The sequence below is a fragment of the Haloarcula sp. H-hyl2 genome (assembly GCF_056934385.1).
On sequence record NZ_JBRIIJ010000002.1, the window covers coordinates 1,110,599 to 1,162,761 of the forward strand.

The following is a 52,163-nucleotide window of genomic DNA, read 5'->3' on the forward strand; positions in this document are numbered from 1 at the left end:
GCTATTCACCGGTTCACGGGGCGACAGCTACGGATACGAAGACGAGTTTCTTCCGGACGACACGCTCCTCTACACCGGAGAGGGTGCAGAAGGCGATATGACGATGGACGATGGTAACGCAGCTATCCGTGACCACCAGCAGGAAGGCGAAACGCTCCACGTGTTCGAGGATACCGACTATCCCTGGATAGTGACCTATGTTGGACAGTTCGAGTACGCTGGACACCAGACCGACACGCTTCGTGACCAGAACGATCAGCCACGGGATGCGATTCGTTTCCGGTTAGAACCAGTCGGTGGGACGGAGATAGAAATCGAGAAGGGTAGTCCAGCATCGCTCTCCGATGAAGAGCTGTTCCGGAAGGCCAAGGAGAGTTCACCAAGCGGGTCGCGGACGTCAGGAGGGTCCGGTAGTGGTCGATCATACCAGCGGTCGGAAGTTGTGAAAGAGTTCGCTCTTCGCCATGCAGACGGTGTGTGCCAGGGCTGTGGGCAACAGGCACCGTTTGAGGACAAGCAGGGGCAGCCGTATCTGGAGGTTCACCATATGCACCGGCGAAGCGATGGTGGACCAGACGATCCCGAGAATGTAATTGCCCTCTGTCCGAACTGTCACCGACGAGTTCACCACGGCGCTGACGGCGAGGAGTTCAACCAGACACTCATCGCGAAGGCTGAAGAACGAAACCGGGAGATCCAGGCACAGTTCTAATCCCCGATCGAGCTGGTCGGACACCCTTCTCGGCGTCACCCCCTGGGGGTTGTAGATCGAGAGAAACCGTTCTCCGATATTGCACACACAGATCGATAGCGGTGTGTGCAAAACAGGCTCGACACGATGGTGATGCAGTCTCGCTTCAGGGACAGAGTTCAGATTTTACTGGAATCTGCCCGATATAGCGGTTCGAGTTCGACGAAAAAACTAGGTGTGAGGGGTATGTGTGCAATTCTATGCGCCTGCGAATGACCGACCACCGAGAACGGATGCTTGAAGCGCTCCTTGATGCGACCGGTGAAAACACAAAGAGCAAAGCGATAGACAAGGCGGTGAGCCACTATTGCCGTTGTGCGGGGGGGAACGCTGCCCATCCAAGTGGAACCTACGAGGAAATAATGGAGAAGGCCGTGAAGAGAGGAAGTGTGACCCCCGGTGAAATCGCGGAGATATTAGATACTGATTGCCTATCCATACAGTACAGCTGTGAGTATAGAATCAGGAATAGTTGAAGCAATGCGTAGTAAAGAGTAGTGCAACAGATCACTGGAAGGGGGTGGAATTGTGATATCACATAAACTTTAAATCACAGCACGGTATCCAATAATGTCTATGAAGTCAGGTGTTCTTGGCCTACCAGACCACGATTTCGGTACCGTTGACTCATTTTCCGAGTCGGAACCAATTGACGATGGCCGTACACTAAGTGCTTGTTTAGAAGTTCGACGAACTGATTCTGTGGGGGAATTCACGATTCAGGAGGGACGCGCTGCAATTCAAGAATTAGATAACGAAGAGCGAATCCAGATTGACACAAACGACCAAAGTGTCACGGTCAAAGAAGATGTAAATACCGTTAAAACTCGGTATACTGAGTTTGTCCTTGTCCCCGGGGCATTTGTAGCGGTCGAAAGTGGTAGCGGGACATTCGCGTTCAGCCTCATATCCAGCCAGACTGATGCTGCAACGATCAAGTCCGCCGAAATTAACCTGACTGACTTGGCCAACGCCTACGAAGGTGAGGCTCGGTCGGAAAGCGCTGAACCGTGGCAGGTCGGTTTCTACGGTAATTCGGGGCACGCAGAGAAAGGTACTGTCTACGGTGACAGTGTCTTCTCAGACTCCACCATCGGAAACATGGTTGATAAGCTCCCGAAGAATCAGCTTGGTTTGGACATAGACGACGAGATCCGGATGACCGCTACAGAAAGCGGCTATGTAAATATCTATCAACCAAGCAATTACGACTCACAGCAGTTCGCTCAGTTCCTTATTGAACATATTCTTCCTCATGCCAGTCAAGAATAATATTCGGTATAAGCTATAGCCGGTATTTCCAGTATCTTTATCACTACAATCCATCATTAATTAGACTATGTCTGGTAGAGACGAATCTGGCAGTGAATTCAATTATCAAGGCTATCTCTTATTCAACGGGATATATTCTTCTGAATTTGTCGGAGACGAATATGCTGGAGGGCGGGAAGAGGCTAGAGCTGCCCTTGGTGATAACCTACCGGAGTATGTTCAGAGAGATGCTTCGGTTGATGAAGGGTACCTCCGACTTCTGCTTGACGACGCCATTCGAGACGATGGGTCCGTTGAAGAAGAACTAACAGAGATTGCTAATTCGCTTATTCCATATCGCTATCGCTATGAGGAACGGACTGATGAAGAAGCGTATTATCAGGGCGATCAAGTCGAAGTTCAGGTACCACAAATTAATGATTCGGATATTTACTGGGACTATGATGACTATTTGTTCTTCCGTGGTTCGAAGGGAGATGTAGAAGAAACGAATAGTAAGACAAGGCGAATTCTTGAGGGAGAGGTTCGTCTACGCTCGATTGATTTTGAGAGCGACTTCTTGCTCTGGCTATTTTACAAAGAATTTGAGGGTCAGAACTTGCCGATGGACATCAGTATCAACACATTCACTGATACTGAACTGACCGGAGACAGAGACGCTTTTGGAAAAACGAATAAAGTTGACGACTCGACGAATCTAGAAAAGTGTGTCCCAATGCTTGCGGGTGTACTAAAAGGCAAATCGATATCGATGATTGAGGGATTCTTTAAGCTCTATGATAGTCACAACGTGAAAGCTCAGATAGGTTCTGGGCGGGTTCATATCAAAGCTTCCAAAGGAGATATTCAGGCCTCAAACGATGTTCGAAGACTCGCGATATCTCTTACATTCCTCCGGGAACTATCTCAGCTGTACGACTACTGGGTAGAATTACCCGATCAGGACAAGTATCCACCGCGTGACTTCTTTGGAGACCTGTACGAAACTGCCCGGAGTCAAGGTGTAAACATCGAGAGTATCGCGAACTCTGTGCTTAATAAATATGGAAATCTACGTGGTGAAAGTTGGGATTAAGTAGGTTGAATTTTACTTCCACCCCGCCATCGGAAGCGGCATATAATAAAGAGCCCATAGAATCAAGATAGGAAAGTTATATGAGTGAAATTCGTCGTGCAAGCCCTGACGAAGGGCTATCGGAGGAACATCTTTCTCCCCTCCTTAGCGGCGAATTTGATTCGATATCTGATTTCGAGTACTACAGTGAACCGGTTGCGCCACTTGTCGACGATTACCAATACGAAGATCAAATATTGTACAAGGGAACGTTTTCGTATCTTGATTCCCACCCATTTGATTCTTCAAACGATCAGGAAGTCTCTGTAGAGTTCATGTATAGGACTGGCTCCAAACTATTCATCGTTGATGCTGGTAGGGATGACGAGCTTGACGAAGAGATTCTACGAAAAATCAATTCACAATTTCAGCCAGGTGTCAGAATTACACCGAGTTTAGGGGGATCGCGACAGGATACTTGGAACTTCATCGGTGAGGCTGAGGAATACGGTACGATTCACGTCTGGGACGGTGGTGAGATAATCGACGAAGAAGAGTTTTCTCCAGATGGTGAGGAAGATCTCAGAGACAAAATGGTCTGGGATGCAGAACTTTTCTTTGAGAACCCCGATACTGGGGAATCGCAACTCGTAATTTACAACGATGGATCGCTGTTCATAGATACGAATTCGCTGGATGAAATCGAGTACATCATCCAGGTTTTCGAGAACACAATTTTAAGCTAAGTGTGAGACCGGTTTTTTATCGCCTTTTGAGCCGGATAGCCTCCATATCTCATGGGGTAATTGTCGGTATAGCGGGTATTCTACTCACGTTGAATCTTGAATTAGCAAGCTCAATGGAACTCTCGTTTTGGCTTGGAACCCCAATACCAGTTGTCTTTATTGTAGGTGTATACGGTGCTAGATACGGCTCTCGAAGATTCGCCTCTATCACTTTGAATCTCCAACATCCGACTGACTCTGACGGAGATAGTGGCCCACGACCAAGCTACTGTATTGAGGGAGAATCAACACGCTTAGCAGCAGAGATCAAGATCCCCGATTGGATGTCTGAAACCGAAATACGTTTTGAAGAATATGAGGGATATGGTGTTAATTTGAGCGAATATCCAGAAGAAGATGCTGAAAAGACAGAAGGGGGGAATAAGTTGACAATTGCCGAGGGGGTGAAAAAGCTTGAGTTCTTTGTCACGATAGCTCGACACACAGACCATGGGGTAACATATATTATGAGTATTGATGAAATAAGATATAAGAATAATATACAAAATGTTGAGATTGAGCTACTTTCGCTCAATTCGTGAATGGAGATAGAGCGTGATTTAGATTTTCAACGTTCACTTTCAATCCAGCATTTGTCGAGTTCTCCCTGTACTGAACCACAGCAACGTCTTCGTCCTGAATTGCCGAGTTGCTCTTTCCACTCATACCGCCTGACTCGGGTTGTATCGACACTAAGACATCCCCTACCCTTGCGTGGACATACTCTTTATCGGTTCCTGTGGGCAATCTTTCTACTTCCGGGCGATAGTTGTCTTCCAGAACCCGGACGATAACTTCTCGAATGTTCTCGCCTCTGTAACTCTGGTATATGACTAGCTCTTCCAAGAATTCCCGCATATCTATTCGGTCGAGATCAGCGATCGCCTCACGAATCTGCTGAAGCATGTCGTAAGCCTGCTCTGCACCCTGCTGCAAGCGCTCGTCGCCACTGTATCGCTGGTAATAGAAATCACGCCAGTCTTCGAATGATCCGTTTGGGTGGGTCTCATGAAATTCGTCAAGTATCTCATTAATGTTCCCTATAGTGTCCGGAGAGTTAGCACCAGACCAGCGAATTGCGTCCGTAAGTACGCTGGACGCGTATTTTGGGGGTTCCCATAATTCGCCCGCTTCAATTAGTCGTCTTTCTTCCGCTGAGATTCGAAAGCTGTCTTCCATTACTCATATCACTTTACTTGATTGAGTATATTTATAATTACCAGCCACCTCTATGAGTTAACAAAACCAATCTAGGAGTTTGTCTTGAGTGTTACACTGTCAATTAACTCGCCCGTATCATGATCGATAAAACTCAGTACATAGACACCAGTACCGAGTTTGTCGCTCTGCCCGCCAGCAGTTAATGTGAATGAAAACTCTTCCATGTTCTCTCGGCAGATGAGATGATTATTTTTCAATTGCACAGGGTCTGGGAGTTTCCAAGCCCCTACCTCAAATGGCGCCGTGGGCTCCATTCTTATCTCAAATTCTTTCTTCCACTTGGGTATTTCAATGAATACTTCCAACTCTGTATATCCATCTTCTACCTCATACTGCTTGAAATGCTGAGAACGTACTGTAGACCTGTCCTCTGGCTCAACTTGTATGCAGGTGAGTCTGATTTCACTGGCAAATATCCTAGCATACACTATCAAACATAAGGTTCCAATCGCTATACAACCAGCCGCAACCTTCGCAGCTAGTGAACCAATCGCAAAGAAAAATATCGCTGAGATACCTGTGATAGATACATTTATCAACCCGCCTGATGTGCGTTTTGCCCACGAAATAGCCGACTGTGGTATTTTTGCCACTGTAACACCTACTCCTCAGAGTTCTCTCTTTGTGGCTCATCTCTTAGATTAGCGTAACGCTCTAATAGTTGGGTAGAGATCCCTTCCATCTCTACTCCTTCTTCCCTTGCTATCTTGTATATTTGCTTGAAAAATTCAGTTGGTGGGTACTTCTCGATAGGAGATAACGAATCCCAAGTCTCCTTGTAATTGCAAAACTCAGACATAATAATTAACGACAATGCCATACGATCAAAATCCGACTCGTTTGAGAGTGAGCCAGTACTAGCTCTCAACTGGATACTGTCTTGACCCAACTTGATTTTAAATGTCCTTTTGCCGCGTCGAATAACCGCTTCAATCTCAGTAACCCGATTCCCTTTCAACAGCCCAGCAATGCCCGCAGCAGAGGCTAATATATCAGCTGAACCAGAAACGTCCACAGATTTACCAAACTGATCTTGGGGACCTGCATAAGATACACCATGGATCTGTTCTATCTCAACTTCCCCTATCTTTTCTTTATTAAAATATTTATACATTAGCCAAATCAAAAAATCGGAGGAAAATTCAATTTGTTCAAGATACAGTGATTGAACGAGACTTGAACGGAATTCCGATATTAATTCCTGCCTCTCACTAACTGCACCTCTAACATGGAGATAGTCTGGATAATCCCAGTAAATATCCGCTGAATTAACAGATACCGTTTTTACCTCTTCCAGTTCCCCCTCATAATACGCCATCGTTGACTCATACGATTCCCAGGAATATCGGAGGGCAATAATCTCACTGATTTTGGGAAATTCCTGCTTTATCTCTGCTTCTTCAGCGAATTCTCGGAAAGCAGACTTCGTGAATCCATCCCCCTCTTTTTCTGAAGTTCCCTCTTCAAATTCTGGTAACCTTTCAATAAGTTTGTTCTCGGCATCCTCTATCGATATACCAGCTAACTCACCACTCACCTCCACTTTGAACGGTTGGAAGATTAGATAACCGGGATACTCAAATTCGGAATTCGGCTCCGCAGGATTCCGATCAGGCATAGAATCTTAATCTCGCTGTTGTCATTTAATCCTTCTCCAGCTATTCCAATTCCTACCCTCTCATCCCCTTCCGAACAGACGGCTCTGGCTGATTGCTCGCATCCAACCGACCATCGAGATACCGACGACCAGCACCTGTGATATCGTAGTTCTGGAACTCCTGGGACAGCGGCTCGATCAGCTGTGCCTGCGTCAGCATATCGCACCGCTCACGCACGCGGCCCACAGAAGCCCACAGCGACACCTTCCGGGCGATGTACGCGGGCGTAGACCAGCCTTCGGAGCGGAGTATCTCCAGGATTCGTTCGTCGAGCGGGACCATCCATTGGGCGGGGTTGCGAGACATGGTTCAGGGCAACGTCGTCAGCTGTTGATTCCAGGGCCGTCAGCGGCACCAGCATCGTTCTCTTCATCGGAGGAGCCACCACCGTTGATGTAGCGTTCCTTCTCGGCATCGTACTCACCATCCAGATACGCCTCCCCCTCGTCGGTGAGGACATAGACACCATTCCCCAGGGGGCGTAGGAGATCGTGTTCAGCTAGCTTCTGTAGACGGCGAGAGACCGTAGACTGGGAGACATGGATCTCATCCCGCTTTGCGAGTTCGGTTGATGTCCCCGATTCTTCCTCGCGGATGATTTCCAGTATCCGGTCGTCCCAGATGGTCATCCAAGACCCTGACTGACGCATTCATGTTGTAATACAGCATTCCGAAGTTTATCTCTCACTATTGGCCCATTTAGTGGCTGTAAATTCGATTTACGGCCACCAATGCATTTATGAATTATCGGCCAATATGTAGATATGCGAAGCTCCCGACTCGGTTGTTGATGACTCTCCTCGGTTCGCGACGAAGGGCGGTGCTGGAACACCGCCCCACAAGGGTGGCTTCGCATTCGGACCAATGAGCGAATCCACCATTCCGGGGCGTGAGCCCCGCACGGGAACCGAGGCATCGCTAGCGAATAGTTCTGACGACGGCAGCTGCGCCACCTGTGACGCGGAGGCCGACGGGATCGACGCCCGCGATCGACTCCCCACCTGTGCCGACTGTGCACGGCTCCAGTCCGACGGTGGGCTGATGGGCCAGAGTGATACCGACGCGGACGTTCGGCTCGCCGACCTGACCGCGTTCCAGCGGGACATTCTCTGGGTGCTCCACCACGAGGGCGCGCTGCACGGGCTCGGTATCAAGAGCGCGCTCCGGGCCTACTACCGCGAAGAGGTGAACCACGGTCGGCTGTACCCGAACCTGGATAAACTGGTCGAGAAGGGACTGCTGGAGAAGGGTACCCGCGACCAGCGGACCAACGAGTACGAGCTGACCGACGAGGCCGAGTACCTGCTGGAAGTGCGCCGTTCGTTCACGGACTCGGGTGAGGTGCTGTAATGAGCCGGCGGCAGTCGTCGCTCGCGACGTTCGTAGAGCCACGGCTCGACGGCCTCACCGACGCGGAGCGCGAGGTGTACGAGGCAGTCGAGAACGGAGAGTACGGCCCGCGTGAGTACGCTCGCGAGACTGATCGCTCGCCAGGGACGGTCAGCAATCTGCTCCGCCGAGCACGGGAGAAGATCGACGCATGACCGACGACCTGCGCCCACTGACTCCAGAGGAAGGTATCTCGCGGTTCCTCGATCACCGCGAGCCGTCGGTCCGTGAGTCGACCATCCGGAACGCGAAGACGCGACTCCGGTTCTTTCAGGACTGGTGCGACGAGAACGACATCGAGAACCTCAACAGCCTCACCGGGCGGGATCTCGCCGCGTTCGTCGCGTGGCGACGGGGAGACGTGAAGGCGATCACCCTCCAGAAGCAACTGAGCACCATCCGGGTGTTTCTCCGCTGGTGTGCGGACATCGAGGCGGTCCACGATGGGCTGGCCGAGAAGGTCCACTCCCCCGAACTCCCCGACGGCTCCGAGGCGCGGGACATCCACCTGAACCAGAGCCGAGCCGAGGAGCTGCTGGACTACCTCTGGGAGTACCGCTACGCCAGCCGGGACCACGTGATGATGCTCCTGCTGTGGCGGACAGCGATGCGCCGCGGTGCGCTCCTCTCGCTCGATGTCGACGATCTCCGTCCGGACGACCACGCGCTGGTTGTGGAACACCGGCCGGATCAGGGGACGAAACTCAAGAACGGTGAGGACGGGAACCGCTGGGTGTATCTCGGCCCACACTGGTACCAGCCGATCGAGGACTACCTGGACAATCCTGACCGGCACGAGGTGACGGACGACCACGGCCGTCGACCGTTGATAACTTCGGCCCACGGTCGTCCGGCGGGTGACACGGTCTACACATGGGTCAGCAAGCTCACCCAGCCCTGTGTCATCGGTGGGTGTCCCCACGACCGCGACCCTGCGGAGTGTGACTATCATACGGGCGATGAGGCGGCGAGTAAGTGTCCGTCCTCCCGTTCTCCCCACGCGATTCGTCGGGGCTCGATCACGCATCATCTGAACGAGGACGTTGCTCCGGAGACGGTTTCGGAGCGGTGTGACGTGTCGCTGGACGTGCTCTACAAGCACTACGACGTTCGGACCGATCGGGAGAAGATGGAAGTTCGGAGACGCCAACTGGAGGAACTCTAAGATGTTCGGAACCGGCGTTTCAGGTGGAGTCGCGCGCGATTTCGCGGTCTATCCAACCCGGCGAGTCCATATCTGAGGTATCGCGGTTTTCAGTTCTTCTACCGCCGTCTAGTCGTACCCATGATGGACTCTCCTGGAATTCGTCGTGATTCGTATCGGGAATGCTACTGGCTCGATTCGTGTATAGGGATCTGTCTGTATCGGGCCGACTCAATCGGTCATTTCGTGCGCAATCTCTACAGTGCCCGCCGCTGGTAGAACCGGGGTCGCAGCAAGGTTTACGTATATGCCAAGGTAAAGCATTCGTATATGTCCGACGCTGACACGAGCACGGCAGACGACGGCCCTGAGATGGTGCAGATCAACCTTCGGCTCAGCCAAGCGTTCCTCGACGATATCGATTCGACGTGGAAGGAGCAGGGATTCAATTCTCGCAGCGAGTTCCTGCGGTACGCAGCACGGGACGCCGTGAAACACCCCGAATTCTCCCGTGAAGGATGGAAACAGATTGCGGCGAGCGAACACGACCTTCGCTCGGGTAACGCTGAACTCGTATCGCGCGAAGAAGTCGTCGAGATGATGGGTCGGGACGAGGATGCCGAGTGACGAGTGGACGTGGAAATTCACGCCACAGGCCGTCGACCAGTTTGACTCGCTGGATCCCCACATCCAGGACCGCATTGTCTCCAAACTGGACGAGGTCGTCGAGTCGGAGTGGCGCGACCCGGCTGAATTCTTGGAACCGCTCACTGGCGGACCGTTTTCGAAACTCCGTGTCGGGCAGTACCGACTCGCCTGCACGCTCGACCGGAACGGGTCGGTGCTAGAAGTTCACCGTATCGAACATCGAAGCGGGGCCTACACCGCTGACGACGACTGATCGGTTCGGGTTTCTAGTCACGAGACAGCATCGAGATTAGTACGATTTTTTCATGCAGTGTGGCGAAACCCCGGCGAGCCCATATCTCGATATTTGCCGTTTTCAAGCCTTCTACTGGATAATTACGGAGGCCGGTATGAAATCGAACGGCTCTGTTGAATCGCTAGATGGCGTCGGGATAGGTCGCTAAATCAAAGGAGTTGAAGCGGGAGGATGCGGTTGTCTATGACGCAAATCTCCCGCTTCACTGGTGAGATTGTGGCGATTGCTCAAGTTGTTACCGGTGATGGAGACGAATCCGCCGCCCCGGAAGGTGGCGGCGGATTCGCCGACTATGCCATCGTTTCCCTGCATTGTCTGCGGATTTACCTTGATACGTCCTACCGGATGACGATTGACTTGCTCAAAGAGATGCCACAAATAACCGGGGAGATCGGCCTCAGCACGGCCGATCTCCCCTCTCCATCCACGTTGTGTAAAGCGTTCGACCGAATCGAAATGAGCGTCTGTCGAGTGTTGCTGCGCCAGTCGGCGCAGCTACACGATCCCTCGAAACACGCTGCAATCGACGCTACATTCTACGAACGCTCAGCAGCGAGCCGCCACTACTGCCAGCGAATCAGCTACCGCGTACAGAAGCTAAAAGTCACGAAACTCGTCGATACAGAGTCCCAAGCAATCCTTGACGTACACTGCTCAACGACCCGGGAAGGAAGCGACGCAGACCTCGCTGAGCAGATCGCCCGCCGGAATGCGGGCGATCTGCGGTCTCTGGCAGCCGACAAAGGCTATGACAAGCAAGCGCTCCGCAAAGCACTGCGTGAACTCGGCATCAGACCGCTCATCAAGCACCGCATCTTCGCTCCCTACGACCACGCTCACAACGCCAGAATCGACAAACAGCGCTACAATCAGCGCTCCATGACTGAGACCGTCAATTCAGCTGTGAAGCGCTCGCTCGGCTTCGCCGTGCGAGCGCGTACATGGTTCCGTGAGTTCCGAGAAATCGCTCTGATGTGTGTCGTCTACAACATCAAGCGTGCCGTCAAACAGTGAATTCCACCGCCTTATGGCGATTCAACGCAGCCAATCGAACAGAATTCGTCACGAAGCGTGATGGATTCTATTTAACCTGACCCAACACAGACTGCTGGACTAGTGTCGTGCGAACGCTTTTGCGATAGTGGGCGCTAAAAACCAGTATGGCCGAGCGCGAGTCGCGGCGAATCACCCACGAGTTGCTGAGCGAACCCCACATCACTGGGCGACGTATCAGCGTCCGCCAGGTGTATGCGCTCGTCGAAGAGCGAGATGTCGATCCTGAAGCTGTCGCCGACCGGTACGACCTCGACGTGGCTGACGTCTATCACGCCCTTGCATACTACCACGATCACCCACGGGAGATGAGTGATATCGAGGGTGAGCGTGAGGAGGCTATCGAGTCGTTCCGAGAGTCGATCGACCGCCCCGAGGGTGTCGAACCGGATACGGCCTGAGATGTCCGAGTGGGAATTTCTTCTCGACGAAAATATCGATCCAAAAGTAGCGACGTATCTGGAAAAAGAGGGGCTGGATGCAGCCCACGTTCGGGATACGCTCGGACAAGGCGCAGACGACGAAGACGACGTCCTCCCCTCCGCTCGTAAGCAGGACCGCATCATCGTAACGAGTGACGTGAAAGATTTCGGCTCACTCCCATCCGATTCTCATGCCGGCATCATCCTCCTGTACGATGATACGATGCCAGCCTATCGAGTTGCAGCAGCACTAATTGCACTTGTGGATGCGTACCCTGGCCGAGATGCGTTCAATGGCCGTGAAGAACTGGATGCATGGGTGTGACACAGCTACGAGAACTGATCTAACTCTCGTGACAAACGGCTCAGGCAGGAATTTCGGAAACACAAGACGGCGGCCCGATATAATCGATTTTTTCACGCAGTGTCATTGATCCCCGGCGAGTCCATATACGGCGTATCACGATTCTCAGCTCTTCTACCGCCGTCTAATCGCACCCATGATGGACGCTCCTAGATTCGTTGTGGACTAGACGTACACCCGTTTCGACCACGGCCGAACCCTTATCTGATATTCAGGCGTATCGTGCCGTATGAGCACCGGACGCGAGATTCGCCTCATCGAAGAGGACGATGGCTGGTGGTCGGCAGTAGACGAGGAAACCGGTGTTGCCAGTCAGGGACCGTCACGGACGGCGGCGCTCGAAAACCTCGACGAAGCTGTCGAGCTCACCAAGGAAGCGAGAGCCGAGGATACGGCGGCTCCCGAACCCGACGCGCCGTGGTTTGAGGACTCGTGAATGGTCACGAGGGACTTTTCGGGCAGCGAGATCGTCACCGTCCTCCGGAAGTTCGGCTATCGCCACGATCGGACACGTGGTGACCACGCGATTCTCAAATACACCCATCCGGAGACTGGCGAGAAACGGACCGTTACCGTGCCGCTCCACGACCGAGTCCGCGTCGGAACACTGCAGCGGATTGCCGACCAGTGTGGTGCGAACGATTTCCACGCGTGGTGTGAGTGGATCGACGAGCATCGCTGATCGGTGTCGAGGGTAGAACGGAATCCGGACTCACGAGTTGTTCGATGCGGCAGGCCCTGAACCGCACGACAGCGTCGAGATTAATACGGATCTTTCACACGGCGTGACGGAATCCCGGCGAGTCCACTCAACTCACTCTGTTCGTTTCGTTTCCTCGCCGACTTCCCGTTCGCTACGCTCACGGGAATCCCGGCGAGTCCATCTATGAGGTCTGTTTTCGGACGTTTCAGCTGTTGTAATCGATCCAGTCGCAGAACGCGTCGAAGTCGTTCGCACCAGCACCGTCTGCGATGTCTCGCAGCGTACCGGGCGTGAGTTCGTCGTGGAGCGGCACGGTCACCTGTCGCCTGTCGTCGTCGTTGGTCGGATGGACGTAGTAGAGTTGTGCGTGGTCACCGACTGTTCGTCGCCACTCGAAGCCCCCAACGTTGACCAGCACTTTCACGACTTCCATTCCCGAGAAGGTCCGTCGCCCCATCTACTGCATGAAGTCCGGCAATTCCGTATCGCCGGTTGTGTTGTCGTCCGGATCGATACCCAGTTCACGGAGTTCCTCGTCGGTCGGTTCGCGACCGATCTCGCCCTTGTGGAGCGCGACGGCCTCGTCGAGCATCTCGAGCGCGTGCTCGCGAGTCTCGCCCTGGGTCGTGACTCCGGTTTCGACGTCGGTGATGACCCAGTCGTCGCCCTCGCGCCACATCCGGATCTCGTCTTCGTGGTCGGAATCGCCTTCGCGGGTCGAACTGGCCATATAGGACAGTATTGCTCGGTCAGAGAGATAAACGTTCGGCGCTGTCGGGAGCCGGAGTACTGTTCGATTACCGAAACTACCATTTCAGGTGGAATCGCGCACGATTTCGCGGTCTATCCAACCCGGCGAGTCCACATCTATATCTTTCGACGTTTCAGGCTCTCTAACTCCGTTTTTGGCGCTCACGGTGGATCGTCCTGATGCCAGCGACTGAGAATTATATAGGCCTGCCTCGATGTCCCCGCTATGGAGGACTATTCACTCGACGACGTGGACCGGGGAATCCTGTTCGCCTTGCAACGGGACGCCCGCAACACGACCATCGACGAGATCGCCGGTGAGGTCGATGTCTCGCCGAGTACGGTCCGGAACCGGATCGACCAGATGGAGGACGCGGGCGTCATCGAGGGCTATTACCCGAAGATCGACTACGAACGTGCGAACTTCCCGCTCCACGTCATGTTCGTCTGTAGCGCCCCGTCCGAACAACGCGAGGAGATGGCTGCAAAAGCACTGGATGCTCGCGGCGTCGTCGACGTCCGAGAGATGCTCACGGGCAAGCGCAACCTCTACGTCGAGGTGGTCGCCACGGACACGCGCGACCTCACCGGCATCACGAACGAACTCTCGGGACTGGGGTTCGACGTCGAATCCTCCGAGATCATCACGAGCCACGCGGTCCGCCCCTGGGGCGAGTTCGAGTTCTGACCGTCCACACCGTGATGTGACGAACCGGTACCCGATTGGTATCCAATTTTCGCAACTCGTACGGTGATTTTCGTAGATTTCGCAATCTACTAGTTGTGAGATACACAACACTTTTGCGCTTCTCACAACTCTGGGTGAGGGACGAAACGGGTCAGCCATCGACGCTTACCCGGGATCATCATGAGCAACACCAGCACCACATCGGGCTCTGCAGACCAGACCCCGACCGAACCGGAGTTAGATCGTGTCTTCGATGCATTGCGCCATGGGGACCGCCGCCACATCCTGCTGACTATCGCCGACGTCGAGCTGGCCGACGAAGAGCGACTCTCCCTCCAAGAACTTGACCTCGACAGCACGGACCGTCCCGAAGTGGAACTCGTCCACAGACACCTCCCAAAACTCGCTGAGGCGGGCTATATCGAGTGGGACCGAGAGACGGAGACGATCACGCGAGGCCCGAACTACGATGAGGTCGGGACACTCCTGCAGTTGTTACGAGACCATCGCGACGAACTGCTCGGAGACTGATCCCGTCGCGGGTAGGCACTTCGCTCGCTACGGCCATCCCTGCAGGAAACAGTCATATCCCGCCATCTGGAGTATCCGGTTACTGCGACCGGTCTTCTGGCTGTCTCAATCAAGGCAGCGACGATGTCGATAGTGGAAGTAATACCGATGCGGGTGACGGTGCTGGTGACGGAGAGAGCGGAGGGGGGACCCCTGCGAGCGCCAACCTCACCTGTATCATTCGGCGCTGGAGAGTTCGAGTGGCTCCCGACACCCTGCGTACACTTTTCCCCACTCCATTGCAATCTGATAACGCATGTCACAACCGTGGAACGTCCTCACTCCCGCACAGATCGACCCCGCAGGTCCGGAGTCGATAACCGATTTCGCTCGGTGTACCGGGATGGGCGAGTACGAGAGTGTCGCGGCAGCACTCGACGATATCGGGCGGTACGACGCGGTCATCGTCAGAGTCGCCCGTCTCGACGCGAGCGTCATCGACCGAGCCGACCGGCTGAAGATCATCGCCAAGCACGGCAGCGGACTGGACAACGTCGACATCGACGCCGCCTCACAGCGGGGCATCGTCGTCTGTAACACGCCCGGTGCGAACGCACGGTCGGTCGCGGAACACGCCGTCGCACTGCTGTTCGGGATCCGGCGGTCGCTGCATACGGCCGACCGGCACGTCCGGGCGGGCGAGTGGGACCGTGGGGCCTTCGTGGGCCGGGAACTCGACGGGGACACGCTGGGGCTGTTCGGGTTCGGGAGCATCGCCGAGACGACAGCAGCGATCGTCCAGGGGACAGGGATGGACGTGCTCGCGTACGATCCGTACGTCGAGACGCTCCCGGACGGTGTCGAGCGCGTCACGGAGTTTGAGGCGCTGTTCGAGCGGTCGGACGCGGTGTCGATCCACGTCCCGCTGCTGGCCGAGACCAGGGGTGCCGTCTCGACGGCGGAACTGGCGGCCCTGGGCGAGCACGGTGTGCTCGTCAACACCTCCAGAGGAGCGGTCGTCGACGAGAGTGCGCTTCTGGCGGCCCTCGAAGAGGGGACTATCGGCGGTGCGGCGCTGGATACGTTCGCCGAGGAGCCGCCGGGACCGGACCATCCGCTGTACGACCGGGACGACGTCCTCCTGACGCCACACGTCGGCGGTGTGACCACGCAGGCGATGGAGCGGATGAGCACGCAGGCGGCGGCGAACGTCCGGGCCGTCTACGAGGGCCGACTTCCGGAGTCGACGCGCAACCGGGACGCACTCGACTGGGAGGGGGAACGATGAGGTCCGAGAACGGCCTCCGACGGGCGTTGGAAGCCGGCGAGTCCGTCGTCGGGGCGAGCGCGGAGACGTTCTCGCCGACGGTGATCGAGACCTTCGGTGATCTGGGGCTGGATTTCGTCTGGCTGGACTTCGAGCACGGCGGACCGAGCCCCTACGACAGCACCGTACTGGAGGAACTGACGCGGGCCGCCGAGACGGCCGACATCGAGTTACTGATCCGCTTGCCGGCCCCGGAGCCACCACTCATCAGGAAGGTGCTCGACGCCGGCGTGCGGACGATCCTCCTGCCGCGGATCGAGACGGCCGACGAACTCCGTCGTGGTGTCCGGGCGGCCCACTTCGCCTACGACGGGGACGTCGGGGACAGAGGCGTCGGTGTCGGCCGGTCGGGCAAGTGGGCAGGCTACGTCGACAGTTACGTTGCCGGCGAAGACGATCAGGTGCTGGTCGGGACGATGATCGAGAACGAGCGTGCCGTCGAGAACATCGAGGACCTGCTCGCGGTCCCCAGACTTGGCTTCGCGTTCGTCGGGCCGGCGGATATGGCGGTGTCGATGTCCGCCGGCGACCCGACGGCGAAACATCCCGAGCGGGTCGCTGCGGCGGTCGAGCGGACGCGAGAGGCCTGTCTCGACGCGGGTGTCCCGGTCGGCCGCATCCGCAACGACGCCGCGGCGGCACGCGAGGCGCTCGACGCGGGGTTCCAGATCGTTCGCGTCGGTGGCGACATCGCGTCGGTCCGGACGACGATCTCCCAGCGGCTCTCGGAGCTCGGTCGCTGATCGGCGAAAACAGTCTCGTGGCGCCGCTACTGCGGGTCGGCTTCGGGATTGTGTTTGCGCCGGTACGACCCGACCATCTTCCAGAGGGTGTCGTTGAAATCGTCGCCGTTGGCTTCGTCCTCGATCTGTCGGTACAGGTTCTCCGGGACTTCGATGCGAGGCATCGAGTGAGTATATTCCGGGAGGGACTATAAAATCCGTCTGACACGGAATCGAGTAAACCCTTCTACTGTCCGGCGATTAGCTACATGTGTCAGGGATCGAACCCGTAGAGCCATTTGGCGCCGTAGAAGACGAACCACGCCATCCAGACCGAGAAGACGGCCAGCCACGCGGCGTACTGCACCGTCGGGCCGGGGACGAGGACGTACGCCACCACGAGAAGGAGGACGACGCTGGCCCCGGCAGCAGCGTCGTAGCGGTCCAGCGGTGGTGGAGAGGCCATCTGTCGGCTACTGTGAGATACCGTAGGTGTCCCCGGTCCAGTCGCGGGCCGGGTGGTCGTAGATGGTCGTCTCGCGGTCGATCTCGTCGAGCCATTGCTTGTCCGCCGGGTCGAGCTCCCACTCGAAGAGGTCGGCGTTGGCCCTGACGTGCTCGGGCGAGGAGGACTTCGGGAGGACGACGACGTCGTTCTCGACGGCCCACTTGAGGACGATCTGGGCCGGCGGGCGGTCGTACCGCTCGGCCAGTTCCTGGACGGCCGGGTCCTCGAAGACCGCAGTCCGGGCGAGCGGCGCAGCGGCCTCGACGACGGTGTCGGTCTCCCGGCAGTAGTCGACGACGTCGGGCTGGGTGTTCCAGGGGTGGTACTCGATCTGGTTGACGGCGATGGGGACCGGCGAGACGTGGTGGGCGGTCGAGAGCTGGTAGGCGCTGAAGTTCGAGACGCCGACGTTCCGGACCAGCCCCTCCTCGTGGAGGTGGGCCATCGCCTGCAACGTCTCCCGCAGCGAGATGGCCGGGTTGGGCCAGTGGATCAGGTACAGGTCCAGATAGTCGGTCCCGAGCCGTTCGAGTGACGCCTCACAGGAGGCGATCACCGACTCGTAGTCGAGGTGTTTCGGGAGGACCTTCGAGGTGAGGAAGACATCCTCGCGGTCGTACGCTGTCAGCGCGTCGCCGATGGCGGCCTCGTTGTGGTACCCTTCGGCGGTGTCGACGTGGCCGTAGCCGGCGTCCAGCCCGGCACGGACCGACTCGCGAACGGTGTCGCCCTGGAGTTGCCAGGTCCCGACACCGACCATCGGGAGTTCGTCGCCGCTGGGTAGCGTCGTCGTGGGGAGTGTCATTGGCGTAGTTCTCGCCCGGGCGCGGCAAAACCGTTGGGCTGCCTGTCACGCGGGTGACCCGACGGCCCACGGCGTTCACCCGTCGGTCGGCGCCACGTCGACGGGCTCGCCGCGCTCGGCGCTGCGGGCCAGCGCGTCGATGGCGCGCATGTTCCCCAGCGTCTCCACGCGGTCGACCGGCGGGCTCCCACCAGTCTCGACGGCGTCGGCGAACGCCTCGACCTGCAGGCGGTACTGGTCGACCGGGTCGAAGGTCTCGGTCACCTCGCGACCGTCGACGGCGTAGGTCAGCGAGACCGACTGGTCGCGCTCGGGGCCGAAGCAGTCACGCGCTTCGAGCCAGCCGTCGGTCGTCTCGACTCGGTAGCGCTCGACGTGTGGACTGTCGAACCCGCAGGCGATCTGGGCGACCCGACCGTCGTCGTAGGCCAGCGTGCCCGCCAGGTTCGTGTCCACGCCCGCGTTCCGGCTGTCGCTTCCGTGTGCGAACGCCCGGTCCGGCTCGCCGAGGAACCCCCGGACGGCGCTGACGGCGTAACAGCCGACGTCCATCAGGCTGCCACCGGCCAGTTCGGGGTCCAGGCGGATGTCTCCCTCGCGGTCCAGCCGGAACTTGAACGACGCCTCGACCGCCCGAACGTCGCCCAATTCCTCGCTGACCACCTCGCGGGCGCGTGCCGTCCGGGGGTGGAACTGGTACATGAACGCTTCCATCAGTGTCACGTCCCGCTCGGCGCAGTATTCGAAGAGGTCGACGGCCTCGGCAGTGTCGACGGTCAGGGGTTTCTCACAGAGGACGTGCAGGCCGTGGTCGGCGGCCCGCTGGCTCCACTCGGCGTGGAGCGCGTTGGGCAGCGGGTTGTACACCGCGTCGACGTCGGCCTCGGACAGCAGCGTCTCGTAGTCGCCGTAGGCCTCGGGGATTCCGAGGTCGGCGGCGACGTCGCTGGCCCGAGCACCGTCGCGAGAGGCGATGGCCGCGACCGTGTGGTCACTGGCCGTGATCGCGGGGACGAGGGCGGTACGACCGATCTTCGCCGTCGAGAGGATACCGAATCGCATACGTAGGCGGTCGTCCGCCGGCCTCCTAAACCTCCGTGTCTGCCTCCAGCGTGGCGATCCGCTCTGCCACTGCTGCCAGGTCGCCGTTCGAGGCCGTCCGTCTGTCCGGCACCAGTTCCCTGGCGACCTCGTTGGCCCGTTCGAGGTGTACCCGTGCGTCCCGTAGTGCCGTGCGGGCGGCCGCCTCGTCGCCGCTCTTTACGAGCCAGTCGCTGGCGTTCAGCCGGTCCTGTGCGGCCGCCCGCCGGGCGTCGACGAGTTCGGTGGCGGCGTCGGCCGCGGCCGCGCGCAGTTCGTCCGGGTCGCCAGCGAAGCGTCGCTCGCGGCCCCAGTCGAGTGTGACGGCGTCCTGGTAGCGGTCGACTGTTGTCTCCCAGCGCTCGGCCGCAGCCGCTGGATCGTCGGTCTCGCGTGCGGCCTCGGCCGCCTCACGGGCGCCGTCGAGCGGTGCCCGTGCGAGTTTCTCACACTCCTGGGAGACGGCGGCCAACCTGTCCGCCAGTGGCAGGTCCGTCGCGCCCAGGTCACGCGCCCGCTCGTAGGCGTCCCGTGCCCGTTCGTAGTCGTCGTAGGCCGCCGTGAACTCCCCCTCGTTCCAGGCAGTCCGTGCCTGGTGGTGTGCCCGGTCGCCGCGACTGGCGACGAGACGACCGCGGGCGTCGGTCACGTTCCGCTCGATGTCGGTGACGAGGTCGTCCGCTCGCGCCACGGCGCCGGGACCGAGTTCGTCGAGATGCGAACGCGCGTCGTCGAGTGCCTGTTCGGCGTCGTCGAGTGCTGTCTCGGCGGCGTCCAGGTCGCCGTCCGTGACGGCCTCGCGTGCGGTGCCTACCAGGTCGTCGGCCCGGTCGAACAACGACTCGGCACGGGTCCAGCACTGGACCGACTCGTCGACGTACGTCGCGACTGGTTCGATATCACCTCGGCAGGCGAACTGCCAGCGCTGTTCCCCTTCAGCGACGAGTTCGAGTGTCGTCGACATGACGTTCGTCGTCGTCTCGACCGTCAGCACGTCGTTGTAGGGCAGCGAGAAGACGCGATCCTGGCCGTCCGTGTTCCCGCCGACGACGAACAGGAGACGAACGTCGGTCGCGACGGCGAACGCTCGATAGCTCCGTGGCGGTGTGTAGGTATCGGGACCGCCGTGGATACAGGTCACGCCCCGCTTCTTGTTCCACGCGACGTACGCGGGCGCTTCGGCGTCACGGAGATGCGTCGACAGCGGCATCGTCAGCAGTGACCGGCCGAGGACGCCGTCGCTCTCGGTGCGCTCCAGGATGCCGCTGTCGGCGCTCGACACGTTGATCACCCGATCCATCCGACCACCCCTGCGAGAGTCACTCCTCGTGTTGTTTTATTGCCATACCGAGATAAGCGCTTCGTCCGCGGTCAATGGGGCTGACTTCCACTGGTCGGCTGACGACGCGGTGGTTGTTTCGAGAGGTCGGCGACACAGGTCCGGCAGAACCGATAGGTCGGGTCGTTCGTGGTCCCACACTGTGGACAGTTGATCCGGTCGTCGTTGTCGGGGTCCACGAGCGTGGGCTGCTCGGCGTCGGGTTCGGTCGTGGCCGTGGCTACCTCGTCCCGACTGCGGTAGGCGTACAGCATAGTCAGGACGTGGATGCCCACCAGCAGTGCGATGGCGCCGTACAGCCACTCGGTCCCCATCATGTACGATACTACGTTGAGCCGACACTTGAGGATTGTGGGTGGTTACCACACACCGACAGTCGGAACGAAATTGGAACAACACCTTTGTGAAGTTCGCGGCTCCGCGGAGGTATGGAGCACTCCCGACGGCGGCTGCTCGAACTCGCCGGTGCCGGACTGGTGGGCCTCGCCGGCTGTTCGAGTACCGACGGCAGCGACGGTGGAACGGGTGGAAGCGGGGACGCTTCGCCGACGGCGACCCCGACCCAGACGATGGGTGGCGAGACGACGGCAGCAGCAGGCGACCCGGATCTGTGGCGGACGACGCCGCTGACCGACGTGTTGACCGACGAGTCGTTCGTCGTCGACGAGCAGTCGGGTCCCGTCCTGTTGCACACGTTCGCGACGTGGTGTCCGGTCTGTGAGCGCCAGCACAGCCACCTCGACGGCTTCCGGGACGACGCGTCCGACGACATCACCACCGTGAGCATGAACGTCGACCCCAACGAAGACGCCGCGGCGGTCAGGGAGTACGCCAGGACGAAAGAGCTGGACTGGCGGTTCGTCATCTCCCCGACCGAAGTGACAGAGAGTCTCAAGGCGCAGTTCGGGACGACCATCGTCAATCCCCCCTCGGCGCCCATCGTCGTCGCGTGTCCCGGCGGGTCGGCGACCCTGCTGGCGAAGTCCGGCGTCAAGTCGCCGAACTACCTCACCGACCACCTCGACTGCTGATGGGGCTGCTCACCGACATCGTCACCTCCTTTGGGCTCGGTCTCGCGACACCCCTGACTGCCGTCTGTGTCATCCCGTTGTACCCCGGGTTCCTGGCGTATCTGGCGAGCCAGTCCGAGGAGGTCTCGGTCGCGCGACTGGCCGTCCTCGTCGGGGCCGGCGTCCTCACGTTCATGCTGGGGCTGGGGCTGGTGTTCACGACGCTGCTGGAGACGTCGCTGACCCGTGTCATCGGCGTCGTCTCGCCGGTCGCGTTCGGTCTGCTCGCCCTGCTCTCGCTGTTGTTGCTGGCCGACGTCCCGGTCTCCCAGTACGTCCCGACCGCGGAGCCACCGCAGACGCGTGCGCCGTCCCTGTCGGCGGTCGGCTACGGCCTCTTCTTCGGCGCCATCGTCGTCCCCTGCAACCCCGGGTTCATCGGTATCTTCTTCGCCCGGTCGCTGCTGTTCAGTTCGCCCGTCGCCAGTCTGGCGAACTTCGCCGCCTTCGGCGTCGGTATCGCCGCCCCGTTGCTGGGGCTGGCGGTGGTCTCCGAGCCGTGGCGCGACCGCATCATCGCTCTCCTCACGTCTCACAAGACGGCGATCAACCGCCTGACCGGTGGGCTGCTGCTCGCCGTCTCGCTGTACTACCTGCTCTTCGTCTTCCGAGTCACCGGGCCGCTTCCCCTGTAGCCAGTCTCCCGCGAGTCGCACGTCGAGTATCGCCCTCATGGCAACGGTCGTAGAGATACACTCTTGCTGGCTCGGGGCATACAGTCCGGGATAATGGGTTCCGACGAGGGGGACGTGTCACGGACCCTTCTCGACCAGGTACTCGACAAGGTCGTCCTGGTCGACGCCGACGGCCAGTACCTGTACGTCAACGCGGCTGCCAGGCGTATCCTGGGATTCGGCCCCGAGACACTGGTGGGCGACAACGCTTTCGACTACATCCACCCCGAGGACCGGGACGCGACCCGGGCCGCGTTCGAATCGGTCATCGCCACCCCGGACCCGACCGCCGAGACGGTCACCTACCGCCACCGGGACAGCGACGGTGGGTGGGTGTCCCTGGAGAGCCGCTTCTCGAACCGAGCGGACGACGACCTGGGTGGCTACGTCGTCAGCTCCCGTGCGATCACCGACCGTATCGAGGCCGAGCGCGACCACGCCGAAGTGGAGTCACAACTCCTGGACCTCTCGACGGCGGTCAGCGACGTCCTCTGGCTGTTCGAGGCCGACTGGAGCGAGGTCCTGTTCGTCAACCCGGCCTACGAGACGGTCTACGGCCAGTCGACTACCACACTCCGGGCCGACCCGAGCGCGTTTCTGGCGACCGTCCACCCCGACGACGTCGACCTCGTCGTCGAGTCGATGGACCGGCTCTCGGCCGGCGAGACCGTCGACGTCGAGTACCGGGTGAACCCACAGCGGGACTACAGCACGTGGGTCTGGGTCCAGGGAACGCCCATCGTCAGGGACGGCGTGGTCGACCGTATCGCCGGGTTCACCCGCGACGTCTCCGACCGGCGGCGTCGCGAGCGCCAGCTCGTGGTGATGGGCAACATCCTCCGGCACAACCTCCGCAACGACATGACGACAATCGTCGGCAACGCTGAACTGATCGCGGACCGGGCCGACGAGACCGTCGCGCCCTTCGTCGACACCATCCTGCGTGTCGGCGAGGCGCTGCTGGACAGCGCGGACACCCAGCGCCGGATCATCGACCTCCTCACCGACAACGGCGTGCCCGAGTCCAGGGACGTCGTGCCGCTCGTCCGGGCGGAGGTCGACGCGCTCGAAGCGACCTATCCCGACGTGACCGTCGAGACGGAGCTCCCGGCGACCGCCGAGGTGACGGCCCTCCGGGAGATCAAGACGGCGATCGGTGAACTGCTCGACAACGCAGTCGTCCACGCCGAGCGCGAGGCGCCGACGGTGTCGGTAGCTGTCTCGGCAGACGAGGGGTGGGTCACTGTCGATATCGTCGACGACTGTCCGCCGATCCCGGAGGCGGAGTTCCGGGTGCTCACGGGCGATCAGGAGATGGACGACACGACACACACGACCGGACTCGGCCTCTGGCTGGTCTACTGGTGTGTCGACCTCTCGGGTGGCCGGATCGCCTTCGCCCGCGGCGACGACGGGAACCGCATCACCGTCTCACTGCCCACGGCGTGACCGACCGTTCAAATACGATGCCGGGACCAGGCCCGGTATGCTTCCCACGGAGTCTCGATGATGGGACAGCGAACGCTCGTCGTCCAGCCGCGAGCGGACGGGTACGTCGCCGTTCGTCTCGCACAGTGGGGTGTCGACGCCGACCCGGTCGCACAGTCGCGCCCGCTCGAGACCGACTGGACGCCACGCGCGGTCTGGGACGAACTGGACGCCACCTACGACCGCGTGGTCGTCGTCGATGGGGCTGTCGAGACCTACTGCGTCTGCTGGCTCGACCCGACGCTGTCGAACCTCTCGGACGTCGTGCTGGCGAGTGCGTCCGATCCCGACGCGCTCAGGGCGTGGTGGGTCGACACCAAGAGCCGAGCGTGTGCGGACCTCGCCCGTCGGTCTCCCGCGACCGTCCGGGCCGGCCTCGCGCGGGCACTGGCGCGGCGGGCACCGACTGTCGCCCCGCACGACGACACGCCCTTTTTACGCACCGACCGCTAACCGCCAGCCGTGACAGCCGAGAGTGCCGTCGAGACGCTGAGCTATCCGGCGCCCGAGACTGCCCGCGACCTCGTCGAGCGGGGCGTCGACCGTGGGGCTCTCGTGACCCTGTTCGGTCGGTGTGCCGTCGAGTACGAGGGGCGCGCGGCCAGTTCGCTCGGACCGGGCGACCGCCACGTCACGCTCAAACCCGACGGTACGGCGCTGGTCCACACCGACGAGGGCCAACAGCCCGTGAACTGGCAGCCACCGGGGTGTGTCCACGAGGTGTCTGTCACGGAGGCAGGGCTGCTCGTTCGCTCGACCCGCGAGACACCCACAGAGGAACTGGAGATCCGGTTCGAGACGGTGGCACACGCGGCAGCCTTCGACGTCAGTGACCCCGAAGACCTGGCACTCACTGGCACCGAGGCCGATCTGAAAGACCGGATCCTGGAGACACCCGCCCTCGTCGAGGAAGGGCTGACGCCGCTGGCGACCGAACGGGAGACGCCGGCTGGCGCGGTCGACATCTACGCCGAGGACGCGGCCGGACGGACGGTCGTCCTCGAACTGAAACGGCGGCGTGTCGGCCCCGACGCGGTCGGGCAACTCGACCGCTACGTCACAGCGCTGGATCGGGACCTCCACGCCGATTCCGAGATCCGTGGCATCCTCGTGGCGCCGTCTGTGACAGACCGTGCACGGCAGTTGCTGGCCGAGAAGGGTCTGGAGTTCGTCGCGCTCGAACCGCCCTGACCTATCGCTCGAAGACCGCCACGCGCTCGTCGGCGGTGACGACGACGCGGTAGTCCTGGTACTCGAACGAGAGGTGGTCGACGGTCGAGTTCGGGCCGAACAGACTCGCGAGCGCGTCGGTGTCGATCTCGTCGTTCAGGGGCGGCAGTTCGTCGATGGGCACGCCCTCGACTGCTGCCAGTGTCCGTGCGACGAGTTGTGGCATGGGCTCGTTCTCCTCGCTCTCACACTCGGCTAGTGGGCGCTCGCTGGTGGCCTGCTGCGGGTGCTGTGCCATACCTCCAATTATACGTTCACTAGTAAGTTAACTGTACCTAACAGTATAGGTGTATGACAGGAAACTGCCGACAATCTCCGAGCGGTCTGTCGGTTTCGGTCGAGATAAGCGCGGACTACTCGAAGAGGGTGACGACCCCGTCCAGGTCGACGCGGACGCGGTAGCCAGCGTAGTCGAACACGACGAACCCGCTGGTGGCCGATCCGCCGACGAGCGCCGTGAGAGCGTCCGTGTCGACAGCGTTGCCAAGTGGTGGGAGCGAATCGGGTGGTCGCCCGTCGACCGCCGATACCGTCTGGACGACCGTCTCCACGGCCGACTGCTCGTCGATCGCGCTCTCCGCGAGGGGACGAACGGATTCGGTCACTGATTGGATCCTCGTTCGTGCCTTCCAGAGCGACGGACAAGGACCGTATGGCTAGCGGGTTAAACACCGCCTACTCTCAGGTGTGCTAACATATTTGCCACTGGCTCTGCAACCGTCTGGTATGGTCACCCAGGGTGACATCGGCCCGTCGGCGACCCGCCTGGAGTTCGATCTCTCGGCCAGCACGTACCCGTTCGTCGCGGTCTCCGACCGTGTCTCCTGTACGATCCTCCTCCAGAAGTGTCTCCCCCGCAGCGACGGCGTCTACGCCGAGTTCTTCACGGTCGAGGGCGCCGACCCGGCGCGGTTCGCCGAACGGGCCGCCGAACCCGACGGTATCGAGACGCGACTGCTCGACCGGGCCGAGGACGGCGGCCTGGTCGAGGTCGACGTCCGTGAGGACTGTCCGGTCGTCACCCTCGCCGATGCTGGTGCTATCCCGCGGACCGCGAGGGGGACCGACGGTGACGGCACGGTCGTGGCGGACGTCCCGTCGGCGACGGAGACGCCCGCTGTCATCGAGTCGTTTCTCGACGAGCACCCGGCAGCGGAACTGGCGGCCAAACAGCAGCGCGAGTCGATCACGCCGCTGTTCGGGTTCCAAGATTACGCCGCGCTGACGGACGCACTGACCGACCGACAGCGGGAGGTCCTCGCCGTCGCTCACGGGGCAGGCTACTATGAGTGGCCCAGAGCGACCACCGCCGAAGCACTGGCCGACGAACTCGACATCTCCGCGCCGACACTACATAAACACCTCCGGACGGCCGAGCGAAAACTCGCCGCAGCGTTGCTCGCCTGTCCACGCGACGACCCGGTCCCCGACGACTGATCACTCGACCCGGTCTGTCAGGTCCGCGAGCGTGTTCATCGCCTCCAGCGGCGTCATCGTCGCCACGTCCGTCTCCGCGAGTATCTCCCGGACCGACTCCGGGGCCGCCTCGGCCGTCTCCGTGCTCTCGGTCTCGCCGGCCTCGACGTGGCCGTTCGTCGGAGGGTCGGTATCAGTCTCGCCAGCGTCGCTATCGTCGACTGCTCCGTCCCCGTCCAGCAGCGCTCGCGACCGCTCGACGACGGGGTCCGGGACGCCGGCCATGTCGGCCACCTCGACGCCGTAGGAGGCCGCGGCCGGGCCAGCGGCGAGTTCGTGGTCGAAGACGACCGCCGCGCCGGGACTGGTCTCGAAGTGGCGGTTGACCACACCGGGACGGTCGTCGGCCGCGTCGGTCAGGTCGTGGTGGTGGGTCGCAAAGAGGGTGTAGGCGCCGACCTCGTCGTGGAGGTACTCCGTGACGGCGCGGGCGATAGCCAGGCCGTCGGCCGTCGAGGTCCCCCGGCCGACCTCGTCAAGCAGGACCAGCGAGTCGGCCGTGGCGTCCTGGAGGATGGTCGCCAGTTCGCTCATCTCGATCATGAACGTCGAGCGGCCGCCGGCGATGTCGTCGCTGGCGCCGACCCGTGTGAAGACCCGGTCGAGCACCGGCAGCGACGCCGACTCGGCGGGGACGAAGCTCCCGGCCTGTGCCAGCAGGCAGATACAGGCCACCTGGCGCATGTACGTCGACTTCCCGCTCATGTTGGGGCCGGTGATGACCGCGAACTGTGGTGGGTAGTCGTCGTCGGCGTGGTCCCCGACGGCACCGAGGTGGGTGTCGTTGGGGACGAACGCGTCCTCGGCCCGCTCGACGACGGGATGTCGACCCGCCGTAACGTCGATGCCGTCGGCACCCACCGTCGGCCGGGCGTAGTCGTAGCGTGCGGCGACGGTCGCAAAGGAGACCAGCACGTCCAGCCGTGCCAGGCGGTCGGCCAGCGCCTGGACCCGTTCGGCCTCGGCGGCGACCTCGTCACGGACCGCACAGAACAGGTCGTACTCCAGGTCGTCGGCGGCCGTCTCGGCCCGCAGTATCTCCTCCTCGCGGGCCTTCAGTTCCGGCGTGTAGAACCGCTCGCTATTTTTCAGGGTCTGGCGGCGCTGGTAGTCCTCGGGTACCGAATCGAGGTTGGCGTTGGTCACCTCGATGTAGTAGCCGTGGACGCTGTTGTGGCCGACCTTCAGCGAGTCGATGCCGGTCCGCTCGCGTTCCGTCGATTCGAGGTCGTCGATCCACTGCTTGCCCGACCGCTCGGTCGAGCGCAACTCGTCGAGGTCGGCGTCGTAGCCCTCGCGGATGACACCGCCTTCGGTGACTTCCTGTGGCGGGTCCGGGCGGATCGCGGCCTCGATCTCCTCGCGGACCGCCGGCAGCGGGTCCAGTGTCGCGTGCAGGTCCCCCAGGAGGCGTGCGTCGGCGTCGGCCACCTGCTCGCGGACGTCCGGGACCACCGAGAGCGTCGCTGCGAGCGAGCGCATGTCACGGGCGTTCGCCCGACCGCGCGAGACCCGTGAGACCAGTCGTTCGAGGTCGTAGACGTCCGCCAGCAGGTCGTGCAGTCGCTCGCGGGTCGCCGGGTCCCGTTTCAGCGCCGCGACGGCCTCGTGGCGCCCGGCGATACGGTCCTCGTCCAGCAGCGGCCGGCGGAGCCAGTCGGTCAGTTCCCGCCGACCCAGCGCACAGGCGGTCTCGTCGACCGTGTCGACCAGCGTCCGGTTCTCGTGGCCCCGTACGGAACGGCGCTCGAACAACTCCAGGCTCTCGACGGCCACCGCGTCCAGCAGCATGTACTCGCGGGGGTCGTACCGGGTCAGATGGTTGAGATAGTCCAGCGTCTCCGTGGGATCGTCCTCGCCGGTCGGTTCGCCGTCGGGGCCGACCGCGCCGCTGTTGCCCCGCGTGTACTCCGCGTAGGCCAGCAGCGCGCCACAGGCCCGGCGTTCGCTCTCGCCGGCCAGCAACCGGTCGGGCGGGCCGAAGTACCGCTCGACGAGGTCGGCGGCGGCCTCGCGCTCGAAGACCGACGGATCGTAGGCAGAGACCAGACACGACGGCCCGAAGACCTCCTCCTCGTCGACGTCGACGTCGGGGCCGACGATGGCCTCGGCCGGCCCGAAACGGCTCAGCTCGTCCGTCACGGCGGTCTCGGCGCCGACACTCGTCGCGTAGCAGTCCCCGGTCGAGACGTCCAGCAGCGCCAGCCCGTACTCCTCGCCGCCGGCCAGCGCCGCCACGTAGTTGTTGTCCGCGCCGCCGAGCAGTTCGGCCTCGGTGAGCGTCCCCGGCGTGACGATACGGGTCACCGCCCGCTCGACGACGCCGCTGACCTCGTCGGGGTCCTCGACCTGGTCGGCGATGGCGACCCGGTAACCGGCGTCCAGCAGCGTCTCGACGTAGGACTCGGCGTTGTCGATGGGGATGCCGGCCATCGGGTACTCCCCGGTCGAGTCGGTCCGCTGGGTCAGCGTGATCTCACACAGCCGCGCGACCCGCTCGGCGGCCTCGCAGAATGCCTCGTAGAAGTCCCCGACCTGGAACAGCACCAGCGCCTCGTCGTACTGGCGACAGAGTTCGAAGTACTGCGCCATCATCGGCGTCAGGTCGTCGTCCAGCTCGGCCATCTTCTCGGGTGGGCCAAGCGCTGCGTCCATGGGCGGGTCCAGCATCTCGGGCGGTATAGGCGCTCCGCTCGCGAGCGGGAGCGTCAACCCGACCGCGACGGTTTTCGGGCGCGGGAACGTACACGGGGACATGTCCGATGCCGGCACCGCACGACCGACGACCGTCCAGACCCGCAGCGAACTCGACGACGTGCTGGAACGCGCCGAGCGCGTCCTCGTGATGGTCCGCACCGAGGGGTGTGCCATCTGCCAGTCGATGGAGCCCATCCTCGACAACGTCGCCCGTGCGACCGACGCCCGGGTCGTGGTGTTCAACCCCCGCGAGGACCTGAACGCCGTGGCGACCTTCGACGTGCGCTCGGTGCCGACGTTCCTCCTGTTCGTCGACGGCGACCTGGTCGCCCGCCGGGCCGACGGCTTCGTCCCCACCGCCGACCTGGTCGCGTTCGTCGAGGGTGAGTGACTGCTGTTTCAACGGCTGACACACTGGGAGAATTCTTTTCCGTTCCCTGCGAGAACACCGACGCGATGTCCCTCCGGATCGGCTCCGTGCTCAGCGGAGCGCTCGATAGCCTCGCCAGCCGCACCGGTGCCGCCCTGCTCGTGATCTACACGGTGTTGCTGATCGCGACGCAGTCGGTGATGAACACGATCTTCGCAGACCTGTACAGTCAAGCCGGCCTCTCCGAGGCGGCCGCGATGCTGCCGCTCGTCCTGGATATCCCGACGGGGCTCGCTGCTGGCGGTGTCCTCGTCACTACTCTCTGCTCGGCGTACGCTTCCATCGTCGCCGTCAGGACCTTCGTCGCGGACACACAGGACAGCTTCCCCGACGACGCGTTCACCCGGAACGTCCCACTGGCCGTCCTGAATCTGCTGGTCGGTGGTCTCGTCTACGGGATCCTCGTGTTCGCAGGATCACTGCTCCTCGTGATCCCCGGGATCTTCCTGTACGTCACGCTCGTCTTCCTGGTTCCGTTCGTCGCTGTCGAGGACCGTAACTTCGTGGCCGCGCTCACCGAGAGCTACCGGCTCACCGAGGGGAACCGCTTTCTGCTATTCGGACTGCTGGTCCTGCTGGTGGGTGTCAGTGCAGTCTTCGGCGCCGTCGTCGGGGTCGCCAGCGTGCTCCTGCTTCCGCCGTCGCTGACACAGCTCGGAATCACGCTTATCCAGGCTCCGACGTCGCTGGTCTCGCTCGCGGTTATCTCGGTGGCGTTCCGACAGCTCCGGGCCGCCGAGACGGGTGGGTCCCAGCCGGGGACGCCCGACGAGACCGGGGCGGCGACGACGGCGCTCTGAGTGGATATCCTGGTCTGGCACCGCAGGCGGACCCGTCCGGCTTCGTCAGGAGGTGTGTCTGGTCCGTTCTGTCGATTCTGCATCGTCGAACAACCGACTCCTTCAACTCGATCCAGTTCCGTCCGCTTCGATCGCGAAGTGAAGTTGCATCTCGGAGCCGCTCGGTGGCGTACTGCTCCAGGAGAACGTCACCGTTCCCGTGAGTACGAACCCGTCTTTGATGTCGTCGTCCGAGATGAGCAGATACCGGTTGTTCCCGTTGCTCGTGGTGATCGACGCGGTCGAGAGCGGCTGTCCGTCCAGCCGAAGGTTCTCGGCGTCGACCGTATGCCCCGACGTATGAGTCACGATGGTGAGCCCGATCGTATCACCGGTCGTCCCCGACGGGTCGACGGTGTAAGTCGTGCTCCGCCCGTCGATCGTCAGCGTGCCGTCGCCGGTCGTCCCGTCGTAGCTGAGCGTGAACGGGACGCCAGTACCGCTGGTCCACGTCCCCTGCCCGGTTGCACTCGGACTACTCAGTGTGGTACCGAGCGCCCGTTCGTGATCGCCCGTCGGGGTTCGACTCCCGCTCCGTCCGTGTGTTCGCCACGCGACCGTGCCGAAACTCGGGTCCAGCTCGGCCCAGTTCGGTCGTGGCCCGGTCACGCTCGCGGCTGCAGTCGGGGCAGTAACCGACCGAACGTCCCACTCCTGGAGTATCACCGAGCGGTCCTGGCTTGGTCGCCAGACGAGTCGAACCGTCTCGTCGCCGTTGACGGAGCCGATCGTGCCTGTCGACCCCGCGCCGATGGTCGATGCAGCACTACCGAGTGCCGTCCACTGTTTCGGCGTCCGAGCGGTCCCCCCGTCGTCGACGTGTACCTCGACATCGGTCCCGGACAGCGAATCGCCAGCTTCGTGTTCGATCTCGAACCCACCGCTCTCCGTCACGCTGGCCGTGAAGGAGGCCGTCGGTGCCGGCGATCTGAGCGAGTCACTGTACCCGACGACTGCACCACCGATCAGGGTGGCCAGGACGACGACGATACCCGTGAGCAACACCACACCGATAACAGGGCTTACACCCGCATTCTCGCCCGTCGAGAGGTCCCCCGGTTCCATGTCTACTGGTATGCTCACCGGGGGTTAGCTGTGCGCTAGAAGTCGAACCCTGATTCGGCCACAATGGTTATATATGGGGTTCGATCGCCTTTCGCGACTACTGTTCGACGCGAACGGTCACCACCGGCACCGGCGAGCGCCGGACGATCTTCTCCGCGACACTGCCGATGAGGTAGTGGTCCAGTCCCGTCCGGCCGTGGGTCCCCATCACGACCATGTCTATGTCCTCGTCGTCGATAGCCGCCAGAATCGCCGTCGTCGGGACGTCCCTGACGATAGTCGTCTCGACCGGAACACCCTCGGGCAACGCCCCGACCGCTCGGTCGACGGCTAGCTCGGCCCGCTCGCGCTCGGCTTCTGCCCAGGCCGCGTCCGAGAGGCCACCGGTCGGGCTCTCGAAGCGGTTGCGCGTATCGACCACCGAGAGGACGTGGATCGTCGCTCCGAACTGCTGGGCGAGTTCGCCGGCGTGTTTTGCTGCCTCGGCGGTGCCGTCGCTCCCGTCCGTGGGAAGCAGGATCTCGTCGTACATACGGGGAGATACGCGCCCTGACGATTAGAAGCCACCGAACGCCATCAGGAACAGCGCGACCGCGATGATAGCGAACAACACGCCGACGCCCTTCTTGATGAGGCCCGTGTCCAGTGTGGCCGAGACGTAGGGTGCGATCTGGCCGCCAGTGACCGTCGCCGGCACCGTCCAGACGACCATGTTCCAGGGCGTCGAAGCGAGGTTCATGGTGTGGCCGCCGACGAGGCCGCCGCCGAAGACGTGGACCAGCGAGGCCAGCACGGCCGTCAGCGCGACGACGATGTGGTTCGTCCCGATTGCGATGCGGACCGGGACGTCGGTCCGGAGCATCGAGATGATACCCAGTTCGCCGATACCGAAGCCGGCCAGCCCCTGGAAGACACCACCGATGCTGTAGTTGGCGAACCGTTCGAGGTAACCGCCGTGGGAGTAGGTGTAGTCGTTGCCGTCGCGGTCGACGCGAGTGACGGTGCCGTCCTCTGCCTTCTCGACGCCGGCCGGGCCGAGTTTGTCGTCGTCGTTCGGGAGGCCGGTCGTCCCGCCGTCGGTCGCGGTGCTGGCTTCGTCACCGCTCGCACCGGGTTCCTCGTGACCCAGGTCGGCCTTGAACAGCAGGAACGAGGCCGCGATCAGCGCCAGGCCCAGCAGGGCGTGGAACAGCCACGCCGGGATCACGAAGGAGAGTAACGCGCCGGCGACGACGAAGGGGATTCCACCGAGCACGAGCGACAGCGCCAGCCGACGGTCGACCAGCCCGTACTGGATGAACGCCAGCGCGGAACTGGAGAGGCCGAACGATTCGCTGATGAGGCCGACCTTCACGAGCGTCTCCGGCGTCAGCGTCTCCCCGGCGATGACCGGGAAGAGGAAGATGAGGAAGGGGACGAACAGTGCCGACCCGCTGATTCCGACAGTGTTGACGATAGTCGCCCCGACGATGAACGCCAGGAACAGCCACCAGTACTCCAGCCAGTAGTCGGTCCCCGCGCTCTCGGGGACCGGTGCTGCCGTGTAGACACCCACGACGAACAGCAGCGGCGCGAGGAACACGAAGACGTGTTGGTACTTGAGGAAGGTCTTCTGTACGCTCCCTGACGATGGCGAACCGGTCATTGAAGCTTGAGAACGCTGTTGGGAATTTGGGTATAAGGGCCTTGTTGTCTGGATTCGTCTCCGAGCAATGTTCGTGTTAGACTCCTCGCGCGGGCCCGCGAGTACTTCCAGACGAGTCCCGAATCCCTAATGTTTATTGGCAGGGGTATGGTAGTGTGTAGCGTAATGAGTCTCCAGGAGGGACCCAAGACGGCCGAGCAGGCAGCATACGACGACGGTAGTGAAGATCACCCGCCGACAGGGCTGTCTATCCCGGTACTGGGCACACTCCGAGACCACTTCGAGCACTGGGCGGGTCGGTACGTCGAGATGCGCGTCCAAGCCCGTACCGGTCGCCAGCACTGAGCGGCGGTCATCGTTCTCGCGTTCTCTGTTCGGGTAGCGACTGCACCGTGGGTACCGGTCGGTGAACGGACCGCTCAGACACCCTCGACGAGGCGTTCGAGGTGCTCGGGCGGGACCGCGCCGCGGGCGGCGTGGCCGTCGTAGGCGAACGTCGGGACGCCGGTGACGCCCGCTCGCTGGGCGGCCGTGAACTGCTCGCGGACCTCGTCCCGGAGCGTCTCGTCGGCCAGCGCCGAGCGGACCTCGGCGGCGTCGACACCGGCCGCGGTCGCGATGTCGAGCAGGACCTCGGTGTCGCCGATGTCACGGCCGTCCTGCCAGAGCGTCTCGAAGACCCCCTCGTCGACGGCCAGCCACGTCTCGTAGTCGTGGTGTTCTTTCAGGTAGTACGAGAGGACCTGCGCGTCGAGTGAGTCGATGTCGGTCGCGATGTCCAGATCCATTTCGACGCCGTACTGCTCCTGGAGGCGGCGGACGTTCTGTTTGGCCTGTTCGTAGTATTCGTCGTCCTTGCCGTCGTCGACGGTGTGGTCGATACTGCCGTCGGGGTTTCGTTTCCCGCTCCGGAGGTCGAACGGGTGCCAGTCGATCGCCACTGGCGTCTCCCGTGTCGCCTGGTACTGCCGGAGCGATTCGCGCCCGAGGTAACAGAACGGACAGACGTAGTCCGAGTAGACCGTGATCCGCTCGCTGGATTGGTGTTCGCTCATCTGTCTCCGTCTACTCTCTCGTCCGGAATGAGGGACTGGCGGTCGTGTGTCGTGGGTGCACACTCGAAATGGTCAGGAGTGCTCGCGGAGGCGCGACGCGACGCCGTCGAGGTGGGCCATCCCGACGATGGCGACCACGTCACCCGTCTCCCGGAGTGTGGCCAGTCTGTCGGCCATGTACTGTTCTCTGGTACTCGTGCGGACGACGGCTGCCGGCGGTGGCTCGAATGCCGACAGCATCGCGGTCGCCGTCCGCACCCGGTCGTGTTCGTCTGCCGCCTGGCTGTCCGGGTCGTCGTCTCGGTCGGTGTCGTAGACGGTCGGTGTGTCGATTGCCACCTGGAACGTCGTCAGCGTGACGAGTGTCGCGGCCAGCCGAGCTCGCACAGCGGCCTTCGTCGCCCCGGTCAGCGCCTGCCCGGTGGTCCGTATCGTCTCCAGCGACGCCCGCTCGCGCCACAGTCGACGGAGGAGACGCCCGAGGAACGAGGCGGTCGGCCCGTCGATGCCGACGACCCGGGTGGTGTCGGCCGCCTGGACCGCGGCGCTCATCTCGCCGCCGAACCGCGGTGGCGTTCGCTCGGTGGCAGCGTGGTGTTCGAACAGCGGGACCGAAAGCGGCGGGGCCTCCAGTGCCAGGACGGTCGGGGATTCGCGTTCGACGACGGTCCGCGCCCGGTAGGCACTTGCCGGGTGGTCGTGGACGGTCCCCACGAGGACGACATCGCCGTCGTCGCTCCGGATTCGCTCGACGTACTCCGGACTGAGGCGGGGGTCGCTCTGTACGTCGTCGCTCGACATCTCGGCGATAATACTACCGTATCAGGTCCAACGCATGCATTAACTTTCCGCCTCCCTCTGGCTTACTGACAGGCCGGGGGGAGACTGGCGTGACTCTGGTACCGACCGACTGTGCTAACACGACCCTATCCACGCGGTAAGTCCGGCCGGGTCGACGTTGTGGCAATATAACAATTGCACCCCCATGGCCATGGGGAGATGCGATGGCACGAACCAGACTGACAGAGAAAGACGAGGGGAAACGTGTCCTCAACGCAGACGGCGAGACGATCGGCATGATATCGGGCTTCCGCGGCGGCAAAGCGTACGTCGACCCGGATCCCGGAATCACCGACAAGATCATGTCCCGGCTCGGCTGGGAGAACGTCGACGAGGACGACTACACGCTCGACAGCGACATGGTCGCACAGATATCGGACGACGAGGTCCACCTGAAAGAATCCGCGTAGGACCGGTGCCCGCTGACGGCCGACAGGACAGTGCCGCTACAGTCATGACTGCAGAAACCGTAGTGGGTGCATGATACCCACCGTGCCGGACCAGGGTCCGGCCACACCGGTTTTCGGCCCATCCGCGACGCGCCCCAGACGTGACGGGACTGCCAGACGGCCCCCAACCGGCCACACGAGGGCTGAATGACGGCGGGGCCGGACACACCCGAGACGCTCACGCCCAGCGACGGCGGGTCCATGTGGCGCCTCTACGGGGCCTACGGCCGCGAGAACGCCGGCCACGCGGTGCTCGGGACGGTCATGGCGCTGCTCGCCCGCGCGACCGGGCTGGTCCCGGCGTTCGCACTCGGCGTCGCTATCGACGCGATCCTGCTCGGTACTCGGCCCTTCTCGCTCCCGCTGCTCCCGACTGCGTGGCTCCCGAGGACCCCCGCCGACCAGCTCTGGCTGACCGTCGGCATCCTCGTGGGGGCGACGCTGCTGGGTGCCGTCGGGTCCTGGCTCCAGAACTACGGCTGGAACCGGTTCGCACAGAACATCCAGCACCGGCTGCGGACCGACGCCTACGAGCACCTCCAGGCACAGGACCGCTCGTTCTTCGACGGCTCCCGGACCGGCGAACTGCTCTCGGTGCTGAACAACGACGTCAACCAACTGGAGTCGTTCCTCACCGACGGCGTCAGTTCGTCGCTGCGGATGGTCGCGCTCGTCGTCGGCGTCGGCGCGGTGATGCTCTCGCTGAACCCCTGGCTGGCGCTTGTCTCGTTGCTTGCCGTCCCGGTCCTGGGGGTGTTCACGGCGGTGTTCGTCCGGCGTATCCAGCCGAAATACGCCGCGATGCGGGCCAGCGTCGGCGACCTGAACGCCAGGCTGGAGAACAACGTCGGCGGCATCGAGGTCATCAAGACCGAACACGCCGAGGTCTACGAGACCGAGCGGGTCCGCGAGGCCTCGCTGTCGTACTACGAGGCCAACTGGGACGCCATCCGCACCCGGATCACGTTCTTCCCTGGCCTGTCGGTCATTTCCGGACTCAGCTTCGCGCTCACCTTCGCCGTCGGGGCGTTCTGGGTGCTCAACGGGCCGCCGACGCCGTTCGCGGCGGCGGTCTCCCCGGGTGCGTTCGTCACGTTCATGCTGTACACCCAGCAGTTCATCTGGCCGCTGGCCCAGTTCGGCCAGATCGTCAACAACTACCAGCGTGCCCGGGCCTCCAGCGACCGGGTCTACGCCCTGCTGGAGGCCGAGCCGTCGGTCCGGGACGGAGCGGACACGCTGGCTCTGGGGACCGTCGCGGGTGCCGTCGAGTACGACGACGTCACGTTCGGCTACGACGCCGACGACTCGCCCGTGCTCCGGGACGTCTCGCTGTCCATCGACCCCGGCGAGACCGTCGGCATCGTCGGCCCGACCGGCAGCGGGAAGTCGACGCTCGTGAAACTGCTGGTCCGCCTGTACGACCCCGACAGCGGGACGGTCCGGGTCGACGGCCACGACGTCCGGGACCTCTCCATCGAGAGCCTGCGACGCGCGGTCGGCTACGTCGCACAGGAACCGTTCCTCTTCTATGGAACCGTCCGGGAGAACATCGCCTACGGGACCTTCGACGCCGACGACGCGGCCATCGAGGCCGCCGCCCGACGGGCAGCGGCCCACGAGTTCGTCGAGAACCTCCCCGACGGCTACGAGACGATGGTCGGCGAGCGCGGAGTCAGGCTCTCGGGCGGCCAGCGCCAGCGGATCGCGCTCGCCCGGACGTTCCTCAAGGCACCGGCTATCCTCGTGCTCGACGAGGCCACGAGCCACGTCGACACCGAGACCGAGGCCATCATCCAGCGGAGCCTGCGGGACCTGGCGACCGACCGCACGACCGTCGCCATCGCCCACCGGCTCTCGACGGTCAAGGACGCCGACACTATCCTCGTCCTCGAAGGCGGCCGCGTCGTCGAGACGGGGACCCACGAGGAACTGCTGGCCGCGGACGGGCTCTACGCGAACCTCTGGACGGTCCAGGCCGGCGACATCGAGAGCCTGCCCGAGAGCTTCTTCGAGGCGGCTATCGCTCGTCGGGCGGCCATCGAGGGCGGCGGCGAGACGGACTGATCAGCTCTCGACGGCCGCCAGTACCGTCTCCAGGCGCCGGACGAGCGTGTCGGCGTCACCGGCAAGCAGCGTCGCACTCGCCTCGATACCGACCTCGCCGCGGTCGACGACGGCGACGGGGGTCTCAGCACTCGCGTCGAAGGCCTGCCCGACGCCCCACGCCGTCGCGCCCGCCGCCGCGTCCGCCGGGTGGTCGGCCCGGTCGTACGCCGACACCGAGCCCGCGAGTTCGTCCAGTGCGGCCTCGACGGCGTCGTCCAGCCGGCAGTTGACCGCGAACCGGACGCTGGGGTCGTGTTCGCGGGCGGCCAGCAGGAACCGGCCGACGGTCCCGGCGGCGCGGTAGCGCACGCCCCGGTTCGGTCGGACGCCGTCGAGCGTGCGGGTGATGCGACCCTCGACAGCGGCGGTCTCGTCCGGTGTCTCCGCGTACGGCGTCGCGCCGGCGACGGTCATCCCGACCTCGGGGACCAGCGGCGAGACGTCCATCCCGACACACGCCGAGACGATCCGCTCGACGGCCTCGACGGTCTCGGTCCGGCTGGCCTCGTTGCGCACCTCGACCATGTGGTGGACGGCGCCCGGTCCCTCGCCGACGTCGTGGTGGTACCGGACCGCCCGCGCCAGGAGGTCGGTGCCGGCCGCGACGGCCGCCGACCGACCGTCGCCGTGGGCCAGGCGCGTGGCGATGGCCGACGAGAGCGTACAGCCAGAGCCGTGAGTCGCCTCGGTGTCGACGCGCTCGTGCCGGAAGACGGTCGTGTCCTCGGCGGTCACGAGCGTGTCGACGACATCGTCGCCGGGGACGTGGCCACCCTTGACGAGCGCGGCGTCGGCACCCATCTCGACGATGTCTCGGCCGGCCTGTTCGGCGGCGTCGGGGTCGTCGACCTCATGGCCGGCCAGCACCTCCGCCTCGTCGGCGTTCGGCGTCACGAGCGTCGCCTCCGCCAGCAACCGCTCGTAGGCGTCCTCGGCCGTCTCGTCGAGCAGACGGTCGCCCGAGGCCGCGACCATCACCGGGTCGACCACGAGGTTCGGCAACTCCGGCGCGTACTCGACGACCAGGTCGATCACCTCGCTCGTCCCGAGCATCCCCGTCTTGACGGCTGTCACGTCGAAGTCGTCGAGTACCGACTCGATCTGGGCCTCGATATCCTCGACGGGCAGCAGATGCTGGCCCTGTACGCCGGTGGTGTTCTGGGCGGTGACGCTGGTGATCGCGCTGGTCCCGAACCCACCGCCGGCTTCGATGGTCTTGAGGTCGGCCTGGATGCCGGCCCCGCCGCCGGAGTCGCTGCCGGCGATGGTCAACACGACTGGCGGGGTGACCGGCGCGTCTGCGCGTGTCATGGTCGAGTGATCGGCCGGTGGACAAAAATCGGTGCTGGTCCCCGACCAATCCTAGTATGCTAATAATACTCCATATCACATTCGAGAAACGCTTATCAGGGGGCAGTGGCCTACAGTTGAGTACCACGATGGAATCGGCACCGGACGAATCGAACGAATCCCCAGCAGAGTACGGCAGTTTCACCACGGGCGGCGGCGACGTCGTCATCTACGACCGGGAGAACCCGGAGGCATGGCTCCAATCGAACTATGCCGTAGACGTCGGTGCCAGTTCGGAACGAACAAGCGCCTGATACCGCTCTTTTCGGCGATTTCTTTCCGACCCGAGAGCCGACGGCTCAGCCGTCGAGTCTCCCCATGTACTCCTCGAAGGTCCCCCAGAAGGGGTCCACGCCGGGGTGGTCCGTGGGCTCGCCGTCGACGACGAGTCCCGAGCCTTCGGTGACGACGCCTGCATCGGCGGCGGGGATGCCCTCGGCGTCGAGGGCATCCAGCACGTCGTCGACGCCGTCGGGCGCGACCGCGGCCAGCAGCGTCCCCTCGCTGATCGAGATCCAGGGGTCGATGCCGAAGAACTCGCAGGCCTCTCGGACACCTGGCTGGACCGGGACGCGGTCGGTCTCCAGTTCGATACCGACTCCGGCGGCGCGGGCCATCTCGTAGAGGCCGCCGTAGATGCCACACTCGGTGGCGTCGTGCATCGCGTGGACCGGGCCCGCTGCTGCGGCCGTCAGTGCGTCCCTGACCGGACTCATGTCGTAGAAGCGGTCGGTCGCCGCCTCGATGGTCTCGGCCGGGAGTTCGTCCTGCATGAGCGACTCGAACTGGATCGAGAGCAGTCCCGTCGCCTCGATGGCGGGGCCTTTGGTGACGACGACCCGGTCGCCAACCTCGGCGCCGTCCGGGCGCACGAGGTCCTCGAACGCGCCGACGGAGACGGCCGTCCCGCCGCCGACCATCGGATAGTTACAGCCCGCGTAGCGGCCGGTGTGGCCCGTGACGACCGAGACACCCAGGTCGCTGGCTTCCGCGTCGACGGTCTCCCAGACTGTCTGGAACTGGTCGTCGGTCATCTCCGGCGGCAGGTTCAGGTCCACCGAGAGGTGTGTCGGTGCCAGTCCCGAGACGGCGACGTCGCTCATGAGGATGTGGAACGCGAACCAGGCGGCCCGTTCGAAGCCCAGCGACGGCATGACGAAGACGGGGTCGGTCGCCATCGCGACCGCCGTCCCGCCGACGTCGACCACGCCGAAGTCGACCCCGTGCTGGGGCCCTAGCGTCACGTCCTCCCGGTCGGCGCCGAGGTTCGGATAGACGAACTCGTCGAAGAACTCGCGGTCGATCTTGCCCAGGTCTGTCATACTACTGTATATTCGCGGGTGGTACTAATCGGTGGCTATCACGTGGCTCACGCCCGCCGATGCGCGGCCAGGACACCCAGAGCGAGCGCCAGGAGGGCAACGAGCGGTGTGAAGCCGGGCCCGTCCTCGCTCGTCGTGGTGGTCACGGGCGTCGGCGACGGCGTCGGCGAGGGGGTCGGTGTCACTCTGGGTGTCGCGGCGGGCGTGACGGTGACGGTGACCGGTTCGGCGCTCCCGGCCGCCAGCAGCACGTCGCCGGGACTCGACAGGGGGACGCCCGTCGACAGTTCTGTCGTGTTCCGGGGCGGGAGGTACACCCGTCGTTGTGCGACGGCCTCGAAGTCACGCGTGAACACGACCTGTCCGCGGGCGGGGATGTCGGCGTCGTTCGTCACCGTCGCCGTGACGACGACTTCGCCGCCGGCCTGGACAGTCGTGGAACTGACGTCGATGTCCGTCACCCGCGTCCGGGCCGGTCGGGTGACGACGACGGTGATGTTGTCACCGTCCAGACTCAGCGTGTACTGGCCGGGCGTCACGAAGGTGTGTGAGAGGGGGACCGCCCGGGCCGTCGCGGGTTCGATACGGCCGCCCTCGGTCGTTACCGTCGTCCCGTTGATGCTCATCGTCGCGTTGTACTGGCCCCCGGTGCCGCCGGCGTTCCTGACGACGGCGTCGACGGTCAGCGTCTCGCCGACGGCAAGCCGGACCGGCGACCCACCGCCGACCGGCCCGACCCGGTAGGGCCCGCTGACCCGATAGGCCGAGCGGTTCGCCGTCGACGGGAGCGCGTACCCGATGCGGGCTGGCAACTGGCCGAACACCGCGGCGTGGTAGCTCTCGTTCCACATCGTGACGTTCGCGTTCGTCTCGGTGTAGTTGGCCGTCAGCGACCGGGCTTCCTGCCCACCGGCCCGCTCGACAGCCGACAGCAGGCGTGGTTGTGTCACGCGGCCGTTCACGCCGTTCAACAGGCGAACTGTGTCCTGGAGCGTCCGCTCGTCGTCGGTCGCCAGCCGGATCTGCTCGTCGATACGGCCGGCCACCAGCGGGCCGCGGTAGTAGTTCGCGCTCTCCTGCCAGGTCGTCGGGTCCGAGAGGACGACCTCGTCGTAGACGGGCTCCGCGCCGGCACCGAGGCGCGACCGGTAGGCGGCGAAGTCGATCCGTTCCTGTTCGAGTGTCAGGGCCGCCGCGTAGTAGACCGCGCTGGCCTCGACGACCCAGCGGGTCCGCTGGGTCGGTCTGAACGCCTGTCTGGTGTGGACGTACTCGTGCAGCCAGATGTTCTCGGGCGTGTCCAGTCGCTCGGTGTCCTGGACCCACATGTCCGCGTCGCCGATCTGGAAGCCGCGGGCGCCCCAGGAGACGTTCTCGGTCGGTGCAGCGACGACGAACACCGACTCGTCGCGGTCGCCGACCCGGAGCGCGTTCGAGGCGTTCGACAGCGACGTCAGGACCGCGTCCGGCGAGGCTGCCATCGCGGCCCGTTCCGGGACCGCCAGCCGGATCGTCTGGCCGTTGGTCGTCCGCTCGACGGTCTCGACCGCGCCGAGGTAGACGAGCCACTCGCCGGTCGCCCCCGGCCCGTCGGTCCGCATAGCCCGCTCGAAGCGCACCGGATCGGCGCCGACGTACGTCCACTCCGTCGGTGTCGCCTTCCGGGAGAACAGGGCCCACTCGGCGGCGTCCACGCCGATGTAGCGACCGTCGGCGCCCTCGGGACCGTCCCGGCTGAGCGTCTCGTTCGGGTTCCGACGGTACGCCAGGACCGGCGTCGAGGACTCACCGTCCCACTCGTAGGTCGTCCCGTTGAGGCGGTCGAAGCCGGCCGCCCGCGTCACCGTCGCGTTCTCCGGCAGTGTCGTCTCCAGCGTGCGGACGCGGTCCGGGATGGTGTAGGTTAGCCGGATCGACACGCTCCCCGTCTCGTTGGGCGTACGGTCGAACGACTGGAGGACGCTGATGGTGTCGCCGTCGGCGACCTGCCCGACATCGCCACCGTTCGTTCCTTCCTGGGCAGGAAACACCTCCGACGAGGACGGGCTGGCGTTCGCGCTGCTGGCGCCCTCGGTGGCGTCGAACCGACCCACTCGGTGGGTAGCGTCGTCCGGTGATGCCGTGGCAACCGGGACGAACACCACCAGAACGAGCAGGGCTATGACTCCGGCGGCCACCCTCCACCGGCGCGCCCCGTCCATTGGCACATGGTACCGGCTCACGGTTGAAATAGTTGACCGATGCTCGCCCGCCGCGCACACCCGCCCCGTCGCCCGGTCCTGTCAGGCAGTCGACTCCAGTCGCGACTCGATGTCGTCGAAGACGTCGCCCACTCGGCCACGGATGTCGTCACGGATGGCCCGGACGGCGTCGAGGTCCTGGCCGTCTGGGTCCGCCAGCGCCCAGTCACGGATCTCGACGTCGGCCTCCAGCGAGAGCGTCGAACAGCCCATCGTGACGACCAGATCGCAGTCGTTCAGTTCGTCGGCCGGGATCTCGCGTGGCTCGCGGTCCGAGAGGTCGACCCCGAGTTCGTCCATCACCGTGACGACCTCCTCGTGGACGTGGTCGGCCGGGTCGGTCCCGCCGGTGTGGACGGTCACGTGGTCCGCGAGGCCGCGTTCGTCGACGGCCTGTTCGGCGAAGGCGGTCGACATCTGCGAGCGACCGGCGTTCTGGACGCAGACGAAGGCGACGTGGAAACTATCGGCCATAGTCCCGATTGAACAACCGCTCATTTAGCCGCTTCGGTCGAAATCAGTCTATATAGCCGTCAGTACGCCCATTTAGAGTGGCCCCGATCGGGTCGTCGGCGGGCTATCGTCCGCACCCGCAATCCTTACCCCGTGGACGGCCACAGAGGGGGATATGACAGAGGCGACGGGTATCGTCGGGGAGTTCCTCGCGCTCAAGGAGGAGACCGACGCCGACGTGCTGGCGATGCAGTGTGGCGACTTCTACGAGTTCTTCGACGAGGACGCCGAACTGGTGGCCGACGAACTCGATCTGAAGGTCTCACAGAAGTCCTCACATGGCTCCTCGTATCCGATGGCCGGCGTCCCCGTCGACGACCTGACGCCGTACGTCTCGGCGCTGGTCGAACGGGGCTACCGCGTCGCGGTGGCCGACCAGCACGAGACGGCTGATGGCCACGCCCGCGAGATCACCCGCGTGGTGACGCCAGGCACGCACGTCGAGACTGGGGACGACGCCGCCCAGTACCTCGCGACGGTCGTTCGTGATGGAGACACCTACGGCCTCGCGTTCGCCGACGTGACCACCGGACAGTTCCAGGTGACACAGCTCGACGACGCCGACATCGGGGAGGTGCTCTCGGAGCTGTACACGTTCGCACCCGCCGAGATCCTGCCGGGGCCGGATCTGCGGACCGACGACGACTTCCTCGAACTGCTGCGCGAACGGACCGACGCCACGCTGACGCTGCACGCCACGGAGTCGTTCGCGCCGGGCCGGGCGCGCCACCGGGTGCGCGAGCAGTTCGGCGCCGAGACCCTGGAGAGCGTCGGCGTCGCCGACGACGACGCGGCCATCGCCGCCGCGGGTGCCATCCTCGCCTACGTCGAGGAGACCGGTGTCGGGACGCTGGCGGCGGTCACGCGCCTGCAGGCCTACGGCGCCCGCGAGACAGTCGACCTGGACGCGACGACCCAGCGCAACCTCGAACTCACCGAGACGATGCAGGGCGACACCTCGGGGTCGCTGTTCGATACCATCGACCACACCGTCACCGCTGCGGGGGGTCGACTCCTCCGGCGCTGGCTCCAGCGGCCGCGCCGGGACCGCGGGGAACTGCGCCGCCGGCAGGCCAGCGTCGCCGCGTTCACGCGTGAGGCGATGGTCCGCGAGACCATCCGCGAGACGCTCGGGGACGCCTACGACCTCGAACGGCTGGCCGCACGCGCCACGTCGGGGAGCGCCGACGCCAGGGACCTCCGGGCCGCCCAGGAGACGCTAGCGCTGCTCCCGGCCATCGCCGACGCCGTGGCCGACACCGAGCGACTGGCCGACTCGCCCCTTTCAGACGCGCTGGCGGGCGCCGACCGCGACGCTGCTGCTGCCCTGGCAGCGGACCTCGACGACGCCCTCGTCGAAGACCCGCCGGGGACCGTCACCCAGGGTGGCCTGTTCCGCCGGGGCTACGACGACGACCTCGACGACCTCATCGACGAGCACGAGGCCGCCCTGGAGTGGCTGGAGACCCTGCCCGACCGCGAGAAGGAGCGGACCGGCATCACCCACCTCTCGGTCGACCGCAACAAGACGGACGGCTACTACATCCAGGTCGGGAAGTCAGAGACCGACCAGGTGCCCGACGACTACGAGGAGATCAAGACGCTGAAGAACTCGAAACGGTACACCATCCCCGAACTCGACGAGAAAGAACGGGACGTGCTCCGCCTGGAGGAACGGCGCCACGACATGGAGTACGAGCGGTTCCAGGACCTGCGGGAGCGGGTCGCCCAGCACGCGACGCTGTTGCAGGACGTCGGGCGGGCGCTGGCGGAGGTCGACGCACTGGCCTCCTTGGCCGTCCACGCCGTCGAGAACGACTGGACACGCCCCGAACTGACCGACGGGCGGGAACTGGCCATCGAGGCCGGCCGCCACCCCGTCGTCGAGCAGACCACCGAGTTCGTCCCCAACGACCTCTTCATGGACGCGGACCGCCAGTTCCTGATCGTCACCGGCCCCAACATGAGCGGGAAGTCGACCTACATGCGCCAGGCGGCGTTGCTGACACTGTTGGCACAGGTCGGCAGTTTCGTCCCGGCCCGCTCGGCCACTGTCGGCGTCGTCGACGGCATCTATACCCGTGTCGGCGCGCTGGACGAACTCGCACAGGGCCGCTCGACGTTCATGGTCGAGATGCAGGAACTGTCGAACATCCTCCACTCGGCGACCGAGGAGTCGCTCGTGATCCTGGACGAGGTCGGTCGCGGGACTGCTACCTTCGACGGCATCAGTATCGCGTGGGCGGCCACGGAGTACCTCCACAACGAGGTCCGCGCGAAGACGCTGTTTGCGACCCACTACCACGAACTGACGACGCTGGCGGACCACCTCGGTCGCGTCGAGAACGTCCACGTCGCCGTCGCCGGCGACCCCGACGAGGGCGAGGACGAGGTCACCTTCCTCCGGACGGTCAGGGACGGCCCGACAGACCGGAGCTACGGTATCCACGTCGCCGACATGGCCGGCGTCCCCGAACCGGTCGTCGACCGCTCGCAGGAGGTACTGGACCGACTCCGCGAGGAGAAGGCCATCGAGGCGAAGGGGGGTAGCGGCGGGAGCGGGACAAAACAGGCTGTCTTCGACCTCTCGTCGGGCAGTTTCGCCGGTGGCACCGATCGAGCGGGCGACGACCAGCGGGCCAGCGCCGACGGCGGGGCGGCCGAGACGATGACGGACACCCTTGCCGACCGCTTCGGCGAGGACGCCCAGGACGTGCTCGCGGCGCTTGCGGACCTGGACGTCAACGAGACGCCACCGGTCGAGTTGATGGCGAAGGTCCAGCAGTGGCAGGCCGACCTCGACGAGTGAGTGGTCGCCGATACGCCCCGCCGCCGGCCACGGGGGCTCCCGACGGCCTCGGACTCACCGGTCGGGGAACAGTTCCTGGCGCAACAGTACGCTCCCGCCCAGCACGAACGCCAGCCCGGCACCGCCGTAGAGCACCCACTGGCGTGCGTTCAGCGGTGCGCTGTCCATCGCCTGCAGACGCCCCAGCCTGTACTCGGCGTAGGAGGTGTTCCGGCACTGCTGGACGTGCGTCTCGTTCAGTTCGACCGGCTCCATCCCGAGGCCGCCGTCGACGAGACGCGTCTGTCCGTCGAGGTCGTCACAGCCCGCCTGGAACGTCTTGTAGTCCGCTCTGGTGACCGTCGTCGTCAGGTCCGCGTACACCAATCCGGCGAGGACACCGACGCCGAGCAGGACGATGCCCAGCGCGACGACGATCGAGCCCCAGTTCCGGCGGCGCTGGGCTGTCACGCACTCATTCCTCGGTATCGTCGTAGTCGAACGTCTCCTCGGGTACCTGGTCGGCGAAGAACCCGAACGTCTCCTCGTCGCGCACCAGGTAGTCGTTCTCCAGCGTCTCGGAGACGATCCGGCCCAGTGAGTCCAGTTCCGACTCGATCTCGTCGGCGTCCGCGCGGTCGAGATCCGCGCGGGCCGGGGCCGGCAGCGTCGGTGCTCGGTAGCCGACCTCGCCCGACGCGGGGTCCCAGAAGAAGTCCAGCGCGTCGACGAGTCCGAACTCGACGACGACGTCGAACTCCGTCTCCGTCAGACCGGTCTGCGTGGTCCACTCCTCGAAGGCGTCGTGCCAGGCACCCTCGGCGAGGACGCCTGCGATCTCCGCTCGGCGGTAGTCGTCCTCGGGCTCTTCCTCGTGCGTGTCGATCGCCTCGTACTCGTCCCGTGGCTGTGGCCCCGACAGGGTGGGTGGGTCCGGGACAATAACGTCGAGTGCCATACGATAGTGTAGGCTCGGCAACTGGAAATACGCTCCGGCGCCCCTACTCCAGGACCGACTTCGGTCGCCTGAGGTAGAACTCCTGGTCGAGGACCCGCTGGAAGACCGCGAACAGCGTCTCGACGGCGGCCGGGTCCGGATCGAACCGGATGTGTGGGGCCACGTGGTACCCCTTCGAACCGGTCAGGAAGAAGTACAGCGTCCGGTGGTGGGCCGCCGTGGCGTCGACGACACCGACGTCGGCGCCGTCCAGCGCGTCCGCGAAGTCGTTGAGCATCGACGCGATGTCGTCGTGCAGTTGCTCGTCGGGGCGCTCCAGGGTCGTCCCGAAGGTCTGTTCGAGGAAATCACTCGTCGCACGCAGGAACGGGTTGCTGTCGATGCCGGTCGGGTCGACGGCGGCGAACGCCTCGTAGAGGTCCAGCAGCGTCGACAGTTCGTCGGCAGTCACCGCGATGGGTCTGACCGGCTCACCCTGCGGGAGCGAGTAACTGGGGAACGAGTGTGACTGTGGGTCCGGGACCTTCCCGAACACCGAGTCCAGAGACATACCCCGCCGTTTGGTCTCGAAGCGTCTAATCCTTTGGCGTGGTCAGACGCTGCGTTCGCCAAGCGTCGCCAGCAGTCGACTCCCGTAGGCGACCCGCAGCACGGAGGTAGCGTCGCCAGCCTCGAAGATCAGGTCGTCGTGGGACTCGACGTGGGCCAGCACATCGGCCGACGCGTGGTCGGGCGCGGCGGCGATACCGGCGTCGTGGTCGGCGACCCACTCCATCACGCGGAGGTCGCTCTTGCTGTCGCCCATCACGAGTGCGAACGGGTCCGTGATGCCGAGTACGTCTAGTGCGGCCTCTACACCCGCAGCCTTGTCCAGCTCCAGGCTGACGAGTTCGGCGGCGTCGCCCTCGTAGTAGCCGAGGTCGATCCGTTCGAGCACGTCGAGGAACGCCTCGGGGACCTCGCCGAGGTCGACGTCGACTGCCTCGCCCCCGGCCTCGAACACCGCTCGGATTTCGGGATCACGGCTGAAGTACGTCCTGGCGGCTGCGGCCGGGCGGTCGAGGGCAGTGTCGGTCTCGTCGGCGACGACGCGGCCGACCAGACCACAGAGGTAGCGGAGTCCCTCGTCGATGACCTCGATCGCCGTCTCGCTGCCGATCTCGGCGTTCGGTTTGAGCGTGACGTTGAACTCGTTGCCCTGGAGGTGGACCCGGTGGGCGAACCCTTCGGGGGCCTCCGAGAGGACACGCCGGCGGACGGCGTCGAAGACGGCGACGATCGCGGGATCCAGGTCGTCGTAGAGGAGCCGTTTGGTGTCCGGACCGTGACCGGGGGTGAAGACGCCGTTGCCGGACTCGTAGACGATGCTCACCGACCCCGAGGAGACGAGGTCGTTGCCCAGCCCCTGGATGGTGAACCCCTTGACGTTCTCCAGGGTCTGGCCGGTACAGACGACGATCGGAACATCCGCCTCGTGGAACTCGGTCAGCAGGTGCAGCGTGTCACGGGGGATCTCGTTGTCGGTGTAGCCGGCCGACCGGAGCGTCTCGTCGACGTCCAGCACGAGGACGTTGACGGCCCGGTCGTGTTTGGTGTAGAGGTCCAGCGCGGTGAAGGCCTCGTCGCGGGTGAGTCGTGCGGCGATCTCGGCGTAGGTCTCGCCGGTCGCCGGGAACTGCTCGGCGACGACGGCCTTCCGACCCTCCAGTTCTTCCTTGATCTCGCCCCACTGTTCGAGCGTGATCGGCGAGTCGAGCGGTGGGAACAGATCGACGAACTCCTGGTAGGCACGTAACGTCGCCGTGTCCATCTCCTCGTACAGCCGATAGAGCTGGTCGTACTGTTCCATCGGTATCGTACTCCCCCAGTCGCCGTGGTGCTACTTCACTCACCCGGTCGGCGCTGTGGGGCGAAAAAACGGCTGGTCGCTACGCCTCGTCGCCGCCGTCGGTCAGAATGTCGACGTCCTCATCGGTCGCCGTCTCGTTGAGGAACGACGGCAGTCCTGGCTCGTCCTCGGTTTCGGACTCCTCGTCGTCCAGCGGCTCACTCGCTGTCGTCCATTCTCTGTCGTGGCCTCTGTGGTGACACATCGTCACTCACCCACTCGGTGGTGGGTACTGTGCCGTGTTAACTATTTCCATACCAACGCTGACAGACCGCGAGCCAGTCACGCTCAAGTCGCTCCGTCCGTTATCGGGCCACAATGACCACGTGGGGAGCCACATGAGCGACATCCAGCAACTCGACGAGCGGACCGTCGAACGCATCGCGGCGGGCGAGGTAGTCGAGCGACCCGCCTCCGTCGTGAAAGAACTGGTCGAGAACGCCATCGACGCCGACGCCGACCGGGTCGAGGTGGCCGTCGAGGCCGGCGGCACCGAGGGCGTCCGGGTTCGCGACGACGGTATCGGCATGGACCGGGAGTCGGTCCAGCGGGCCGTCGAGCAACACACCACCTCGAAGATACGGGACATCGCCGACCTGGAGGCCGGCGTCGGGACACTGGGTTTCCGCGGGGAGGCGCTGCACGCCATCGGCGCCGTCTCGCGGCTGACGATCACCACGCGACCGCGCGGTGGCGACGTCGGGACGGAACTGGTCGTCGAGGGCGGCGAGGTGACCGACGTCGGGCCCGCGGGCTGTCCCGAGGGGACGACCATCGCCGTCGACGACCTCTTCTACAACGTCCCGGCCCGCCGAAAGTATCTCAAGCAGGCGTCGACGGAGTTCGCCCACGTCAACACCGTGGTCACGAGCTACGCGCTGGCGAACCCGGGCGTCGCGGTCTCGCTGTCCCACGACGGCCGCGAGACGTTCGCGACGACGGGGCAGGGCGACCTCCGTGAGACCGTCCTGTCGGTCTACGGCCGCGAGGTCGCGACGTCGATGATTGCGGTCGACGGCGACGACCTCCCGGACGGGCCACTCGACGGGGTCTCCGGCCTGGTCTCGCACCCCGAGACCACCCGCGCCGGCCGCGAGTACCTCTCGACGTACGTCAACGGCCGCTACGTCCGCGCGAAGACCGCCCAGGACGCCGCAATCGACGCCTACGGGACGCAACTGGCGCCCGACCGCTATCCCTTCGCGGTGCTCTTTCTCGACGTCCCGGCCGGCGACGTCGACGTCAACGTCCACCCCCGCAAGATGGAGGTCCGGTTCGCCGACGACGAGGGCGTCCGCGAACAGGTCCGAACTGCCGTCGAGGACGCACTGCTCCGGGAGGGCCTGCTGCGCTCGTCGGCTCCACGGGGTCGCTCACAGCCCGAACAGACCGAGATCACGCCGGGCAGTAGCGGCGCCGGTGGCGAGGACGCGGGGGGAGACGCCGCCACCGCGGGCACCCCGGCTTCGGGTGGAACGGGGGCCGGAGACACGCCACCACCGGCAGATGCCACGCCCGAGGTCGACAGTGCGGGGAGCGCTTCCGGTGGAACCGACCGCTCGCAGCCGTCCGGTGCCGGGACGAGTGGATCAGCAGGAACCGGTGGCGACGGGTCGCGGCCTCCCGCAGACAGCGGCGAGACGCGGGGGGCGGGGACCGACGGCGACGACACCGCCGGCGGTACCGAGACGACAGCGCGGGCGGACCGTCGACCGACCGACCCGGAGCGGAAGTTCACGGGTGGCCACGAGCAGGACCGCCTCGGCGAGGCGCCCTCGACCGACCACGACACGCTGCCGTCGATGCGCATCCTGGGCCAGCTCCACGAGACCTACGTCGTCGCCGAGACCGACGACGGGCTGGTCCTGCTCGATCAGCACGCCGCCGACGAGCGGGTCAACTACGAGCGCCTGAAGGCCGAGTTCGAGGGCGAGACGACTACACAGGCCCTTGCGGAGCCGGTCGCACTCGAACTGACCGCCCGCGAGGCGGCCGTCCTGGCCGACCGGGCCGACGCGCTAGCGAGCCTGGGCTTTCACACCGCCCGGACCGGCGAACGGACCATCGAGGTCCGCACCCTCCCGGGAGTCATCGCGGACGCCGCCGGCCCCGACATCGTCCGTGACGTCCTCGGTGCGTTCGTCGAGGGTGCCGACGAGGCCGCCGCGACGGTCGAGGCGGCGGCCGACGAACTGCTGGGGGACCTGGCGTGTTACCCCTCGGTGACGGGCAACACCTCGCTGGCCGAGGGGTCGGTGCGGGACCTGCTCGCCGCGCTGGACGACTGCGAGAACCCCTACGCCTGTCCGCACGGCCGTCCCACCGTCATCGAGATCGACCGGACCGAACTCGAAGACCGCTTCGAGCGGGACTATCCCGGCCACGGCGGTCGACGGGACTGACCGCGCCGGTTCCTTCGACAGGCCGACCCGACAGATTCATCGATAGAGGCGTGTGAACTAAGTCGGATACTACCGATTGCCACGGTATGACACTGGTCAGTTTCGGTGAGACGGCACTTCGGTTCGCTCCGCCGGAGGGGCACCGGTTCGAGACGGCACGCGAGGTGTCCATGCGGGCCGACGGTACCGCGAGCAACGTCGCGACCACGGCGAGTCGGCTGGGGACCGAGACAGTCTGGCTCTCGAAGCTTCCCGATACACCGCTGGGACGGCGTGTCGTCGCCGAACTCCACGAACACGGGCTGGAGACCGAGGTGGTCTGGGCCGACGGCGGCGAGGGACGACAGGGACTGACCTTCTACGAGGACGCGACGCCGCCGCGGGAGGACCGACTGATTCAGGACCGGTCGGCGGCCGCCGCGGCGACGGTGACACCGGGAGAGCTCCCGATGGAGGCGATCCAGGCCGCGGACGTCGTGTTCGCGGCCGGCTCGACCGCCGCGCTGTCGGACACCGCCGCGAGTACGCTCGGTGCGCTCATGCGTGCCGCCTCCGGGACGCGAGCGCTCGATCTGGATTTCCATCCCGGGCTGTGGGACGCGGACACCGCGCTCGCACAACTGGAGGACCTGTTCGACGCCGTCGATATCCTCTTCGCGAACGAGGACGAGGCCACGGCAGTGTTCAACCGGTCCGGAACCCCCCGGGAACTGAGTCACACGCTCGCGTCCACCTACGACTTCGACTACGTCTTCCTGACCCGGAGCGAGCGCGGCGCGGTCGCCTACCACGACGGCGTCGTCCACGAACAGGACGCTATCGAGACGGACATCGTCGACAGTTCCGGCCAGCACGACGCGCTCGTCGGTGCGGTTATCGACCGCCTGTCTGCGGGCAGTGCGACCGACGATGCGCTGCTCCACGGCGCGGCAGCCGCTGCACTGGCCCGGACGATGCCGGGACCGCTGGTCCCCATCGAGGCCGACGAGGTATCCCGGCTCGTCGACTCGGAAACGTCCGGACGGCGATAATCTCACACTGCCGACAGAGATTTACGGGTGCCATGTGACTCCTCCACTATGCACACACCGTGGCAGTCGCTCACGGTCGCTCTCGTCGTGGTAGCGCTGACGACTGCGCTCGTTCC

General features: G+C 63.8%; 65 protein-coding genes and 1 pseudogene (2 of these 66 running past the window's edge). 36 read left to right on the plus strand and 30 right to left on the minus strand.

Annotated features, from left to right (window positions below; genetic code table 11):
- The 6 genes from Hhyl2_RS15445 to Hhyl2_RS15470 all read left to right on the plus strand — a co-directional run.
- A protein-coding gene (locus tag Hhyl2_RS15445; RefSeq protein WP_483551657.1) for an HNH endonuclease crosses the window boundary here: on the plus strand, positions 1–712 show its 3' portion. Its footprint begins 413 nt before the window's first position; only the last 712 of its 1,125 coding nucleotides appear in the window; the start codon falls outside the window, past its left edge; the stop codon is at positions 710–712.
- Between the two features lie 251 nt (positions 713–963).
- Positions 964–1,227: a hypothetical protein gene (locus Hhyl2_RS15450; protein ID WP_483551658.1), complete on the plus strand. Its 264-nt coding sequence runs from the start codon at positions 964–966 to the stop codon at positions 1,225–1,227.
- 100 nt (positions 1,228–1,327) lie between these two features.
- A complete protein-coding gene (locus Hhyl2_RS15455) occupies positions 1,328–2,023 on the plus strand; it encodes a hypothetical protein (protein ID WP_483551659.1) in 696 nt (231 codons plus the stop codon).
- Positions 2,024–2,090: 67 nt separating this feature from the next.
- Positions 2,091–3,098, plus strand: a complete 1,008-nt coding sequence (locus Hhyl2_RS15460; RefSeq protein ID WP_483551660.1) for a hypothetical protein — start codon at positions 2,091–2,093, stop codon at positions 3,096–3,098.
- An 80-nt stretch (positions 3,099–3,178) separates the two neighbouring features.
- Positions 3,179–3,823, plus strand: coding sequence for a hypothetical protein (locus tag Hhyl2_RS15465; RefSeq protein ID WP_483551661.1), 645 nt, complete (start codon positions 3,179–3,181; stop codon positions 3,821–3,823).
- Between the two features lie 113 nt (positions 3,824–3,936).
- Positions 3,937–4,404 (plus strand): hypothetical protein, encoded by a 468-nt coding sequence (locus Hhyl2_RS15470; protein WP_483551662.1) that lies wholly within the window; start codon positions 3,937–3,939, stop codon positions 4,402–4,404.
- On the opposite strand, the gene Hhyl2_RS15475 is transcribed toward Hhyl2_RS15470, so the two are convergent.
- From Hhyl2_RS15475 to Hhyl2_RS15495, 5 genes are all read right to left on the minus strand, one after another.
- Entirely contained in the window at positions 4,394–5,041 is a 648-nt protein-coding gene (locus tag Hhyl2_RS15475) for an MjaI family restriction endonuclease (protein WP_483551663.1), read from the minus strand. The genes Hhyl2_RS15470 and Hhyl2_RS15475 overlap by 11 nt on opposite strands.
- Before the next feature lie 71 nt (positions 5,042–5,112).
- Positions 5,113–5,676: a hypothetical protein gene (locus Hhyl2_RS15480; protein ID WP_483551664.1), complete on the minus strand. Its 564-nt coding sequence runs from the start codon at positions 5,674–5,676 to the stop codon at positions 5,113–5,115.
- Positions 5,677–5,684: 8 nt separating this feature from the next.
- Positions 5,685–6,701 (minus strand): hypothetical protein, encoded by a 1,017-nt coding sequence (locus Hhyl2_RS15485; RefSeq protein ID WP_483551665.1) that lies wholly within the window; start codon positions 6,699–6,701, stop codon positions 5,685–5,687.
- A gap of 52 nt (positions 6,702–6,753) precedes the next feature.
- Entirely contained in the window at positions 6,754–7,023 is a 270-nt protein-coding gene (locus Hhyl2_RS15490) for a winged helix-turn-helix domain-containing protein (RefSeq protein WP_483551666.1), read from the minus strand.
- Between the two features lie 41 nt (positions 7,024–7,064).
- A complete protein-coding gene (locus Hhyl2_RS15495; RefSeq protein ID WP_483551667.1) occupies positions 7,065–7,391 on the minus strand; it encodes a helix-turn-helix domain-containing protein in 327 nt (108 codons plus the stop codon).
- A gap of 214 nt (positions 7,392–7,605) precedes the next feature.
- Between Hhyl2_RS15495 and Hhyl2_RS15500 the strand changes: the two genes are divergently transcribed.
- From Hhyl2_RS15500 to Hhyl2_RS15545, 10 genes are all read left to right on the plus strand, one after another.
- Positions 7,606–8,091 carry a helix-turn-helix transcriptional regulator gene (locus Hhyl2_RS15500; RefSeq protein WP_483551668.1) on the plus strand — a complete coding sequence of 162 codons (486 nt, stop codon included), beginning with the start codon at positions 7,606–7,608 and terminating at the stop codon, positions 8,089–8,091.
- Positions 8,091–8,285: a sigma factor-like helix-turn-helix DNA-binding protein gene (locus tag Hhyl2_RS15505; RefSeq protein ID WP_483551669.1), complete on the plus strand. Its 195-nt coding sequence runs from the start codon at positions 8,091–8,093 to the stop codon at positions 8,283–8,285. Before Hhyl2_RS15500 ends, Hhyl2_RS15505 begins: the two co-directional genes overlap by 1 nt.
- Positions 8,282–9,295, plus strand: a complete 1,014-nt coding sequence (locus tag Hhyl2_RS15510; RefSeq protein WP_483551670.1) for a tyrosine-type recombinase/integrase — start codon at positions 8,282–8,284, stop codon at positions 9,293–9,295. Before Hhyl2_RS15505 ends, Hhyl2_RS15510 begins: the two co-directional genes overlap by 4 nt.
- 309 nt (positions 9,296–9,604) lie before the next feature.
- Positions 9,605–9,901, plus strand: coding sequence for a ribbon-helix-helix domain-containing protein (locus Hhyl2_RS15515; RefSeq protein ID WP_483551671.1), 297 nt, complete (start codon positions 9,605–9,607; stop codon positions 9,899–9,901).
- Positions 9,891–10,175, plus strand: coding sequence for a type II toxin-antitoxin system RelE family toxin (locus tag Hhyl2_RS15520; RefSeq protein ID WP_483551672.1), 285 nt, complete (start codon positions 9,891–9,893; stop codon positions 10,173–10,175). Before Hhyl2_RS15515 ends, Hhyl2_RS15520 begins: the two co-directional genes overlap by 11 nt.
- Before the next feature lie 225 nt (positions 10,176–10,400).
- Positions 10,401–11,231 (plus strand): IS5 family transposase, encoded by an 831-nt coding sequence (locus tag Hhyl2_RS15525; RefSeq protein WP_483551673.1) that lies wholly within the window; start codon positions 10,401–10,403, stop codon positions 11,229–11,231.
- 146 nt (positions 11,232–11,377) lie between these two features.
- A complete protein-coding gene (locus tag Hhyl2_RS15530) occupies positions 11,378–11,671 on the plus strand; it encodes a DUF433 domain-containing protein (protein WP_483551674.1) in 294 nt (97 codons plus the stop codon).
- Between the two features lies 1 nt (position 11,672).
- Entirely contained in the window at positions 11,673–12,017 is a 345-nt protein-coding gene (locus tag Hhyl2_RS15535; protein WP_483551675.1) for a DUF5615 family PIN-like protein, read from the plus strand.
- Positions 12,018–12,285: 268 nt separating this feature from the next.
- Entirely contained in the window at positions 12,286–12,492 is a 207-nt protein-coding gene (locus tag Hhyl2_RS15540; protein ID WP_284007258.1) for a type II toxin-antitoxin system HicB family antitoxin, read from the plus strand.
- On the plus strand, positions 12,493–12,738 hold the full coding sequence (locus Hhyl2_RS15545; RefSeq protein WP_284007259.1) for a type II toxin-antitoxin system HicA family toxin: 246 nt from the start codon (positions 12,493–12,495) through the stop codon (positions 12,736–12,738). It begins immediately after the preceding gene.
- Positions 12,739–12,964: 226 nt separating this feature from the next.
- Here Hhyl2_RS15545 and Hhyl2_RS15550 read toward each other — a convergent pair whose 3' ends face one another.
- Both Hhyl2_RS15550 and Hhyl2_RS15555 read right to left on the minus strand, forming a co-directional pair.
- The gene (locus Hhyl2_RS15550; RefSeq protein ID WP_483551676.1) at positions 12,965–13,216 is read right to left on the minus strand and encodes a type II toxin-antitoxin system HicA family toxin; all 252 of its coding nucleotides are present in this window, start codon (positions 13,214–13,216) and stop codon (positions 12,965–12,967) included.
- A complete protein-coding gene (locus tag Hhyl2_RS15555; protein WP_276223126.1) occupies positions 13,217–13,489 on the minus strand; it encodes a type II toxin-antitoxin system HicB family antitoxin in 273 nt (90 codons plus the stop codon). It abuts the gene before it with no gap.
- 246 nt (positions 13,490–13,735) lie between these two features.
- Between Hhyl2_RS15555 and Hhyl2_RS15560 the strand changes: the two genes are divergently transcribed.
- The 4 genes from Hhyl2_RS15560 to Hhyl2_RS15575 all read left to right on the plus strand — a co-directional run bounded on the left by Hhyl2_RS15560 (position 13,736) and on the right by Hhyl2_RS15575 (position 16,777).
- Positions 13,736–14,197, plus strand: coding sequence for an Lrp/AsnC family transcriptional regulator (locus Hhyl2_RS15560; RefSeq protein ID WP_483551677.1), 462 nt, complete (start codon positions 13,736–13,738; stop codon positions 14,195–14,197).
- A 180-nt stretch (positions 14,198–14,377) separates the two neighbouring features.
- Positions 14,378–14,728, plus strand: a complete 351-nt coding sequence (locus Hhyl2_RS15565) for a DUF7344 domain-containing protein (protein ID WP_483551679.1) — start codon at positions 14,378–14,380, stop codon at positions 14,726–14,728.
- A 295-nt stretch (positions 14,729–15,023) separates the two neighbouring features.
- Positions 15,024–15,995, plus strand: coding sequence for a hydroxyacid dehydrogenase (locus tag Hhyl2_RS15570; protein WP_483551680.1), 972 nt, complete (start codon positions 15,024–15,026; stop codon positions 15,993–15,995).
- On the plus strand, positions 15,992–16,777 hold the full coding sequence (locus tag Hhyl2_RS15575) for an HpcH/HpaI aldolase family protein (protein WP_483551681.1): 786 nt from the start codon (positions 15,992–15,994) through the stop codon (positions 16,775–16,777). The genes Hhyl2_RS15570 and Hhyl2_RS15575 overlap by 4 nt, the downstream gene beginning before the upstream one ends.
- A 26-nt stretch (positions 16,778–16,803) precedes the next feature.
- Here Hhyl2_RS15575 and Hhyl2_RS15580 read toward each other — a convergent pair whose 3' ends face one another.
- The 6 genes from Hhyl2_RS15580 to Hhyl2_RS15605 form a co-directional block, all read right to left on the minus strand.
- Positions 16,804–16,941, minus strand: a complete 138-nt coding sequence (locus Hhyl2_RS15580) for a hypothetical protein (protein ID WP_483551682.1) — start codon at positions 16,939–16,941, stop codon at positions 16,804–16,806.
- A gap of 89 nt (positions 16,942–17,030) precedes the next feature.
- Positions 17,031–17,222, minus strand: a complete 192-nt coding sequence (locus Hhyl2_RS15585) for a hypothetical protein (RefSeq protein ID WP_483551683.1) — start codon at positions 17,220–17,222, stop codon at positions 17,031–17,033.
- A gap of 7 nt (positions 17,223–17,229) precedes the next feature.
- On the minus strand, positions 17,230–18,069 hold the full coding sequence (locus Hhyl2_RS15590; protein WP_483551684.1) for an aldo/keto reductase: 840 nt from the start codon (positions 18,067–18,069) through the stop codon (positions 17,230–17,232).
- Positions 18,070–18,144: 75 nt separating this feature from the next.
- A complete protein-coding gene (locus Hhyl2_RS15595) occupies positions 18,145–19,131 on the minus strand; it encodes a Gfo/Idh/MocA family protein (RefSeq protein WP_483551685.1) in 987 nt (328 codons plus the stop codon).
- A gap of 25 nt (positions 19,132–19,156) precedes the next feature.
- Complete coding sequence (locus Hhyl2_RS15600; protein ID WP_483551686.1) at positions 19,157–20,449, minus strand: hypothetical protein; 1,293 nt, start codon at positions 20,447–20,449, stop codon at positions 19,157–19,159.
- A 71-nt stretch (positions 20,450–20,520) separates the two neighbouring features.
- Positions 20,521–20,805 (minus strand): DUF7577 domain-containing protein, encoded by a 285-nt coding sequence (locus tag Hhyl2_RS15605; protein ID WP_483551687.1) that lies wholly within the window; start codon positions 20,803–20,805, stop codon positions 20,521–20,523.
- A 111-nt stretch (positions 20,806–20,916) separates the two neighbouring features.
- Between Hhyl2_RS15605 and Hhyl2_RS15610 the strand changes: the two genes are divergently transcribed.
- From Hhyl2_RS15610 to nucS, 5 genes are all read left to right on the plus strand, one after another.
- Positions 20,917–21,519, plus strand: coding sequence for a TlpA family protein disulfide reductase (locus Hhyl2_RS15610; RefSeq protein WP_483551688.1), 603 nt, complete (start codon positions 20,917–20,919; stop codon positions 21,517–21,519).
- A complete protein-coding gene (locus Hhyl2_RS15615; protein ID WP_483551689.1) occupies positions 21,519–22,193 on the plus strand; it encodes a cytochrome C biogenesis protein in 675 nt (224 codons plus the stop codon). The genes Hhyl2_RS15610 and Hhyl2_RS15615 overlap by 1 nt, the downstream gene beginning before the upstream one ends.
- Before the next feature lie 93 nt (positions 22,194–22,286).
- Complete coding sequence (locus Hhyl2_RS15620; protein ID WP_483551690.1) at positions 22,287–23,681, plus strand: PAS domain-containing protein; 1,395 nt, start codon at positions 22,287–22,289, stop codon at positions 23,679–23,681.
- A gap of 60 nt (positions 23,682–23,741) precedes the next feature.
- Positions 23,742–24,173, plus strand: a complete 432-nt coding sequence (locus Hhyl2_RS15625; protein WP_483551691.1) for a DUF6735 family protein — start codon at positions 23,742–23,744, stop codon at positions 24,171–24,173.
- Between the two features lie 9 nt (positions 24,174–24,182).
- Positions 24,183–24,911 (plus strand): endonuclease NucS, encoded by a 729-nt coding sequence (gene nucS, locus Hhyl2_RS15630; protein WP_483551692.1) that lies wholly within the window; start codon positions 24,183–24,185, stop codon positions 24,909–24,911.
- A gap of 1 nt (position 24,912) precedes the next feature.
- On the opposite strand, the gene Hhyl2_RS15635 is transcribed toward nucS, so the two are convergent.
- Complete coding sequence (locus Hhyl2_RS15635; protein ID WP_483551693.1) at positions 24,913–25,188, minus strand: HalOD1 output domain-containing protein; 276 nt, start codon at positions 25,186–25,188, stop codon at positions 24,913–24,915.
- 115 nt (positions 25,189–25,303) lie between these two features.
- Positions 25,304–25,555, minus strand: coding sequence for a HalOD1 output domain-containing protein (locus tag Hhyl2_RS15640; RefSeq protein WP_483551694.1), 252 nt, complete (start codon positions 25,553–25,555; stop codon positions 25,304–25,306).
- Between the two features lie 121 nt (positions 25,556–25,676).
- On the opposite strand from Hhyl2_RS15640, the gene Hhyl2_RS15645 reads away from it, so the two are divergent.
- On the plus strand, positions 25,677–26,387 hold the full coding sequence (locus Hhyl2_RS15645; RefSeq protein WP_483551695.1) for a helix-turn-helix domain-containing protein: 711 nt from the start codon (positions 25,677–25,679) through the stop codon (positions 26,385–26,387).
- Here the strand turns inward: Hhyl2_RS15645 and mutS (Hhyl2_RS15650) are convergent, their stop codons facing one another.
- Complete coding sequence (gene mutS / locus Hhyl2_RS15650) at positions 26,388–29,081, minus strand: DNA mismatch repair protein MutS (RefSeq protein WP_483551696.1); 2,694 nt, start codon at positions 29,079–29,081, stop codon at positions 26,388–26,390.
- A 100-nt stretch (positions 29,082–29,181) separates the two neighbouring features.
- Between mutS (Hhyl2_RS15650) and Hhyl2_RS15655 the strand changes: the two genes are divergently transcribed.
- Together Hhyl2_RS15655 and Hhyl2_RS15660 are read left to right on the plus strand one after the other, a co-directional pair.
- Positions 29,182–29,514 (plus strand): thioredoxin family protein, encoded by a 333-nt coding sequence (locus tag Hhyl2_RS15655; protein ID WP_483551697.1) that lies wholly within the window; start codon positions 29,182–29,184, stop codon positions 29,512–29,514.
- Between the two features lie 65 nt (positions 29,515–29,579).
- A complete protein-coding gene (locus tag Hhyl2_RS15660) occupies positions 29,580–30,353 on the plus strand; it encodes a DUF7847 domain-containing protein (protein WP_483551698.1) in 774 nt (257 codons plus the stop codon).
- Positions 30,354–30,455: 102 nt separating this feature from the next.
- Here Hhyl2_RS15660 and Hhyl2_RS15665 read toward each other — a convergent pair whose 3' ends face one another.
- The 3 genes from Hhyl2_RS15665 to Hhyl2_RS15675 form a co-directional block, all read right to left on the minus strand.
- Entirely contained in the window at positions 30,456–31,457 is a 1,002-nt protein-coding gene (locus Hhyl2_RS15665) for a choice-of-anchor W domain-containing protein (protein WP_483551699.1), read from the minus strand.
- Between the two features lie 97 nt (positions 31,458–31,554).
- The gene (locus Hhyl2_RS15670) at positions 31,555–31,989 is read right to left on the minus strand and encodes a universal stress protein (protein WP_483551700.1); all 435 of its coding nucleotides are present in this window, start codon (positions 31,987–31,989) and stop codon (positions 31,555–31,557) included.
- Positions 31,990–32,013: 24 nt separating this feature from the next.
- The gene (locus Hhyl2_RS15675; protein ID WP_483551701.1) at positions 32,014–33,102 is read right to left on the minus strand and encodes a sulfite exporter TauE/SafE family protein; all 1,089 of its coding nucleotides are present in this window, start codon (positions 33,100–33,102) and stop codon (positions 32,014–32,016) included.
- A 165-nt stretch (positions 33,103–33,267) separates the two neighbouring features.
- On the opposite strand from Hhyl2_RS15675, the gene Hhyl2_RS15680 reads away from it, so the two are divergent.
- Positions 33,268–33,447 (plus strand): hypothetical protein, encoded by a 180-nt coding sequence (locus tag Hhyl2_RS15680; RefSeq protein WP_483551702.1) that lies wholly within the window; start codon positions 33,268–33,270, stop codon positions 33,445–33,447.
- 74 nt (positions 33,448–33,521) lie between these two features.
- Here the strand turns inward: Hhyl2_RS15680 and Hhyl2_RS15685 are convergent, their stop codons facing one another.
- Both Hhyl2_RS15685 and Hhyl2_RS15690 read right to left on the minus strand, forming a co-directional pair.
- Complete coding sequence (locus Hhyl2_RS15685) at positions 33,522–34,157, minus strand: DsbA family oxidoreductase (protein WP_483551703.1); 636 nt, start codon at positions 34,155–34,157, stop codon at positions 33,522–33,524.
- 72 nt (positions 34,158–34,229) lie between these two features.
- Complete coding sequence (locus Hhyl2_RS15690; protein WP_483551705.1) at positions 34,230–34,958, minus strand: TraB/GumN family protein; 729 nt, start codon at positions 34,956–34,958, stop codon at positions 34,230–34,232.
- Between the two features lie 203 nt (positions 34,959–35,161).
- Between Hhyl2_RS15690 and Hhyl2_RS15695 the strand changes: the two genes are divergently transcribed.
- Both Hhyl2_RS15695 and Hhyl2_RS15700 read left to right on the plus strand, forming a co-directional pair.
- On the plus strand, positions 35,162–35,407 hold the full coding sequence (locus Hhyl2_RS15695; protein ID WP_483551706.1) for a PRC-barrel domain containing protein: 246 nt from the start codon (positions 35,162–35,164) through the stop codon (positions 35,405–35,407).
- Positions 35,408–35,593: 186 nt separating this feature from the next.
- Entirely contained in the window at positions 35,594–37,513 is a 1,920-nt protein-coding gene (locus tag Hhyl2_RS15700) for an ABC transporter ATP-binding protein (RefSeq protein WP_483551707.1), read from the plus strand.
- Here Hhyl2_RS15700 and thiD read toward each other — a convergent pair whose 3' ends face one another.
- The gene (gene thiD, locus Hhyl2_RS15705) at positions 37,514–38,866 is read right to left on the minus strand and encodes a bifunctional hydroxymethylpyrimidine kinase/phosphomethylpyrimidine kinase (protein ID WP_483551708.1); all 1,353 of its coding nucleotides are present in this window, start codon (positions 38,864–38,866) and stop codon (positions 37,514–37,516) included.
- 128 nt (positions 38,867–38,994) lie between these two features.
- Between thiD and Hhyl2_RS15710 the strand changes: the two genes are divergently transcribed.
- Positions 38,995–39,159, plus strand: coding sequence for a DUF7331 family protein (locus tag Hhyl2_RS15710; protein ID WP_483551709.1), 165 nt, complete (start codon positions 38,995–38,997; stop codon positions 39,157–39,159).
- Positions 39,160–39,204: 45 nt separating this feature from the next.
- Here Hhyl2_RS15710 and Hhyl2_RS15715 read toward each other — a convergent pair whose 3' ends face one another.
- The 3 genes from Hhyl2_RS15715 to Hhyl2_RS15725 form a co-directional block, all read right to left on the minus strand.
- Positions 39,205–40,227 carry an AIR synthase family protein gene (locus Hhyl2_RS15715; RefSeq protein ID WP_483551710.1) on the minus strand — a complete coding sequence of 341 codons (1,023 nt, stop codon included), beginning with the start codon at positions 40,225–40,227 and terminating at the stop codon, positions 39,205–39,207.
- A gap of 47 nt (positions 40,228–40,274) precedes the next feature.
- Positions 40,275–42,428: a PGF-CTERM sorting domain-containing protein gene (locus tag Hhyl2_RS15720; protein WP_483551711.1), complete on the minus strand. Its 2,154-nt coding sequence runs from the start codon at positions 42,426–42,428 to the stop codon at positions 40,275–40,277.
- Positions 42,429–42,509: 81 nt separating this feature from the next.
- Positions 42,510–42,941: an arsenate-mycothiol transferase ArsC gene (locus Hhyl2_RS15725; RefSeq protein ID WP_483551712.1), complete on the minus strand. Its 432-nt coding sequence runs from the start codon at positions 42,939–42,941 to the stop codon at positions 42,510–42,512.
- 154 nt (positions 42,942–43,095) lie between these two features.
- Here Hhyl2_RS15725 and mutS (Hhyl2_RS15730) point away from each other — a divergent pair.
- Positions 43,096–45,582, plus strand: a pseudogene (gene mutS / locus Hhyl2_RS15730) (DNA mismatch repair protein MutS); the annotation flags it as partial.
- Between the two features lie 261 nt (positions 45,583–45,843).
- Here the strand turns inward: mutS (Hhyl2_RS15730) and Hhyl2_RS15735 are convergent.
- From Hhyl2_RS15735 to Hhyl2_RS15755, 5 genes are all read right to left on the minus strand, one after another.
- Positions 45,844–46,239 carry a hypothetical protein gene (locus tag Hhyl2_RS15735; RefSeq protein ID WP_483551713.1) on the minus strand — a complete coding sequence of 132 codons (396 nt, stop codon included), beginning with the start codon at positions 46,237–46,239 and terminating at the stop codon, positions 45,844–45,846.
- Between the two features lie 4 nt (positions 46,240–46,243).
- Positions 46,244–46,726: a DUF7992 family protein gene (locus Hhyl2_RS15740; RefSeq protein WP_483551714.1), complete on the minus strand. Its 483-nt coding sequence runs from the start codon at positions 46,724–46,726 to the stop codon at positions 46,244–46,246.
- A gap of 43 nt (positions 46,727–46,769) precedes the next feature.
- Positions 46,770–47,276 (minus strand): hypothetical protein, encoded by a 507-nt coding sequence (locus tag Hhyl2_RS15745; protein ID WP_483551715.1) that lies wholly within the window; start codon positions 47,274–47,276, stop codon positions 46,770–46,772.
- A 42-nt stretch (positions 47,277–47,318) separates the two neighbouring features.
- On the minus strand, positions 47,319–48,575 hold the full coding sequence (locus Hhyl2_RS15750) for an HAD family hydrolase (protein WP_483551716.1): 1,257 nt from the start codon (positions 48,573–48,575) through the stop codon (positions 47,319–47,321).
- A gap of 79 nt (positions 48,576–48,654) precedes the next feature.
- The gene (locus tag Hhyl2_RS15755) at positions 48,655–48,819 is read right to left on the minus strand and encodes a hypothetical protein (protein WP_483551717.1); all 165 of its coding nucleotides are present in this window, start codon (positions 48,817–48,819) and stop codon (positions 48,655–48,657) included.
- A gap of 133 nt (positions 48,820–48,952) precedes the next feature.
- Between Hhyl2_RS15755 and mutL the strand changes: the two genes are divergently transcribed.
- The 3 genes from mutL to Hhyl2_RS15770 all read left to right on the plus strand — a co-directional run.
- A complete protein-coding gene (mutL, locus tag Hhyl2_RS15760; protein WP_483551718.1) occupies positions 48,953–51,016 on the plus strand; it encodes a DNA mismatch repair endonuclease MutL in 2,064 nt (687 codons plus the stop codon).
- An 86-nt stretch (positions 51,017–51,102) separates the two neighbouring features.
- Positions 51,103–52,047, plus strand: coding sequence for a sugar kinase (locus Hhyl2_RS15765; RefSeq protein ID WP_483551719.1), 945 nt, complete (start codon positions 51,103–51,105; stop codon positions 52,045–52,047).
- 48 nt (positions 52,048–52,095) lie between these two features.
- Positions 52,096–52,163 carry the start of a PGF-CTERM sorting domain-containing protein gene (locus tag Hhyl2_RS15770; RefSeq protein WP_483551720.1) on the plus strand. 1,192 nt of this gene lie beyond the right edge of the window, so only the first 68 of its 1,260 coding nucleotides appear in the window; the start codon lies at positions 52,096–52,098; the stop codon falls past the right edge of the window.

Coding starts and splice junctions, on each gene's coding strand:
- Hhyl2_RS15450 (WP_483551658.1), top strand. CDS start 964: ATGACCGACCACCGAGAACGGATGCTTGAAGCGCTCCTTGATGCGACC.
- Hhyl2_RS15605 (WP_483551687.1), bottom strand. CDS start 20,805: ATGATGGGGACCGAGTGGCTGTACGGCGCCATCGCACTGCTGGTGGGC.
- Hhyl2_RS15490 (WP_483551666.1), bottom strand. CDS start 7,023: ATGGTCCCGCTCGACGAACGAATCCTGGAGATACTCCGCTCCGAAGGC.
- Hhyl2_RS15570 (WP_483551680.1), top strand. CDS start 15,024: ATGTCACAACCGTGGAACGTCCTCACTCCCGCACAGATCGACCCCGCA.
- Hhyl2_RS15615 (WP_483551689.1), top strand. CDS start 21,519: ATGGGGCTGCTCACCGACATCGTCACCTCCTTTGGGCTCGGTCTCGCG.
- Hhyl2_RS15455 (WP_483551659.1), top strand. CDS start 1,328: ATGAAGTCAGGTGTTCTTGGCCTACCAGACCACGATTTCGGTACCGTT.
- mutL (WP_483551718.1), top strand. CDS start 48,953: ATGAGCGACATCCAGCAACTCGACGAGCGGACCGTCGAACGCATCGCG.
- Hhyl2_RS15575 (WP_483551681.1), top strand. CDS start 15,992: ATGAGGTCCGAGAACGGCCTCCGACGGGCGTTGGAAGCCGGCGAGTCC.
- Hhyl2_RS15530 (WP_483551674.1), top strand. CDS start 11,378: ATGGCCGAGCGCGAGTCGCGGCGAATCACCCACGAGTTGCTGAGCGAA.
- Hhyl2_RS15475 (WP_483551663.1), bottom strand. CDS start 5,041: ATGGAAGACAGCTTTCGAATCTCAGCGGAAGAAAGACGACTAATTGAA.
- Hhyl2_RS15535 (WP_483551675.1), top strand. CDS start 11,673: ATGTCCGAGTGGGAATTTCTTCTCGACGAAAATATCGATCCAAAAGTA.
- Hhyl2_RS15560 (WP_483551677.1), top strand. CDS start 13,736: ATGGAGGACTATTCACTCGACGACGTGGACCGGGGAATCCTGTTCGCC.
- Hhyl2_RS15520 (WP_483551672.1), top strand. CDS start 9,891: ATGCCGAGTGACGAGTGGACGTGGAAATTCACGCCACAGGCCGTCGAC.
- Hhyl2_RS15620 (WP_483551690.1), top strand. CDS start 22,287: ATGGGTTCCGACGAGGGGGACGTGTCACGGACCCTTCTCGACCAGGTA.
- Hhyl2_RS15540 (WP_284007258.1), top strand. CDS start 12,286: ATGAGCACCGGACGCGAGATTCGCCTCATCGAAGAGGACGATGGCTGG.
- Hhyl2_RS15745 (WP_483551715.1), bottom strand. CDS start 47,276: ATGTCTCTGGACTCGGTGTTCGGGAAGGTCCCGGACCCACAGTCACAC.
- Hhyl2_RS15690 (WP_483551705.1), bottom strand. CDS start 34,958: ATGTCGAGCGACGACGTACAGAGCGACCCCCGCCTCAGTCCGGAGTAC.
- Hhyl2_RS15710 (WP_483551709.1), top strand. CDS start 38,995: ATGGAATCGGCACCGGACGAATCGAACGAATCCCCAGCAGAGTACGGC.
- Hhyl2_RS15740 (WP_483551714.1), bottom strand. CDS start 46,726: ATGGCACTCGACGTTATTGTCCCGGACCCACCCACCCTGTCGGGGCCA.
- Hhyl2_RS15525 (WP_483551673.1), top strand. CDS start 10,401: ATGACGCAAATCTCCCGCTTCACTGGTGAGATTGTGGCGATTGCTCAA.
- Hhyl2_RS15715 (WP_483551710.1), bottom strand. CDS start 40,227: ATGACAGACCTGGGCAAGATCGACCGCGAGTTCTTCGACGAGTTCGTC.
- Hhyl2_RS15680 (WP_483551702.1), top strand. CDS start 33,268: ATGAGTCTCCAGGAGGGACCCAAGACGGCCGAGCAGGCAGCATACGAC.
- Hhyl2_RS15555 (WP_276223126.1), bottom strand. CDS start 13,489: ATGGCCAGTTCGACCCGCGAAGGCGATTCCGACCACGAAGACGAGATC.
- Hhyl2_RS15695 (WP_483551706.1), top strand. CDS start 35,162: ATGGCACGAACCAGACTGACAGAGAAAGACGAGGGGAAACGTGTCCTC.
- Hhyl2_RS15765 (WP_483551719.1), top strand. CDS start 51,103: ATGACACTGGTCAGTTTCGGTGAGACGGCACTTCGGTTCGCTCCGCCG.
- Hhyl2_RS15670 (WP_483551700.1), bottom strand. CDS start 31,989: ATGTACGACGAGATCCTGCTTCCCACGGACGGGAGCGACGGCACCGCC.
- mutS (WP_483551696.1), bottom strand. CDS start 29,081: ATGGACGCAGCGCTTGGCCCACCCGAGAAGATGGCCGAGCTGGACGAC.
- Hhyl2_RS15485 (WP_483551665.1), bottom strand. CDS start 6,701: ATGCCTGATCGGAATCCTGCGGAGCCGAATTCCGAATTTGAGTATCCC.
- Hhyl2_RS15675 (WP_483551701.1), bottom strand. CDS start 33,102: ATGACCGGTTCGCCATCGTCAGGGAGCGTACAGAAGACCTTCCTCAAG.
- Hhyl2_RS15510 (WP_483551670.1), top strand. CDS start 8,282: ATGACCGACGACCTGCGCCCACTGACTCCAGAGGAAGGTATCTCGCGG.
- Hhyl2_RS15495 (WP_483551667.1), bottom strand. CDS start 7,391: ATGCGTCAGTCAGGGTCTTGGATGACCATCTGGGACGACCGGATACTG.
- Hhyl2_RS15610 (WP_483551688.1), top strand. CDS start 20,917: ATGGAGCACTCCCGACGGCGGCTGCTCGAACTCGCCGGTGCCGGACTG.
- Hhyl2_RS15700 (WP_483551707.1), top strand. CDS start 35,594: ATGACGGCGGGGCCGGACACACCCGAGACGCTCACGCCCAGCGACGGC.
- Hhyl2_RS15625 (WP_483551691.1), top strand. CDS start 23,742: ATGGGACAGCGAACGCTCGTCGTCCAGCCGCGAGCGGACGGGTACGTC.
- Hhyl2_RS15595 (WP_483551685.1), bottom strand. CDS start 19,131: ATGCGATTCGGTATCCTCTCGACGGCGAAGATCGGTCGTACCGCCCTC.
- Hhyl2_RS15645 (WP_483551695.1), top strand. CDS start 25,677: ATGGTCACCCAGGGTGACATCGGCCCGTCGGCGACCCGCCTGGAGTTC.
- thiD (WP_483551708.1), bottom strand. CDS start 38,866: ATGACACGCGCAGACGCGCCGGTCACCCCGCCAGTCGTGTTGACCATC.
- Hhyl2_RS15755 (WP_483551717.1), bottom strand. CDS start 48,819: ATGTGTCACCACAGAGGCCACGACAGAGAATGGACGACAGCGAGTGAG.
- Hhyl2_RS15545 (WP_284007259.1), top strand. CDS start 12,493: ATGGTCACGAGGGACTTTTCGGGCAGCGAGATCGTCACCGTCCTCCGG.
- Hhyl2_RS15505 (WP_483551669.1), top strand. CDS start 8,091: ATGAGCCGGCGGCAGTCGTCGCTCGCGACGTTCGTAGAGCCACGGCTC.
- Hhyl2_RS15465 (WP_483551661.1), top strand. CDS start 3,179: ATGAGTGAAATTCGTCGTGCAAGCCCTGACGAAGGGCTATCGGAGGAA.
- Hhyl2_RS15725 (WP_483551712.1), bottom strand. CDS start 42,941: ATGGCCGATAGTTTCCACGTCGCCTTCGTCTGCGTCCAGAACGCCGGT.
- Hhyl2_RS15580 (WP_483551682.1), bottom strand. CDS start 16,941: ATGCCTCGCATCGAAGTCCCGGAGAACCTGTACCGACAGATCGAGGAC.
- Hhyl2_RS15500 (WP_483551668.1), top strand. CDS start 7,606: ATGAGCGAATCCACCATTCCGGGGCGTGAGCCCCGCACGGGAACCGAG.
- Hhyl2_RS15470 (WP_483551662.1), top strand. CDS start 3,937: ATGGAACTCTCGTTTTGGCTTGGAACCCCAATACCAGTTGTCTTTATT.
- Hhyl2_RS15635 (WP_483551693.1), bottom strand. CDS start 25,188: ATGGCACAGCACCCGCAGCAGGCCACCAGCGAGCGCCCACTAGCCGAG.
- Hhyl2_RS15585 (WP_483551683.1), bottom strand. CDS start 17,222: ATGGCCTCTCCACCACCGCTGGACCGCTACGACGCTGCTGCCGGGGCC.
- Hhyl2_RS15550 (WP_483551676.1), bottom strand. CDS start 13,216: ATGGGGCGACGGACCTTCTCGGGAATGGAAGTCGTGAAAGTGCTGGTC.
- Hhyl2_RS15515 (WP_483551671.1), top strand. CDS start 9,605: ATGTCCGACGCTGACACGAGCACGGCAGACGACGGCCCTGAGATGGTG.
- Hhyl2_RS15660 (WP_483551698.1), top strand. CDS start 29,580: ATGTCCCTCCGGATCGGCTCCGTGCTCAGCGGAGCGCTCGATAGCCTC.
- Hhyl2_RS15565 (WP_483551679.1), top strand. CDS start 14,378: ATGAGCAACACCAGCACCACATCGGGCTCTGCAGACCAGACCCCGACC.
- Hhyl2_RS15600 (WP_483551686.1), bottom strand. CDS start 20,449: ATGGATCGGGTGATCAACGTGTCGAGCGCCGACAGCGGCATCCTGGAG.
- Hhyl2_RS15655 (WP_483551697.1), top strand. CDS start 29,182: ATGTCCGATGCCGGCACCGCACGACCGACGACCGTCCAGACCCGCAGC.
- Hhyl2_RS15720 (WP_483551711.1), bottom strand. CDS start 42,428: ATGGACGGGGCGCGCCGGTGGAGGGTGGCCGCCGGAGTCATAGCCCTG.
- Hhyl2_RS15665 (WP_483551699.1), bottom strand. CDS start 31,457: ATGGAACCGGGGGACCTCTCGACGGGCGAGAATGCGGGTGTAAGCCCT.
- Hhyl2_RS15590 (WP_483551684.1), bottom strand. CDS start 18,069: ATGACACTCCCCACGACGACGCTACCCAGCGGCGACGAACTCCCGATG.
- Hhyl2_RS15685 (WP_483551703.1), bottom strand. CDS start 34,157: ATGAGCGAACACCAATCCAGCGAGCGGATCACGGTCTACTCGGACTAC.
- Hhyl2_RS15750 (WP_483551716.1), bottom strand. CDS start 48,575: ATGGAACAGTACGACCAGCTCTATCGGCTGTACGAGGAGATGGACACG.
- Hhyl2_RS15460 (WP_483551660.1), top strand. CDS start 2,091: ATGTCTGGTAGAGACGAATCTGGCAGTGAATTCAATTATCAAGGCTAT.